This window comes from Nocardioides sp. 616 (assembly GCF_002930065.1).
GTDB classification, from domain to species: domain Bacteria; phylum Actinomycetota; class Actinomycetes; order Propionibacteriales; family Nocardioidaceae; genus Nocardioides; species Nocardioides houyundeii.
In genome coordinates, this window is the sequence record NZ_POAG01000015.1 from 25,147 (window position 1) to 80,595 (window position 55,449).

A 55,449-nucleotide genomic window follows, 5' to 3' on the forward strand; every position below is an offset into this window, starting at 1 on the left:
AGCGCCGGGGCCGCGACCTCCAGCGCGCCGAGCCGGCGGACCTCCGCCTGGGTGGCTCCGGCCACCCGCAGGGCGGCGAGTCGCCGCTCCCGGCTCGCGCTGCCCAGCCGCAGCACCTGCTGCAGCAGCATCAACGGGGCGAGGCAGGTCAGCGCCAGGGCCACCATCAGGCCCGCGCGCAGTTCGCCCTCGAGCACCAGCTGGCTGAGCTCCGCGTCGTACGACGGGTCGAGGCCGAAGAGCACCAGGGTCAGGGTCACCAGCAGCAGCCCGGAGACCACGGCGGTGCACGCCGCCACCAGCACCGGTCGCCCGTAGCCGGCGTTGCGCAGGAAGGTCAGTGCCAGCGCGATCACGAGAGCACCCCGGTGCCCGCGATGACGCCGTCGAGCACCGCGACCTCGCGGTCGGCCCGGGCGGCCACCCGGTTGTCGTGGGTGACCAGCACCAGGGCGGCGCCCGTGCCGCGGACCGCCTCGAGCAGCTGGCCGAGCACCTGCTCGCCGGCCACGGTGTCCAGCGCGCCGGTGGGCTCGTCGGCGAAGATCACCCGGGGCCCGGCCACCAGGGCGCGGGCCACCGCCACCCGCTGCGCCTGGCCGCCGGAGAGCTCGGCGGGGGAGGCGTCGGCAAGCTCGAGGCCGCCGAGACGCTCCAGCCAGGCCAGCGCCGCGCGGTGCGCCGAGGGGCGCTCGTGCTTGTCCAGCAACAGCGGCAGTGCGACGTTCTGGACGACCGTCAGCTCGGGGACGAGCTGACCGAACTGCAGCACCACCCCCATCTCCCGGCGCCGCAGCCGGGTGCGCTCGGTGTCGCCCAGCCCGCCCAGCGGCGTGCCGTCGTAGTAGACCTCCCCGGCCTCCGGACGCAGGATCCCGGCCAGGCAGAGCAGCAGCGTGGACTTGCCGCTGCCGGAGGGCCCGGTGATCGCCAGGGCCTCGCCGGGGGCGACCTCGAGGGAGACCCCGCGCAGCGCCTCGGTGTGCCTGAAGGACTTGCGGATCGCGTGTGCCTGGACGAGCGCGCTCATGGGCGGGCCTCTCGGTCGGGGGCGGAGCCGGTGGCAAGGACTCGGGCGCGAGCAGTCTCCAGCCAGCGCAGGTCGGCGTCGAGGTGCTCGACGGTGTGGTCGATCACGATGCGCCCGGCCACGTCGTCGGTTGCCGACTGGAGCTCCAGCAGGCTCTTCATGGCGGCCAGGTGCACCCGGCGCTGGGCGGCCAGGAAGCCCGCCGCGTCGCCGCCCAGGCGCAGCGCGGTGACGGCCTTGCGCACCAGGTCGTCGGCCGAGTAGGGCCCGGCCGACTCGGTGGCCGCCAGCCAGCGCTCCAGGTGGGCCCGCCCGGCCTCGGTCACGGCGTACGCCGTCCGCTCCGGGCCACCCTGGGCGACGGTCTCGACGGCCTCGACGAACCCGTCCTTCTCCAGCTTGGCCAGCGCCGCGTACACCTGGCCGAAGGCCAGCGGCTTCACCCCGGGGAAGCGCTGGTCGTGGTGCTGCTTCAGGTCGTACCCGTGGGCCGGGCCCTCGGCCAGGATGCCGAGGAGGACGTGGGAGACGCTCATGCCGGGACTATACACATTGTGAATAGTCCGGGGACGTGCTTCTCCCCCGGACCCGCCGGGCGTCGTCAGAGGAGCCCGGACCCGTCCGGAGTCAGTCCAGGACCTTGGCGCCCCGGTGCAGCTCGCGGTGCTCCTCGTAGATGGCCGCGTTGAGGTGCAGCCGGACGATCTCGTCCTCGGTGAGCTCGCGCCGCACCTTGCCCGGGACGCCCGCGACCAGGGTGCGGGGCGGCACCTGCATGCCCTCGGTGACCAGGGCGCCGGCCGCGATGAGCACCTCGTCGCCGATGACCGCGCCGTTCATCACCGTGGCCCCCATGCCAACCAGCACGTGGTCGCCGACCGTGGCCCCGTGGATGACCGCGCCGTGGCCCACCGAGACGCCCGCGCCGAGGGTCAGCGGCTTGCCCGCGTCCACGTGGAAGACGCAGTTGTCCTGCACGTTGGAGCCGGGGCCGATGGTGATCGGCTCGTTGTCGGCCCGCAGCACGGCACCGTAGAAGACCGAGGCTCCCTCGGCCAGGTGGACGGAGCCGACCAGGGTCGCGTTGGGGGCGACCCAGGCGGAGTCGGGCACGACGGGGGAGCGGTCTCCAAGGGCGATCAGCATGGGGCCAACCGTAGCGACGCTTCCCCTGTGACTGCGGTCACATGGGGTGTTACCGTCCGTTCGTGCGCCGAACGATTCCGCTGCTGCTGTCCGCCCTCGTCCCGGTGCTGGCTGCCCTGGCCTGGATGCCGCCGAGCCAGGCCGCCGCCGGTGGCTTCAGCGTGGTCTGGGACAAGGGCCCGGGCGGGGAGCGCTACGTGGCGCTGGGCGACTCCTTCGCCTCCGGCCCCGGCATCGCGCCGCAGCGCGCCGAGGGGTGCACTCGCAGCGAGCGCAACTTCTCGACGCTGTTCGCCCAGGCTCTCGACGTCAAGGCCTTCACTGACGCCAGCTGCGGGGGTGCCACCACCAAGGAGCTGTTCGCGGCCCAGGGGACGGGCAGCACGGCCAACCCGCGGCAGCTCGACGCACTTGACGCTGACACCACCCTGGTCACCTTCGGCACCATCGGCGGCAACGACATCGGCCTGGTGCAGCTGGCGGCCAGCTGCTTCAGCACGAACTGCGTCCCGACCTCCGGCGACCCGTACGCCGCGAAGTTCGCCGCCCTGAAGACCCAGCTGACCAAGGGGGTCACGGAGGCCAGGACGGCGTCCCCGAATGCGCAGATCCTGGTGATCGGCTACGGCACCTACCTGCCGCCCGCCGGCTGCGTCGACGTCTTCGGCGGTGCGCTGACGCTGGAGGAGTTCGGCTACGTGCAGAGCCAGATCGACCGGATGTCGGACACCCTCGAGGCCGTGGCCGTCGAGCAGGGCGTGGATTTCGTCGACATGCGCGACATCCCCGGCTCGGTCGACCACACCGTGTGTGCGGCTCCCGAGCGGCAGTGGATCCGGGCGCTCACCACCTACAACGACGGCGCCACGCTGCACCCCTCGGCCTGCGGCATGTCCGCCATGGCCCAGCACCTGACCCGCACCCTGGAGGACCTCCGGGGCTTCCCGCAGACGCCCTTCGACGACTCGTGCGTCAGCGCCGGCGGCCCCGCCTCGACCCCCAGCCCTACGGCGACGCCGACCGTGTCGCCGACTGCTACCCCGACGGCCACCCCCACGGCGGCGGCGCAGCCCACCCGCGAGACCCGTCTCGCGGCGCTGCGCGCGGACGGTCGGACGCTGCGGGTGACCGCCTCCTGCACTGGCGGCACGAAGGTGCGGCTGGGACTGCGCGGCGTGGCCGACCAGGTGGGCCGGGTGCGCTTCGTCGTCGGCGGCCAGCCGGTGGCCGTGGCCCCGCAGGCGCCGTTCCGGGTCACCGCCCAGGCGGGCACGGTGCGGCACAGCGGTCTGGTCAAGGCCAAGGTGACGCTGCGCGACGGCGACCTGAAGATCGGCCGTCACAAGACCATCGAGCGGCCCCGCTGCCTGCGCTGACCTTGTGCGTCGCGGAGGCTGCAGCGATCATCGGAGGATGGACGTAGGCCTCCTGGTCCAGCTGGGCGTCGTCGTCGCCTTCTTGGTCCTGCTGTGGGTGCTGCCTGACTGGGTGGCCTACCGCGAGCGTGCCCGGAGGATGGTCCGTCGCCTCGGGGTCGCTGCTCCCGAGCCGCCGGCCCCGACCGGCCCGCCGGTCCAGCGGATCGCCGCCGACGCCCGGCGGATCCGCTCGGCGATCCGGCAGGCTCCCGCAGGGACGCCGGTCGCCCGGATGCGCGGCTGGCAGCAGGCGTACGACGACGTGCTGGTCGTGGCTTGCGAGGCGCTGGACCTGGAGCAGCGCCTGGACTGCCTGCCGCCCGGCGTCCTGCGCGACCTGGAGCGCGAGCGGGTGGAGCGGATGCTGGTGCGGGCCGGTCTGCTGGCGGGCAGTCTCGACCGCTAGCCGGCGCGGGTCAGCTCGGCGGGAACACGCAGAACTCGTTGCCCTCGGGGTCGGCCAGCACCGTCCACTGCGGCTGGTCCCACAGATGGGTCGCGCCCCGGGCGAGCAGCTCCTCGGCCCGCCCCACGACGTCCCAGTGCAACCGGTTGGGCTCGGTGCGCGGCTCGGGCACCGGCCCGAAGTCCAGCGTCATCCGGTCGTCGACGGCGACGCCGGTCAAGGTCCACCAGTCGCCCTGGGGGTCGCGGGTCGGGGCCGCGCCGAACAGCTCCCCCCACCACTGGGCCAGGTGCTCGGGGTCCGCGCAGTCGATAGCCACGCCGTGGAGGCGGTAGTCCGGCACCTTGTCGGCACCGCGTTCGAACCCGCAGAACTCGTTGCCCTCGGGGTCCGCCAACACGGTCCACGCGAAGCCCGTCTCCGAGGACGGTGCCAGCACCGTGGCACCGAGGGCGACCAGGTCGTCGACCGAGGCGCAGTCGACGTCGAGGTGGAGCCGGTTCTTGACCCGGTGCGGCCGGTCCACCTGGTTGACCCACACGGTGTGGCGCGGCGTGGGGCCGCTGAGCCGATCGGGGTCGGCCGGGTCGGCGACCTCCAAGCCGCCGACGGCGGACCAGAACCGCGACTGGGCGCCGACGTCGAGGGCGTCGATGCACAGGTCCTGCCAGGTCACGAGGCTCATGAGTCCAGTCAAGCCGTTGGCGGGTCCCTGCGACAACACCCGAGACGTTTGTTCTCCGGCGCAGCGAGGGTCGGCGATGATGCCGCCTGCGGGTGCTCGACCGGCACAGCTTCGACGATCCGATGGGCAGGGAATGCGAGAGACCGACGATGCTGCGGTGACGGCCTGGGAACGCCGCGCCGAGGTCCCCTTGATGTTGCTCGCCCTGGCCTTCGTGGTCGCCTACGCCTGGCCCGTCCTCGACCCACGCCTGGACCCGGACCTCAGGACGGTCCTGAACGCCTTCTCGTGGGCCGTGTGGGTCGCCTTCGCCGTGGACCTCGCCGTCCGCCTGTTCCTCGCGCAGGAGCGGAGGTCCTACGCCGCACGCCACTGGTACGACGTCGCCCTGGTGGTGCTGCCGATCCTTCGGCCCCTGCGACTCCTTCGGCTCCTCGCGCTCCTGCGGATCCTCGACCGCTCGGCCGCCAGCAACTTTGCGGGCCGGGTCCTGGTCTATGCCGCCTCGGTGGCGGTGATGGCCGTGGGCCTCGGTGCGCTGGCGGTCCTGGACGCCGAGCAGGAGGCCGCCGGCGCGAACATCACGTCGTTCGGCGACGCAGTCTGGTGGGCCTGCACGACGGTGACCACGGTCGGCTACGGCGACCGGTTCCCGGTCACCTTCGAGGGGCGCGCGGTGGCCGTGGTGCTGATGGTCGTCGGCATCGGTCTGGTCGGCTCGGTGACTGCCTCCGTTGCCTCGTGGATGCTCGCCCGCATCGAGGAGGAACGTCGACCCGGGCGGGACCGGGAATCGTCCTAGGGCAGCCGGATCCTTCCTCGGTCGCTAAGGTGCCTGGTCATGCCCCTTCGCTAGCGGGGCTGACGCACCGCAACCGTCTCTCGCTGGGAGTCCCGTGCTCTTCCCAAAGATCCGCCGTGGCCACCGCGACGCGCTCGTCAAGTACGTCTTCGCGCTGTCGTTCACCGTGGTGTCGGCGCTCGCCACCGCTCCGGCGCCGCAGCTCTCGCCCGCCCTGGACGAGGCGGCGACGAGGCTGGCGCGGCTGCCCGCCGACGGCCCCGGGGCGACCGGGCCCGGCAATGGGCAGGGCGCCGGGCAGGGCACCGGGCAGGGCAAGGCGGGCAAGGCCGAGACCAAGAAGCAGCGGGCGGACAAGCGTCGGGCCAAGAAGAAGGCAGCGGCACGCAAGGCCGCCCCGGCGAGCGACAACCCGCTGGTCGGGCACCCCATGGGCGTCTACCAGGGGCCCGGCGACCAGGCGTGGGCGCCGTACGTGAACTCCAGCGGGGCGAACCGCGAGCTGCTCGCGAAGATCGCGCTGCGCCCCAAGGCCAAGTGGTTCGGTGCCTGGATCCCGGACCGCAGAATCCGGGCCAACGTCGCGGACTACGTCGCCAACAGCACTGGTGGCGACCCGAACGTCCTGGTGCAGATGGCGGTGTTCCGGATGGTCCCGTGGGAGCACGAGGCGTGCCGCAGGCTGCCCACCCCCGCCGAGCAGGCCAGCTACCGGTTCTGGATCGACGAGTTCGCCGCCGGCGTCGGCACAGCCCACGCCGCCATCGTGCTGCAGCCCGACGGCCCGTTCGCGCTGTGCGCCCCCGGCGGCTCCCGGCTGCCCTCGGACCTGGTGAAGTACGCCGCCACCAGGTTCGCCGCGCTGCCCAACACCCATGTCTACATCGACGCCGGTGCGGCCGACTGGCCCAAGGACAACCCCGCAGAGGCCGCCGAGATCCTGGTGCGAGCAGGAGTGGGACAGGTCCGCGGCTTCGCGCTCAACTCCACCCACTACGTCGCGGTGGCCGACGACATCGGCTTCGGCACCCGGGTGGTCGCCGAGCTGGCCCGCCGCGGCATCCCCGGCAAGCACTTCGTCATCAACACCTCCTCCAACGGCCAGGGCTTCGAGTTCAGCCAGGGCCGCGGCAACCACCCCGACAACGCCAACGTGTGCCGCACGCCGGGGGAACGGGTCTGCGTGACCCTCGGCATCCCGCCCACCGTCGACGTGGCCAACCCGCGCTGGGGGCTGGGCGAGGAGCTGTCGGCCGCCGCGGCCGAGCATGTGGACGCCTACCTGTGGTTCGGCCGACCGTGGCTGAACATGCAGAACGACCCGTTCGTGCTGGACCGGGCGCTGGCGATGGCGCGCACCACTCCCTGGTAGGCGTGCCCGGCGTCCGCGGCTGATCACCGCGCCGGAAGGTGGGTGGACCAGGACTTACGATTCGCCCATGCGCCTTCGCCCCGTCTCCGCCCGTCCCGCCGTACGCCGTCGCGTCGGCGCCCTCGCTCTCGCTCCGCTGCTGCTGGTGGGTTCCGCGTGCGCCCCGACCGAGGACGCGGACGACACGGCCACCGACAGCGAGACGGGCGCGAGCGACGCCGAGGTCACCGAGCCCGCGGCCTGTGCCGAGGACGCGGTGCGCAAGCCCGGCACCCTGACCATCGCCACGGACTCCCCGGCGTACGAGCCGTGGTTCACCGACAACGACCCCACCACCGGCGAGGGCTTCGAGTCGGCCGTGGCCTACGAGGTGGCCAAGCGCCTCGGCTTCGACGCCGACGCCGTCACCTGGGTCACGGTGCCGTTCAACACCTCCTACAAGCCCGGGCCCAAGGAGTTCGACTTCGACATCAACCAGATCTCGGTCACCCCCGAGCGTGCCGAGCGCGTCGACTTCTCCTCCGGCTACTACTCGGCCGCCCAGGCCGTGATCGCGCTGAAGGACAACCCGGCCGCTGAGGCCACCAGCCTGGAGGACCTCAAGGGCCTGCGCCTCGGCGCCCAGACCGGCACCACCTCGCTGACCGCGATCCGCGACCAGATCCAGCCCGACGCCGAGATCTCCGTCTTCGAGGACACCAACGCCGCCAAGCAGGCGATGATGAACGACCAGGTCGACGCGATCGTCGCGGACCTGCCCAGCGCCTTCTACATCACCGCCGCGGAGATCCCGCAGGCCTCCATCACCGGCCAGTTCCAGCCCGACTCCGAGGACCAGGAGACGTTCGGCCTGCTCTTCGAGAAGGGCAGCGAGCTGGTCGGCTGCGTCGACGCCGCGCTGGCCGAGATGGACACCGACGGCACCCTGGCCCAGCTGGAGCAGGAGTGGCTCTCCGACACGGTCGGCGTTCCCGAGCTCCAGTGAGCCTGTCCGACGCAGCGCCCGCGACGGGCGAGGCCTGGCAGCCGAGCGAGCGTGAGCTCGAGCGGCGCCGGGTCCGCCGTTCGCGGCACCGCCGTTCACTCGGCGTCGCGACGCTGACCACGCTGGTGGTCTTCGGGGCGTTGGCGGCCGGGGTCGTCTCCTCGCCCGGCTGGGGAGTGGTGCAGGAGTACTTCTTCGACCCCCATCACGCCCGGGAGTCGTTCCCGGCCATCTGGGCGGGCTTCTGGCTCAACGTCAAGATGTTCCTGATCGCCGAGCCGCTGATCCTGCTGCTCGGTCTGGCACTCGCGCTCGCCCGCCAGGCCCGCGTGGCGTGGCTGACGCCCCTGCGGCTGCTGGCGGTGCTCTACACCGACCTGTTCCGGGGCATCCCGACCATCCTGCTCGTGGTGCTGCTGGCCTTCGGGATGCCGGCGCTCCAGCTCCAGGGCGTCCCCAACGACCGGTTCTTCTGGGCGCTGGTGGCGCTCGTGCTCTCCTACGGCGCCTACGTCGCTGAGGTCTTCCGCTCCGGCATCGAGTCGGTGCACCCCTCCCAGTTGGCCAGTGCCGAGACGCTGGGGCTGACCCGCGCCCAGACCATGCGCCACGTGGTGGTGCCGCAGGCGGTGCGTCGCGTCGTACCTCCGCTGCTCAACGACTTCGTCTCCCTGCAGAAGGACACCGCGCTGGTCTCCACCGTCGGCATCTTCGACGCCGTCTTCGCCGCCCGCGACTACGGCAACTACAACTTCAACGACACGCCCCTGGTGGTGGTGGCGCTGTTCTTCGTGGTCATCACGATCCCGTTGGCCCGGCTCACCGACCACCTGCAGAAGCGGGTCGTGGCCCGGGAGCAGGCGGGTGCGCGATGAGCGCCCCGAGCCCCGCCGCCCCGCTCCTGCGGGTGCGCGGCCTGCGCAAGAGCTACGGCGACCGGGTGGTGCTGCACGACATCGACCTCGACGTCGCCGCCGGTGACGTGATCTGCCTGATCGGGTCCTCCGGCTCCGGCAAGTCCACCCTGCTGCGCTGCCTGAACCTGCTCGAGGAGATCGACGACGGCCTGGTCGAGCTCGGTGGCGTCGACATCTCCGACCCGCGGACCGACCGCCGGGCGGTGCGCTCGCAGATGGGGATGGTCTTCCAGGCCTACAACCTCTTCCCGCACCTGAGCGTGCTGGACAACATCACCCTGGCGCCGCGCAAGGTGCACGGGATGAGGCGCGCGGAGGCGGAGGCGCGCGGGCGTGACCTGCTCAAGAGGTTCGGTCTGGCCGACAAGGCCGACGCGCACCCCGACCGGCTCTCCGGCGGCCAGCAGCAGCGGGTCGCCCTGGTTCGCGCGCTGGCGCCGCGCCCGTCGCTGCTGCTGCTCGACGAGATCACCGCGGCCCTGGACCCCGAGCTGGTCGGCGACGTGCTGGGCGCGGTGCGCAGCCTGGCGGAAGAGGGGACGACGCTGGTGCTGGCCACCCACGAGATGTCGTTCGCCCGCGAGGTGGCGACCCGGGTCTGCTTCCTTGACGACGGCCGCATCCTGGAGCAGGGCGCGCCCGCCGAGATCTTCTCCAGCCCTCGCGAGGCCCGGACCAGGCAGTTCCTGGACCGGGTGCTCAGCGAGCGGGGTTGAGGGTCAGTCACGCGCTGAGCGTGGCACCCCACTGCTCTGCACGCTCGATCTCGTGCTCGAGCAGTGGGCCCTCCAGATCCTCCACGTAGAAGCTCTCCACCGCGATGAGACGGCCGAGGTGGTGCCGCTTCACGCTCCTGGCGGCTGCCTTGGCCGCCGACCCGGGGAGGGAGCGCACCTTCGCGACCCGGGTGTCGAAGGTGGCGACCGCGACCTGGTCCGAGGGCGGCTGCGCCTCGAGCCACTCGCGGATCCCGCGACCCTCCTGGCCCGGCGCCGCACCCTTGGTGGCGGCGTCCTTGCGGGTGGACTCTCGACTCATGGAGAACGCGTGCGTGGGGCCGCCCACGACCAGCAGGTCGACGACCGCGGGGAGCGTGGGGGGTGCGTCCCCGACCTCGAGCGCCGGTACGTCGGGGCCCAACCCGCGTGCCACCGCCCGGGCGATCGCGCGGGTGTTGCCCCACATCGACTCGTAGACCACCAAGGTGCTCATGACGGGGGTGCGTCCTTCATGCCCCCCACGTTCCTCTGCCCGGGCCGCGCCGACCAGTGCTTGCGCGTGTGAGGTGGCAGATAGTCCGGTCCGGTCGGTCTAGAGTCGGGGAATGGTCCTCGGCTGCCCCAAGACGATGACCTACGGGCCGTGCGGCGGGGTGCGCGACGACGCCTCGTGCGAGCTCGACACGCGGCCGTGCCCGTTCGCCGGGCCGGACGCGACCGTCGTGGTCTGGGAGCGCGCGCCGAGCGAGCCCACCCTGCCGGGCAGCTCGTTGCTGGCCGCTGCCGGTCGCGGCCCGGTCGTGCTCACCGACCTCACCATTCCGCCGTTCGACCCCGCCGGCGTCGCCGCCGTCACCCGCACGCTGGCCGGGTCCTGCGACGCGGTGCTGGTGGGGGAGCACCAGAACCGGCCCGACTTCCCGCCGACCCTGATGGCCGCCCTGATCGCCGAGGCCGGCGGCGTCGCCTGGGTGACCCTGGCCTGCCGGGACCGCAACCGGCTGGTGCTGGAGCAGGAGCTCGCCGGGCTCGCCGTCGCCGGGGTCGACGGGGTGCTGTGCGTGACCGGGGACGTGCGCGCCCAGGGCGTGCGGCCCGACGTCACCCAGGTCTTCGACCTCGACGGCACCCAGCTCGCCGCGCTGGCCCGCGAGGCCGGCCACGCGGTCGCCGTACCCGAGTCGCCCGCGGCGCTCCCGCGACACCTGCGGCCCGCCCGCCTGGTCCAGAAGCAGCATGCCGGAGCCCACCTGGCGGTCCTCAACCACGTGCGCAGCCCCGAGGAGGTGGCCGCGTTCGTGGCGGCCTCCCGTGCCCTGGGCCTGACCATCCCGGTGATCGCGGCGGTCGCGGTCTACAGCGACGAGCGGTCCGCGCGGCTGCTGCAGAACTTCCCCGGACTGCACCTGGACGACGCCCAGGTGGCGCAGGTGCTGGGGGCCTCCGACGTACGATCCGCGGGCATCGAGGCGGCCGTGCGCGAGGCGCGGGCGATGCTGGCCATCGACGGCGTGGCGGGGGTCAACCTGTCCGGTCTGGGCTCCGGCGCCGGGGCGATGGCCGGAGCACAGGTCAAGGCCGAGGTGGGCAACCGGATCCGGGAGGACAGATGAGCGACGCAGAGGCGATGGCCGACGAGTTCGACACCATCGCGTGGTGGACGGCCTCGGCGGTCGCGGAGCTCGGGGAGGACCATGCCCTGCCGGCCGCGTGCCGGGGCAGCGGCAGTCCGGCTGCGCTCGACTGGTTGGCCTCCTCGATGGAGCTGCAGCAGGGCACCCGGCTGCTGGACTCCGGCGCCGGGGTCGGCGGTCCCGCGGAGTACGCCGCCCGCTCGTACGGCGTACGCCCGGTCCTGGCCGAGCCCATGGAGGGCGCCTGCCGCGCCGCGCGCCGCCTCTTCGGCCACCCGGTCGTCGTCTCCGACGGGCTGCGGCTGCCGTTCCCGGGCGCGGCCTTCGACGCCGCCTGGTCTCTGGGCGTGCTGTGCACCGTGGAGGACAAGCGGTCCTACCTGAGCGAGCTGCGGCGCACGGTGGTCCCCGGCGGGGCCGTGGGGCTGCTCGTCTACACCCGGGCCGTCGACGACCTGCCCGACCAGCCCGAGGGCAACCACTTCCCCAGCCACGACGAGCTCGTGGCCGACCTGAGGGCGGTCGGGCTCGAGCTGGACGACGAGACCGCGCTGGCCGACGTCGCGGGCACCCCCGAGGACTGGGACGAGGCCGCGTCCCGGGTCGAGGAGGTGGTGGCGCGCGAGCACCGCGACGACGAGCGCTGGCAGCGGGCCCAGGCCCAGCAGGAGACCATCGCCGGGCTGATCGGTGACGAGCTCGTCGTCGGCGTGCTCCTCACCTGCCGTACGCCAGGGCCGTCTGACATCGTGGGGCCATGACGTCCACCACCCCCCCGCCCCTGCCCGTCGTCGTCGTGACCGGAGCCAACGGCCTCGTCGGCAGCCACGTCGTCGCGGCGCTGGCCGCGCGAGGCGCGACGGTGCGGGCCGTCGTACGACGCCCGGGGACGGCGCCCGCGATCCCCGGGGTCGAGGAGCGGGTGGGGGAGTTCTCCGACCCGGCGTTCGCCGGCCACGTCGTCGCCGGAGCGGACACCCTCGTCACCACCGTGCACCCCCTGGACGGGGACGCCCAGACCCAGCTCGAGGTCGGGTACGCCGGCACCCTGGTCATCGTCGAGGCCGCCGCCGAGGCGGGGGTCGACCGGCTGGTGCACCTGTCGACGACGGCCGTCTACGACCGCCGCCCCGAGGTCGGCGACGTCGACGAGCGCGCTGCGCTGGCGCCCGACGATGCGGGCGACTACCCGGTGATCAAGCGGGACCTGGACCTGGCGCTGGCCGAGGTGAGCGGCCTGACCCGGGTGCTGCTGCGGCCGCCGTCGATCCTGGGCGCGGGAGAGTCCTCGGTGTGGAACACGCTGCGCCCGGCGGCCATCGCCCGCGACGAGGCGGAGCGGCACGCGGTGCCGGAGAAGTCGTGGCCCTGGGTGCACGTCGACGACCTGGCGGCGCTGGCCGCCGACGTGGCGACCGGCCTGGTGGCGACCGCCGACGACCCGGACGACGGACCGGTGGAGGGCGCGTGCACCCCGGTCAACGTGGTCGGCGGCACCGCGACCCTGCGGGACTACTACGGCGCGGTGACCGAGGCGCTGGGCGTGGAGCCGGTGTGGGAGGAGGGTCCGGCCTGGACCGGGCAGATCCGCTCCGACCGGGCCCGGCGCTGGGGCTGGGAGCCGAAGGTCGACCTCGACCAGGCGCTGGCCGAGCTGAAGGACGGCCTGCGAGGCTGACGGGTCGGGGCGCGACGAGGGAGAGGGGCTGCGGATGCGACGCTTGGCAGCGGAGGTCTGGCCGGTCGTCCATGCGGAGCGGGATCGGCTGGCCGACGACCTGGCGGATCTGACCGAGGAACAGTGGCGAACCCCGTCGCTGTGCCCCGGCTGGGACGTCCTGGCGCACCTGGTGCACACCGCCAGGACCACCCGGCTGTCGTTCGCTCGCGACATGGTGATGGCGCGCGGGAGCTTCGACCGGGCCAATGACCGCGGGATCACCCGTCAGCAGCACGCCGAGCCGCGCGACACCCTGGCGTCCCTGCGAGCCGCCAGTGCCCTGACGCGCACGCCGCCGGCGAACTTGGCGACGCGTCTGGTCGAGGCGATCGTGCACGGGGAGGACATCCGGCGCCCGCTCGGGATAGACGGGGTCTACCCGCACCCGGCGACGATCGCGGCCCTCGGCTACCAGGTCCGGACGCCCGTCTCCTTCGGGGGAGGGCGGGAACGCGTGTCCGGTCTGAAGCTGGTGGAGGCCTCCTCCGGCACCAGCTGGGGCGACGGTCCCGAGGTGGTGGGCCCCGCCCTCGACCTGCTGCTCGCGGTGAGCGGTCGCCCGGTCGCCGCGGCGCGGCTCACCGGCGACGGCGCCCCGCGGCTGCTGGGGGGCGTGGCGTGACCCGGCTCAGCTCGAGGAGGCAGGGGGCTGCCAGCCGCCCTCGTCGCGGATCGAGCGCATGATCCGCTGGCTGATCTGACGCAGCTGCCTCTGCTGCGCCTGCGTCAGCGGATCGAGGACGAGCTGGTGGACGGTGGCGACGTGTCCGGGGGTGGCCTGATCCACCTTCTGCGACCCCAGGTCGGAGAGGGTCGCCAGGGTGTACCGCCCGTCGCTGGGGTCGGTCTCGCGCCGCAGCCATCCCTTGGTCTCCAGACGCGTGACCGCTCGGGAGAGCCGGGACAGGGAGCTGTTGGCATAGCCCGCCAGCACGCTGAGGCGCAGCGTCCGGTCGGGTGCCTGGGCGAGCGCGTAGAGGACGCCGTACTCGAAGTGCGTCAGCTCGGCGTCCCGCTGCAGCTGGGCGTCGAGCGCGGAGGGCAGCCACTCCAGCACGGTGGCCAGGGAGGCCCAGGTCTCGAGGTCCTCGCCGCTGAGCTCTGCGGGGGTGCTGGGGTCCGACATGGCAGCAGGCTACGGGATGTCACGCGGTGGTGATGACTTGATCAGGAAAGTCATCCCGCCTAGGGTTCGCTTGACTGAGCAAGTGAATCGTCTGCCCGTGGGGCAGCACTACCGAACCGGATGATGGGAAGACATGGATCTGCAACTGGCGGGCAAGTCGGCGTTCGTGAGCGGCTCGACGCAAGGAATCGGCTATGCGATCGCGCGGGGGCTGCTGCGAGAGGGCGCGTCGGTGGTGATCAACGGCCGGGACGCCGAACGGGTCCGCACGGCGGTCGCCACGCTGGAGGCGGAAGTGCCCGGCGCGGACGTCTCCGGGGTCGCCGCAGACTTCGCCGACCCGGAGCAGGTGTCGCGGCTGCTGGAGTCGCTGGGCTGTCTCGACATCCTGGTCAACAACGTCGGCCTGTTCGAGCTCCGCCCGTTCGCAGAGATTGCGGACGCGGAGTGGCAGCGCTACTTCGAGGTCAACCTGATGAGCAGCGTCCGGCTGTCGCGGCACGTGCTGCCCGGGATGCTGGCGCGGACCTGGGGCCGCATCCTCTTCGTCGGGAGCGAGTCGGGCGTGAACGTGCCGGCCGACATGCTGCACTACGGCGTCACCAAGGCCGGGATGCTGGCGCTCGCCAACGGGCTGGCCAAGCTCACCCGCGGCACCGAGGTCACGGTCAACACCATCCTCGGCGGACCGACGTACTCCGACGGGGTCGCGGGCACCGTCGCCCGGATCGCGGGGGACCAAGGCGTCCCCAGTGAGGTCCTGAAGGGCGCGATCATCGGCCAGAACCAGACCTCGCTGCTGGAGCGGTTCATCGAGCCGGACGAGATCGCCAACCTCGCGCTCTACCTCGCGAGCCCTCTCTCCGCCGCCACCAACGGAGCGGCGGTGCGGGCTGACGGGGGAGTGCTCACGGCGATGCTCTGAGCTGCCGGCGACGCCGCCGAAGCGGGGCTGCTAGGGCCGACCCGTGGTCACCCCGAACATCCCTGCCTGCCTGTCGGCGGCGTCACCGATCGTGGTCTTCAGGCAGGACCCGATGTCGCCGGCCGCGGACCAGCTGGGTGCCTGGGTCCAGTCGTTGATGCCGGTGGTGAGCATCGTGGCCGCCCCCAGCACGGTGCTGGCGGTGCCCATATGTTCTGAAGCCTTGTTCGCCCCGACGATCTCGAGCACCGTCCCGCCATGGTTGTTGACCCCGTTCAGCACTGCCCCTGCGGTGCCGTTGCCCGGCAGTGCCAGCACCGACGACCTGCCGCCGGAGGCCCAGCTGCTCGTGCAGTCGCCGAGCGAGTTCACCACGGTCCCGATGTTGTCGACGGTGGCCGAGTAGTTGTCGAAGACGCTCGTCACCGAGGAGGGCACGCCGACCGCTGAGAGGCCGGCGGAGATGCCCTGGGAGACCAGTGCGGTGAACTGCACCACGGCGTAGGCACCCGTGAGCAGTCCGAGCGCCATCGAGACGAAGGCGCCGACGATCCGCTGGCCGAGGTTGCTGAACCAGTTGCCCATCTGCTCCCAGACCGACAGTGAGTCGTAGTCAGCGCTCACGTCGCGCTGGCCGTCCATCACCACGACGGCGTCGTGTCCCTGTTCCTCGGAGGGCTTCGGGCTGTCGACGCCGTTCCAGTGGTTGAACTCGACCTTGGAGCTGCCGTCGAAGCTCACCGGCACGACGGTGCCCTTGGTGAAGCCGCTCGTTCCGCCGTTGGCGCTGGGACAGTTGGCGGGCAGCGCAACGTCCACGCGCTTGCCGGTGTTGAGCCCGAAGCAGTGCAGGGAGACGCCGACCTCCGGGGCGTTGGGGACCTGGCCCTGGGGGCCGACGGTGACCCGCCCGAGAGTGCCCGTGAAGGCACCGGTCGAGCCCTGGCTGCGGGTGCCCTCGAGCCGGAAGAGCTGCTGCCCGGCGCTGGAGAGACTCAGGCTCGGGGAGGTGTTGGCCGCAGCCGACAGCCCCGGGCAGCCAGGGTCGTCGTCGGCGACCAGGCCGGATGCCGGCGGGGCTCCCCGGGTGACGCGCGCCAGCGGGTCGCTGCCAGAGCCGTAGGTGGTGTAGCTCCCGAGGGGGGCGCGTCCACCGTGGGCCACCAGGGCGCTGCTCACCGGCAGTGGTGCGCAGTAGCTCAGGGTGACCTTCGGGACCAGCTCGTTGGTGCCGCCGTAGAGGTAGTAGTGGGCCTGGGCGGAGACGAGGTAGGTCACGAGCGGGTGGTAGGAGGCGTTGGGGTCGTACACCCCGTGCCGGCCACCCGCCACGCTCCACACCGGGACCAGCCCTGGCTTCGGGTTCGCGACGAGGCGGGCCCGCGCCCAGTTCGTCGGGTCGACCATGCCCGGAGGGCAGCTGGTCGAGACGACGCGGTAGCCGAAGCTGGCGGGACGCACAGTGACGTCGGGAGTCACGCACGTGTTGGACGTGTAGTGCGCGCTCACGACGTACTGGGCGCCGGCGCGGACGGTGCCGAGCTGTCCGCTGGAGTCGCTCGGCGTGGTGCCGGCCAGCGGTCCACGCTGGTCCCGGGTGGTGAACACCGCGTGACGCTGGCCGTAGGGGACTCCGAGGACCTGCGGGTCGGCCCGGACCTCGGCCTTGGTGCCGACCAGGGCCCAGGCCACCCGGGAGTCGGTACGTCGCTCGAGGGTGTTGGTGCTCGCCGGCTCGGCGCTCTCGACGACGGGTGCCGTGCTGGAGATGTTGGTGTCCGGCCGGGCCGGGCAGGCGCTCGCCTCGGACAGCCGCAACCGGGGGTCGCTGCCCCGCTGCACCGGGTGGTCCAGCACGAGCGCGACCGGGGCGCAGGAGATGTGCGCGAAGGAGGCGCCGTACCGGACGGGTCTGCCGCCAGCCTTCTCGGGCGCGGGCACGGTGACCACCTGGGTCGCCGGCTGGTACGCCGAGGCGGCGGGCCGGGTGCCTTGGATGGTCGGCGCGAGCAGGGTGGCCGCGTCGCCGGGGAACGCGTTGTGCCAACGTCCCAGGAAGAAGTACTGGTCCGCGTGCGGCGGCGGCTGCGCGGTCCCGTCGTTGGACGGCGTGACCTTCAGGGTCAGGCTGGTGGCGGCCAGGAACCCGGCCGCCCCCGTGGCGGTCCGGCAGGCGCCGCTGGGATCCTCGAACGCTCCGTAGAAGCGGCTCATCTGCGTCTGCTGGACGCGGGTCGCGATCGATCCGGACACGACGGTGAGCCTGCCTCCCGGTCCGGCGCCGGTCTCGACCGCGGTGCAGGCGTGGACGTCGCGGTAGCGGGGGTAGACCAGGGAGTCCTTGGTGGCCGTCAGCGACGCCGTGACCCGGACGCCGGGCATGAAGGTCGGGTTCGACACCGTGGCGCCGACGACGTCGAGCACCCGGTGCCGGTCGTCGGGGGAGATCTCCAGCTGCACCGGCGTGCCGACGGCGTAGCGGGCCTTGCCCTGGCTGAGCAGGTGGTAGTCCCACACCCCGCCGCGGGGGTCTTCGCAGGTGGGCGTGGTCAGGGCCCGCATCGAGCCGAAGATCGCGGCCTGCGACGCGGCGTCGAACCCCGGCGCGTCGCGCTCGGTGCCCAGGCGCACGGTCACGCAGACGGGCGCCCACTTCAGCACCGCGCGGAGCACGAGTCCGGCGCTCGCGGGCATGGTGAACGTCGCTCCTGCATCTGCCCTCGCGGAAGCGGCTGCCCTCGCGGAGGCGTCTCCGGTGCCCTTGCGGGCGGCCTCCCAGTGGTCCATCCGGTAGTTGGCCAGCGCGGGGTCCTTCAAGGCGGCGGAGAAGTCGGCCGTGAGCGGCTGCCCCTCCACGAACCCGGGCTGTCCGGACACGTTGCAGGGGGTGCCGCTCAGGGTGGGCGGGGTCGCTGACGGGGGCTGCAGACCGTTGGTCGCGGCGTACTCCGTGCCCAGCGAGCTCACCGGCAGGCAGTGCGGCGGGCGCGGCACGTGCCTCCAGGCCTCGCTCCCAGCCACGTCGTCGGTGCGGGGGACGAAGGTGGTGACCAGCACCTCGTCCTGGCCGGTGTAGTAGGGGTTGATCGTTCCGCGGTCGGGGGCCGGGAACGTACAGGTGCCGAGTCCCGCGTCGGCGGTGCACAAGACGGTGCGGCCGTTCCCGATCGAGACCGTCACCGTGCCAGCCGTCGACGTGCCGGAAGGCGAGCCGGTCACCTGCCAGGTTGCGGTCACGTCCTCCCCGACGACCCACTGGTCCGGGTCGGGGCCGAAGGCGGCGGTGATCTCGGTGTAGGGCCGCACGGTCGGCACGCTGCCGGTGCCGATCGACATGGCGTGGTGGGCGTCGCCGCTGTAGAGCAGGGAGACGTACGCCGAAGGCGGTTGGAGCGAACCTGCTGGGAACTCGCACGCTGCAGTGCCCAGCTCACTCAGGTCGCAGGTAAGGGTGCGACCCGAGATCGACATCGTCAGGCTCCCGGTCGGCGCCGGGAGGCTGGGATGAGCGGTGTCGGCCTGCACCCGCACGTCCGGGCGCCAGGGACGGAACACGTTGACGGGGTCGCCGGCGACCAGGGTGAGGGTGGTGTCGGCCCGCCAGACGTAGACCCGGGCCTCGGCGCTTCCGGCTCCGAGGTCGGCACCGTCACCGCCGGTGGTGACGCGGTAGGTCACGTAGTCCGCGACGGCGGGCACCAGCTCGAGGTCGACGTGGTCGTCCTCCAGGCCGATGACGCCGGTGGCCAGCGCCTGACCGGTCGGGTCGGTCACCGTCACCTCGAGCGGTGAGGAACGCAGGTCGGCAGGAAGCTCGTCGAGCCCCACGCGCAGGGTCATCACCTGCCCGAGCTGCGGCGAGCTCGTGCGCGAGGTCAGCCTCAGCGGCGTCGGTCGGGGCGCCACGGTCAGCGTGAGCACCTGCGAGACCCCGGGCTGCACCGTCGGCCCGTAGTCGAACCGGGCCTGCAGGAGCAGGGCACCCGCATGGCGGGGAGTCAGCTCGATGTCCAGCGAGCGGGCGTCGTTGGTGGGCCAGGTGCCGGTGGCCAGCACCTCGCCCGCAGCGTCGACCAGGCTGACGAGGGACCCCGGACGGACGGCCGAGCTGGCGAGGGGGTGTCCGGCCGTGACGGTCACCGTGAGAGGGGTGCCGACGACCGGCGCGTCCGGGGTGGTCAGGACCACCTCAGGTGCGGTCGGGTGCGCCACCGTCACCGAGGCGGTGGCCGCAGCGCTGGCAGCCAGGCCGGTGCCGGCGCCCGGCACGAACCGGGCGCCCAGGTCGTACCGTCCGGGCTGCTGCCTGCCCAGCGGGAGCTGCGCGACGCCGCTGACGACGTCGACGGCGGACTGCTCGGTCCCGTCGACCGAGAAGACGACCGTGCCCTGCGGGTCGGGATCGGTGGTGGAGGCCACGGAGGCCGTGAGGGTGAGCGGGTCGTCGAACGCGATGACCGCCGGGAGCTGGGCCAGCGTGGTGGTGGTGACCTGCAGCGGCAGCCGTACGTCGGGCACCGCCCCGTAGGTGCGAGGCGCCCAGCGCTCGTCACCGGCGTACTCCAGGATCAGCCGGTCGGCGCAGAAGCAGATGCCCGCCTGGCCGGTGAACGCGATGGCGGCGGCGCCCTCGACGAGCCGCGCGGTGCCGACCGTGGTGCGGGTCTCCTCGTCGACGAGGAGGACGGTGCCGGTGAGGGCGCCGTCGAAGCGGACCTGCAGGGTCGCGTCGCCGACGGTGGGGGTGTCGTTCCAGGTGAGGTCGGGCCTGGGGGGCGTGGTGCGGGCAACCGCGACGGTGGTGGTGACCGAGGCGGCCTCGTACCGGCGGTCGGGGTCCAGCTCGATCCGGAGGGTGGTCTCGCCCGCGACGAGCGGGGTGAAGGTGACCAGCCCGGCCCCGTCGGCGAGCGTGCCGCTGCCGATCGTGGTGCCGCCCGCGGTCTCGATCACCCGCAGTCGGCCGTTGCCCTCGTTGCTGCCGGCGACCACGAGGGTGCTCTCGCCGCCGAGCTCGGCGATCGTGCCCAGGCCGACGGAGAGGGTGACAGGCACCTTCGGGACCACGACCGTGACCGGGGCGGAGCGGCTCGGAGCGGTGCTGGCCGAGCCGACGACGTCGACCGTGAGCACGTGGCTCCCGACGTCCAGCGGCGCGGAGAACGCCGTGTAGCCCGGCAGGTCCAGGGTCTTGGTCTGCAGCACGGTGTCGCCGTCGAGCAGTCGTACATCGGACCGGCCGACGCCGGTGAACCGGGCGAAGACCTCGACGTCCTGGCCGTAGGTGATGGGCTGCACCGGGTCGATCGTGACGCTGGTGCCGCTCGCCACCACGTGCGCCACGATGGTGGTCGACGAGTCCGCCCAGCCGGTCGTCGGGTGGGTCTCGATGGTCAGCGTGTGCGCGCCGAGGGCGAGAGCCGGCGCCTGGAGGGTGCCGCGTCCGTTGAAGACGAACGCATCGGTCAGCAGCTCGCCGTCCTCCAGCAGCCGCACAGTCGCGAAGCGCACGGGCCCGACGGCGTCCACGACGTCGGCCTGGACGACCAGCGGGGCACCGGCCTCGGCCTTGAGGACCGTGCCCGTGGTGGTCGTGGCGAGGTCCTCGGTGGTGATCTGCTGCGACTGCAGCGTGAAGCCGAAGAGCTCGTCACCCGAGTAGGAGGCCTCTACCGAGGCGGCCTCCAGGGACGCGATCTCGAGCTGGGCCGCACCGCCCGCGATCGGCTGCGTCTCCTGTACCGGGTTGCCCTTGGCGTCGAAGGTGGTGAAGGTGATCGTGCCCGTCGCGTCGGCCGGGTCGCTCCCGGCCGGAGAATGGAGCGTGGCCGTCACGGTGACGCGGTCGTGCAGGCGGACCGGACCCGGCGCCGTGATCTCCAGCGAGGTCTCGACCGAGACGACCTGTTCGAGGGGGCGCGACGAGGCGGCGCTGTCGCCGTCGGTCAGCACGTACTCGGCGACCAGCTGGCGCCGGCCCGGAGAGAGGTCGCGGAGCGTGATCGCGGCACGCCCGGACGCGTCGAGCGTCTCGGCGGTGCCGACGACGCGGGTGCCGTCGAGCACCCGCACGCTGCCGGCTGGGACGGTCGCGGTCGAGGTGACCCGCACGTCCACCACGACCGGGTCGCTGTGCTGCGCGGGGTTGGTCCGGGAGCTCAGGGACATCTCGAGCACGACGGGGGCGGTGAAGTCGCTCTGGAAGGCACCGGCGTCGCACCGCTCGCCGTACGGCCGCAGGGTGTCGAGCTGATCGGCGTACCCACAGAGGGCCTGCTCGCCGAGCCCGATCGCGTTGGAGCCCTCGAAGAGCCGGATCGTGGGGGTCGGCCGGTTGCTGCTGCTCAGGTCGCCCGGCGCCGTCGCCCGGGTCAGGTGCCCGGTGGTGCCGTGGCAGCTCCCGGTCGGGTCGAGGTTGCCGGTCGGCTGGCCCTTGGCGACGTTGTCGCAGGCCACCGCCGGTCCGTCGTCCGGCACGTCGACGATGCTGTTGGTGAGCTCGACGGGGTCGCCGGATCCGGCCACCCCGCCGCCGCCGACCACGGTGGCGTGCTGCACGTAGGCCGTGCCGGTGCTGAACAGCGCACCCCCGGTGGCGCCGGTGCCCGTGTCGCGCACCGAGGTGGAGTTGCTCCACGCCAGCTCGCCGGCGGCCACGGCACCACCGCGTCCGGACCTGGCCCGGTTGTCGGCGAAGGTGCTCTGGTTCACGTCGACCTGTCCCGAGGAGGCGACCGCGCCCCCGTCGGTGCCCGTGGTGACACCGTCGGTGCCGCTCACGTTGTCGCGGAAGACCACCTGGTTGAGCGTCACCCGGACGCCGTCGTCGGCCAGCAGCCCGGCCCCCGGACCGACACTGCGTCCGCCGACCACGGTGATGCCGCTGAGCTGGGTGCCCCAGGCCGCAGGCGTGGAGGCGGCCGCGTGCAGGGCCCGCCCTGAGTGCTGCGCGTCGAGCACGACGTCGTGGCCGGCGGCGTACAGGTTGACCCCGTCGTGCAGCTCGAGCACCCCTGCCAACAAGACGGTGCCCTCGAGGTCGAATCGCACCGAGACCGAGCCGTCACTGCCGGCCAACCGGTCGTACGCCGTCGCGAGCGCGGCGCGGACGCCACACGGTGCGCTCCGGGTGCTGCAGTCGGTCGCGGGATAGGTCAGGGAATCGTCGAGGGTGTTGACCAGGAGCGGGTTCGTGCCGGGTTCCTCATCGACGGGTTCATCGACGGGTTCGTCGACGGAGGCGGATGGACTGTCCGCCCCGTCGGCGGCGTTGGCGGCGAATGCCATGCCGCTGAACGAGAAGGACTGCAGGGCGATGCTGAGGACCGTCAGCACCGCGGTGCTCGCCAGCCTCCGACGGTCCCAGAAGTGCGGGGCGCGGCGGGCGCGCCTCGCCTCGACCCCGACGCCGTATGAGGGGCGGGGCAGCAGCGGCGACCCCGCGATGAGGCCCACGACCGCCAGGGTCAGACCGACCGCCGCCTCGAGCAGAGCGGTGAACGCGAGCAGGAAACCGATCACCGTGCCGGTCGGCAGCGAGGAGGCCTGCACCGAGGCTCCCAGAGCACCGAGCGCCCACGCGGTGACCGCGAGCGCGAGCAGCGAGCCGGCGACTCGGGCTCGTGCGGGCCACGAGGTCGACCACGCGTCGCGCACCGCGCCGAGGACCGCGTGCCGTCCGAGGACCGAGGCCGTGACGACGGCGCCCAGCACGACCAGTGCCAACGCGGGCGCGAAGGGGACGGCGAGCCACAGGTGGCGGCGAGCGAGGGGGCGCGTCGCGGGTGCCGCCAGACCCACCAGGAGCAGCAGCAGCGCCGCCAGGTCGACGTACTGCCACCAGCGCACCGAGATGAAGAGGGCTGCCATCAGGACAGGAGTCAGCACGGTGAGTCTGGGAAGGGCCCGCCAGGCGTCTCCCCAAGCCTGGGGCAGACGGACGGGCCAGCCGGAGCAGGCGTCGCGGGCCAGGACGGCGACCACGCTCGCGCCCATGAGCACGCCGACGACGGTCGCCAGTCCGAAGAGAGCGAAGGGTGCCACGCCGATGCCGAACGCGCCGGCTGGTGAGGTGCTCGGAGTGATCCTCAGGTGCGGGAGGGCGAGCTGCAGGCTGGCCAGCACCAGGAGGACAGCGACACCCAGACCCCCCAGGGCCGCGAGGGGGATGCGCCAGGAGAGCGCCTTGAGATGGGCCGCCTTGAGATGTGTGGAGTGCTGCACAGTGCTCCGCCGCTCGCGTAGGACCGCTCTGCGGGAGCGGGACAACGCCTGCGCGTCGCTTCGGCTCACCCTGAGCCATCACCGGCGCGCATGACGCGGAAGCCGGCGATACTGCCCGATCGGACGAGATGTGCAGGCACATCGGCCAGCGCATAGTCCTTCCGGACCATGACGGACGTTGCCGCTCGCCGCCTGAAGCGGAGGACCATCAAGAGGCCGAGGCATCGCGAAGTCGTCGCCGAATCGGCAACTCCTTGCCTGATGACGTATGGTTCATCTTGTTGAAGGGATGGCTCCTAGAGCTGTCTTGGCCGCACACCATGTCGCGGCTTGTATCTCGTACTCCTGGTTTTCGGTTCGCTGGACATCAGCTCAGTTTGGATGTCTTCAGCGGCCCGCGGAGCACAGTGCTCCCCGGTACCGAACAAAGGAACAGATCATGGCACAGGGCACCGTTAAGTGGTTCAACGCTGACAAGGGCTTCGGCTTCATCGCTCAGGATGGTGGCGGCGAGGACGTGTTCGTCCACTTCTCCGCGATCCAGTCCGGTGGCTACAAGTCGCTCGACGAGAACCAGAAGGTCGAGTTCGACCTCGCCCAGGGCCCCAAGGGTCCCCAGGCTGAGAACGTCCGCGTCTCCTGATTTAACTCCGAAGAGCCCCGACCGCCATGCGGTCGGGGCTCTTCGTGCGTTCAGGCGCTTCCGCCCCGCTCGTGCTCAGGGGATGACTCGGGCGTCGCGGTACTGCTGGGCGTAGTCGAAGAACGTCTTCCGGGAGTCGCGGGTCGCGGAGAAGCCCGCGGCGCGGCTCTTGTTCATGTCGGTGACGACCTCGATCTCGCGCCCGAGGTCGGCGTCGGTGTGCCACCAGGACGCGACGCGGGACAGGTCCGGCTCGACCAGGTCGTACTTGGCCGCCATCTCGCGCCACAGCGGCTCCGTGCCGGCCATCGAGACCTCCAGGGTGCGCGGCGCACCGGCGTACCCCTCCCACTCCAGGTCGAACCAGGCCGCGATCTGGGGCCACAGCCAGCGCCACCGGAAGACGTCGCCGTTGGCGGTGTTGAACGCCTGGTTCCGACCCGCCGGCGTCCGCGCGGCCCACGTCATCTGCTCGGCGAGCAGGCCGGCGTCGGTGACGTCGGTCAGCGAGTTCCACTGCTTCTCCGAGCCGGGGAAGACGAAGGGCAGGTGCTGCTCGCGGCACAGCGAGGCGTAGGCGCACAGGGTGGCGACCATGTTCATCGCGTTGCCGGTGGCGAACCCGAACACCGTGTGGGAGCGGTGCACGCTCCAGGTGAACCCGTCGCGCTCGGCGGCGGCGAAGAGCTCGTCCTCCTGGGCGTAGTAGAAGTTGGGGTAGGGCAGCCGCTCCTCGTCCTCGTGGAACGGGGTGTCCGGCATCGCGCCCTGGCCGTAGGCCTCGAAGGGGCCGAGGTAGTGCTTGAGCCCGGTCATCAGGGCGACGTGCTGGAGCGACCGGCCCGGGGACAGCGCCGCCAGGAGGTCACGCACGGCGCCGCCGTTGACCCGGATGTTCTCGGACTCGGTCTCCATCCGGGTCCACGCGGTGATCGCCACGAACTCCGGTGTCACGTCGGCCAGCGCTGTGGCCAGCCCCGTGGGATCGCCGAGGTCGGCACGGACAGGGCGTACGTCGGGGTGGGGCGTCGAGCCGCTGCGTGAGAGGCCATAGGTCTCCCAGCCGTCCTCGAGGAGTCGCCGGGCGACGGACTGCCCCACGATTCCGGTGGCTCCGACGACCAGGGCGCGCCCCGGTGAGGTGGTTGTCGACTCGGACATGGAGGTCCTCTCGCGTTGGGGGTCGGTCTACGACTCTAGGGTGGTCTGGACCACTTTGGCCTTTGCACCCGGCCCGACATACGGTGCTCCGGCCGGCGTTACCGGGAGGGGCGGCGTCGGCGCCGGGGTGTCACACGCCGACACCCGGAGGTCTCCGCACACCCACGGTCCCATGTCCCTCCCCGCTTCCCCCGGCTGCAGCCCCTCGGACTCGCACACCTCGGGAAGGTTCCTCTCTTGTCACGCCTCAGCGCCACCTTGGCGCTCACTCTCGTCGGCTCCATCGCCACCGTCCTGGCCGGGGCGACGCCGGCCCAGGCTGCCGTGCCGACGCGTCCCTTCGACCACTACGTCGCTCTCGGCGACTCGTTCACCGCGGGCCCGTTGATCCCGCCAACCAGCCTGGCGCCGTGCGCGCGCTCGACCAACAACTACCCACGGATCCTGGCCGATCGGCTGGGCGTGGAGCTCACCGACGTCTCGTGCTCCTCGGCCCGCACCGAGCACATGACCACCCCGCAGGAGGGGATCCTCGGTACCGCGCCGCCGCAGTTCGACGCGCTGCGCCCCGACACCGACCTGGTCACCCTCGGCATCGGCGGCAACGACGGCGGCCTCTTCGGCACGCTCATCGACCGCTGCCCCGAGGTCATGGAGACCGACCCGAACGGGTCGCCATGTCAGGACGAGTTCACCCAGGGCGGCGTCGACCTGATGGCCGCCAAGATCGTCAAGACCAAGCAGGACGTGCTCGGCGTGCTCGACGGCATCCGCGAGCGGTCGCCGTACGCCGAGGTGGCGGTCGTCGGCTACCTCCGCCTCATGCCGGAGAGCGGTTCGTGCACCAACGGCGCGGTCCCGATGACGCCCAAGGACATGCTCTGGGCCGACAGCCTCCAGCGCCAGCTGAACACCGCGCTGGCCGAGGCCGCGGCGGACCGCGGCGCGAAGTACGTCGACCTGTACGGCCCCTCGCGCGGCCACGACGCCTGCGCGGGCGAGGACGCCTGGGTGCAGGGCAAGTGGATCGACATCCTCAAGGCGATGGAGTACCACCCGTTCGCCTCCGGCATGGAGGCCGGCGCCAAGATCGTCTACGACACCCTCTTCGGCACCGACCTGGCCCGTGGTCAGCAGGTCCAGGCCTCGGGCACCGAGCACGGATTCGCCCCGTCGTACGCCGTGGACAACGACACCGCCACCCGCTGGGCCAGCGGCGAGTGGGCGGACGGCGCCTGGCTGCAGGTCGACCTCGGCGCCCGCCGGTCGGTGGACCGGGTGGTGCTCAACTGGGAGAAGGCGCACGCCTCGGCCTACCGGATCGACGTCTCCGACGACGGCGCCACCTGGCGCACTGTGTGGGAGACGATCAACGGCGACGGCGGGCACGACACCGCCGCCTTCGACGCCACGCAGGCCCGCCACGTCCGAGTCAGTGCCGCCAAGCGCGCGACGCGCTACGGCATCTCGCTCTTCGACCTGGAGGTCTACGGGTCGGTGGGGTACCCCGACTCCGGCACGGGAGCCGGCACGGGATCCACCGGCGGGCAGGCGACCGAGACCGGCGCCGGTGCCACGACGGAACCACGACGCGTCGCCGGCACCGTGCTGAGCGCACCTGGAGCCGACCGGATCCGGGTCCGGCTGGCCGACGGGAGCAAGGCCGTGGTCAAGCTCGTCGGGGTCAAGCAGCCCCGCTCGTCGTGTCGTCCCGCCGCCCGGAAGGCGGCCCGGAAGGTGCTGAAGCAGGGCACCAAGGTGGTCCTGGTCCGCGACGCCCGAGCAACCGGCAAGCGCGCATCGAGCCGCTACGTGATGGTGGGCGGCAAGGACCTGGGGAAGCGACTGGTGCGCGGCGGTCACCTGCGGGTGGCGAAGGGGTCCTTCACCAAGCGCAAGGCCTACACCAAGGTGCAGCGCGCCGCGCGGACCCATGGGCGCGGCTCGTGGGGCGGCTGCCGCTGACCTGAGAGCGACGGACTCCTCGGCCAGGTCAGCCGCGACCTGGCCGAGGAGGCGCGTTGCCCGGCCCTGCGTCAGCGCGCCCAGGTGGAGGTGAACCAGTGCACGGCCCCGGTCTCCGGGTCGTAGCTGCGCCGCGGCAGGGTGCCGATGTCGGCGCCGTAGACGTGGATGCCGATCACCGGCTCGGCGCCGCTGCTCTCGGGGGAGGCGCTGACCCGGCACGAGCGCAACGAGCTTCGCAGGCAGCTGAGTCAGGCCTCCTTGGACAGCGACGAGGTCAGCGACCAAGGCCCCTAGTCTTCGGACATGAACGCACGGGGGCTCGGACTGATGGTGACGGCGCTGTTGACTGCGCTGCTGACAACACTTCTCGGGGGCCAGGCCGCCACGGCGACTTCTCTCGAAGCTGCGGCACCTGCTGACCAGAGGCCGCGCTTCCTGGAGGACTACCCCAGCTTCTCGCCCAACGGGGACGGGGACCATGACCGTCTCGAGGTCGGGTACCAGCTCCGCGTCGGCGCTGTCGTCCAGATCCGGGTGGAGCCGCGCACCGAGGTTGCGCCGTTCACCGTCGCGCTCGGGTGGAAGCCAGCAGGCCGCCACACCTGGACGTGGAACGGGCGGACCCCACAGGGGAGGCTCGTGCCGGAGGGCTCGTACGAGGTCCACCTTCTGACGCCACAGGGTCGCGCGGAGTCGTTCGCGTTCTTAGACCTGACGTTCGAGGCAGGGGTATTCGTCTCGGAGCGCTTCGGCGCCCCTCGCGACCAGGTCTCCAAGGTCTACCCGCGCTCGGTCGCCGTCCGGGACGGCGTACGCCTGTTCGTCGGCCAGGCTTCCGACGGTGAGGTGCGAAGCGGTGTCGTGACCTTCCGCAACGCGTCCGGTGGCGTCGTACTGCGCCGTGACCTGCGTTCCCTGGACCGGGACGACGAGCTGGTCTGGGAGGGTCGCGACAGTCGGGGACGCCCGCTGCCGCCAGGTCGCTACCTCGCCACTGTGTCGGGGGTCGACAGGCTGGGCAACGAGGGCGCCAGCAAGCCGCTGCGGCTGTGGGTCTCCCAGGATCGGCTGGTGTGGCGTCAACGGACCCGGGTGCTGGCGGCGCAGAAGGCGTGGACCCCGCCCTGCAGCGGCAGTACGACTCCCGAGTGCCAGATGACCGTCCCCCGTGGGGAGGTGACGCCCAGTGTCCGTCTCGCGGGCGGACTGACCCACCGGGCTGAGCCGAGCCAACCCCCCTTCATGGGGAGCGCCCGATCACACCACTTCCTGGCGGTGCCGAAGGCAGTGCGCGGGGTGGACGCCATCCGGGTCGCCTTCGCCGGTGAGCCGACGATCCCGGGCGGGACCGACGTCGGCCACCTCTCCGCGGGAGCGGGCGGGCCGGGAGCCAAGGCCATGGTGTCCTCCGACAGCACCGGACGAACGCGATGGGTCGAGGACCCGGTCCATGGCGACGGGGTCGAGCACTCGGACCGCGAACGCCGGCGACTGCCGGGCGCTTACTGGGAGTTCTGGACCGAAGGGGACGACGCGTTCGACGTGGGCACCTTCACGGTGAGCCTCCGCTACCTGGCCGTCGCCGGGTAGCCAGCCCTGGCCACCCGGCTCGCACCCAGCCAGCTCCAGCTTCTGTGGCAGGGTCAGCCGACGGACAGGCACGCTCGTCCTTGAAACAAAGGAACTCGCGCGGGTGGACACAGCCCGTTCAGGCGCGCGCCGCGGCGACCTCACGACGTACGGCGGGGGCCACCTCCGCCGCGAACAGCTCGGTGGTGGCGGTGTCGTCGGAGGCGAGGATGAACCCGCTGGTGCCGTAGGTGAGGGCGACGTCGGTGAGCTCCTCGACCCACTGCTCGGGCGGGCCCTGGAGGACGCCAGTGCTGGTGCGGGCGAAGCTGCCGGCGATGTTGAGGAAGCGTCGTACCGCACGGGGGGCCCGCCCGGCGGACTCGGCGGCGTCGTCGATGTACGCGTTCATGGCGGCGAGCTCGGCGACGCCGCCGGGCAGGTACTGCAGGGACGGCAGCCAGCCGTCGGCCATCCGGCCGGTGACGCCCAGGATGCGGGGTTTGTACGCCCCGATCCAGATGCCGGGCTGGTGGGCCGGCGCCGGACCGCGCTTGGCGCCGCTGACCGAGTAGTGGGTGCCGGTGACGCTCAGGCCGCCCGGCTGGTCGGTGTCCCAGATGCCGCGGATGATGCTGACCGCCTCCTCCAGGGCCGCGATCGACTCGCCAGCGGTCCGCCTAGGTCCTCCCATGGCCTCCACGCCGTCCCAGAAGGCGCCGGCGCCGATGCCGAGCTCGACGCGTCCGCCGGAGAGCAGGTCGGCCGTGGCGACGCTGCGGGCGAGCACTGCGGGCGGGCGCAGCGGCAGGTTGGTCACGTTTGCGCTGAGGTGGATCCGCTCGGTACGGGCCGCGGCGTAGGCGATCAGGGTCCAGGTGTCGTGGAACTTCGCGACGTACGGGTGGTCCTGGAAGGTGACCAGGTCCAGGCCGGCCCGGTCGGCCACGATCGCCTGCTCCACCGCGTGGTGGACCGGCTGGTTGGTCGGGGTGACGAAGGTGCCGAAGAGCAGGTCGTGCCCGTAGTCGGTCATGCGAGGCTCCTGGTGGGTGAGGTGGCGAGGTTGAAGTTGTCGCGGAACAGGTTGGTCGGGTCGAGCTCGGCCTTCAGGGTCCGCAGTCGGGCCAGGGTGGCCGGCGGGAACGCCTCGAGGAGGCGGTCGGGGCCGGTGTCGGTCTCGAAGCTGAGGTAGCTGCCGGACAGGTGCGGCCGGAGCTGGCCCCAGGCGCGGTCGACGCGCTGGGCGTTGGCGCCCATGGCGACGATGGAGAATCGGGCGTCGCGGTGTGCGAAGGCCGTCGCGTCCCAGGCCACGTCGGCGACCGCCCCGCCCATGCTGCGCAGCTGGAACCAGTGCACCGCGCCGCTGGCGAGCAGCCGCGCGCTCGCGGCGGCGACCTCGGGCGTGAGCTCGGTGACCAGCCCGGACCGGGAGACCGGCTCGCCGCGTCCCTGGTGCGGCGCGTCGGGGAACATGTTCATCACCGCGGCGTACGGCGCGATCACCACCTGCTGCTGGACCAGCGGCGCGATCTCGGCGAACGGCTGGAGCTGCGCCACGACGACGTCGGGGTCGTCGGAGGCGACCATCGCCATGATCTGGGCGACCCCGGAACCGCCCATGATCAGGTTGGGGGTGGTCTCCCGTGGGGCGGCGTCGGTGACGCGACCGAACTCCTCGAGGAACGCTGCCGGGTCGTCGACCCGGAAGGCGAGCTGGGCCCAGCCGATGTCGGGCACCTCGTCAACGATGAACTCGAACGACGTGACGATGCCGAAGTTGGCGCCGGCGCCGCGGACGGCCCAGAACAGCTCGGGGTGCTCGGTGTCGCTGGCCCGTACGACGGAGCCGTCGGCCAGCACCATCTCGACGGCGCGCAGGTGGTCGATGGTCAGACCGTGCTTGCGGCCGAGGAACCCGATGCCACCGGCGGTGGCCAGGCCGCCGACCCCGACCCCGCCGTAGTCGCCCGAGCCGAGCGCCCAGCCGTGGGGCTGGAGGGCGCTGGCGACGTGCTTCCACCGCGCGCCGGGCCCGACGCGGACGAGTCGACGGGATGCGTCGAGGACCTCGATCGCGTCCAGGGCGCCGACGTCGATGACGAGGCCGCCGTCGTTGGTGGAGCGACCGCTGATGCCGTGACCGCCGCTGCGGACTCCCAACGGCAGGTGCTGGTGGCGCCGGGCGACCCCGACGGCCTCCACCACCTCGGCCGGGCCCTGAGGTCGGAGCACCAGCCCCGGGCTGCCGCCGCGCAGGTACGTCGATCGGAGGCCCGCGTACGCAGCGTCGCCGGGTTCCACCGCGGTCCCGGCCAGCACGTCGGGCAGCCCGTCGTAGTCGATCCCGGGACGGCGGTGCGCCGGGATGTCGGATCGGACTGCCCGTCCGTGCTGCGTCATGGTGCGCCTCTTCTTTGCCGGTCCTGGGTGGCTCAGGCTGCGCGCCGGGCCGCCAGCGCAGCTCCGGTCTCGATGGCAGCTTCCTCGGCGCTCTTGCGCATCATCGCCGCCAGCTCGGCGAACTCGTCGAGAGCGGGGTTGATGCCGACGAGGGTGAACTCGCGCTCGATCAGCGTCAGGTCCGCGCCCCACAGGTCGACCAGGATCCGACGCAGGTAGTCGGTGCTGTGGTCCCAGCCTTCGCGCGGGGTCCCGGCGCCGTAGGCGCCGCCGCGGGTGACCACCAGAGCGGTCGGGGTGCCCTCCAGCAGCCGGGCGCCCTGCGGGGCGCCGGCCAGCGCCAGGTCGATCCAGGACTTCACGTGCTGGGAGACGCCGAAGTTGTAGAGCGGGAGCGCGAGCACGGCCGTGGTGGCCTGCTGCAGCTCCTCGGCCAGCTGCTGCGCGAGGGCCAGAGCCTGGTGCTGCGCGTCAGTGCGGTCCGTCTCCGCGGTGGCGCCGCCGACGACTGCCGACGCCCAGGCCTCCGCGGGCAGCGGGTCGCGGCCGAGGTGGCGGCGTACGACGGGGGCGTCGGGGTGCGCGGTGGTGAGCTCGGTGAGGACGAGGTCGCCCAGGGCGCTGCTGGCGGAGTTGTCGCCCTGGATGGAGGAATCGACACGAAGGATGGACACGGGAGGCTCCTGACGAGGGGGCGCGAGGATCGACCCCGCTTGAATGTTCAAGTCACACGGTAGCCGCTGTGACTTGAACATTCAAGCCCCGCGCTATCCTGGGTACGTGACCGCAGAGAACGAGAGCCGGATCCACTCGGCCCAGGAGGACGAGCCGTGGCTGACGACCGAGCAGCAGCGCGAGTGGCGCTCGCTCGTGGCACTCCTGATGACCCTTCCGGCCGCCCTGGACGCTCAGCTCAAGCGCGACGGTGGAGTGAACTCGTTCGAGTACCAGCTGCTCGCCGCCTTGGGGGAGGCGCCCGAACACAGGGTGGTCCTGAGTGACCTGGCCCTGCTCGCCCAGGGATCGCTCTCGCGGATCTCGCACGCCGTGACGCGGCTCGAGCGCGCCGGCTGGGTGCAGCGAGGGTCCTGCTCCGTGTCCGGTGCTCGGCGCACGGAGGCCCTGCTCACCGAGGCAGGGATGGCCAAGCTCGAGGAGATCGCACCGGGCCACGCCCGCGAGGCGCGCCGACTGGTGATTGACAGACTGACACCAGAGCAGCTCGCTGCTCTGGGCGAGGCGGCTCGGACGATCGCCGTGGCGTGCGCCGAAGGCGGGCCGCCCGAGTGCCGCGAGCGGATCCCCGACTGCTGAGGGCCGCGGGATAACGTGAGGCGTGTTTCACGTGATGTTCCTCGAGCCCCGCATCCCGCCCAACACGGGCAACGCGATCCGGATGGTCTCCGGTACCGGCGCCACCCTGCACCTGGTCGAACCGCTCGGCTTCGACCTCGAGGAGTCCAAGCTGAGGCGCGCGGGCCTGGACTACCACGACCTGGCCTCGGTCGAGGTGCACCCTGACCTCGACACCGCGCTGGCCGGCGAGGCGCTAGCTTCCTCGAGGGTGTTCGCCTTCACCGCGCACGCGACGCGTTGGTACACCGACATCGAGTTCCAGCCCGGCGACGTGCTCCTCTTCGGACCGGAGCCGACGGGCCTCCCGGACCAGGTGCTGAACCACGGCCGGGTGACGGAGCGGCTCCGGATCCCGATGGTGCCGGGCCGTCGCTCGCTCAACCTGTCGAACTCCGCGGCCGTGGTGACCTACGAGGCCTGGCGGCAGCACGGGTTCCCGGGCGCGCACTAGTCCCGGCGACGGATCTCACCTGCTCCCGCGCGTCCGGAGCGGAATAGACCCCCGCCCCCGGGCCGTTGCCACACCATGACTGCGACCCCCATCTCGATCCTCGACCTCGCCCAGATCGCAGCCGGAGGCAGCGCCGCCGACAGCTTTCGGGCCAGCGTCGAGATCGCCCAGCTCGCGGAGCGCAGCGGCTACCGTCGCGTCTGGTACGCCGAGCACCACAACATGCCGACCATCGCGTCCTCGGCGACCGCCGTACTCATCGCGCACGTCGCGGCGCACACCTCGTCCATCCGCCTGGGGGCCGGCGGGGTGATGCTGCCCAACCACTCCCCGCTGGTGATCGCCGAGCAGTTCGGCACGCTGGCGACGCTGCACCCGGACCGGATCGACCTCGGCTTGGGCCGTGCCCCCGGGAGCGACCAGAACACGATGCGTGCCCTGCGCCGGGACCCTAGGTCGGCCGAGTCGTTCCCCAGCGACGTCCAGGAGCTGCAGGGCTACCTGACCGGCAGGTCGCAGATCCCCGGCGTCGAGGCCGTCCCGGGCACCGGGACGAACGTGCCCCTCTACATCCTCGGCTCCTCGCTCTTCGGGGCCCAGCTGGCAGCCGCGCTGGGTCTGCCCTACGCCTTCGCCTCGCACTTCGCGCCGCAGGCCCTGCAACAGGCCGTGGCGACGTACCGCCGCAGCTTCCAGCCGTCCGAGCAGCTCGCCGAGCCCTACGTCATCGCCGGCGCCAACGTGGTCGCCGCCGACTCCAGCGAGGAGGCCCACGCGCTGCTGCGGGAGTCCCAGCGACTGCGGGTCAGCCAGCTCGTCGGCCGGGGCCGTACCTTCAGCGACGCCGAGGCCGACGCCGTCCTCGACTCGCCGTCGGGCCAGCAGATCAAGCAGATGAGCCACTACACCGCCGTGGGCAACCCGGACGAGGTCCGCGAGTACCTCGACAAGTTCGCCGTGCACGCCGACGCCGATGAGCTGATCGTCGCCTCGATGGCGCGCAGCACCGAGGCGACGCTGCGCTCCTTCGAGCTGCTGAGCCAGGTGGCGGACCTGGCGGGGTGACCGCCGGGCGAGATGCTGAGTACCCGTGCGGATGCTCCCCCCGCGACGTCGCGATGAGACTGCCCGCATGACCTCCTCACGCGAGAACAAGCCCGTCGGTACCCGCGCCCAGCACGCCGCTCGACTCGGAGGGGCTGCCTTCCTCCTCGCGCTGGTCGCGGCAGGGATGTGGTTCGCCTGGCTCGGCTGGGACCAGGAGTACTACCTGGTCGACGGCGAGCGGCAGGGTCCCTACCGTCCCTGGCAGGTCCTCGGGTGCGCGCTGTCGGTCGTGGTCGCCGCAACGCTGGCCCTGCTCTGGGTGCGGCCGGCGGGGGCGGACCGGAGCGGCAGAGGGGCGGTCCCGGTGCTCTCGGCAGCAGCGGTGGTCGGTTTCGCGGTGCCCTGGGCGGTGGATGCCGCCACCTCCGACGACTCCGGCCTGTGGGTCGTCGGCCTGCTCTTCCTGCTTGTCGGCGGGGGCCTCGGGCTCACCGTCCTGTTGGGGATCGCGGCGGTCGCCAGCCGGCGCCGCTGACAGGGGGCCACGGCGTCCCTCGTGGGCCCCACCTGGGTGTTCGTATGCTCGGCGGTGGTCGCGCTGGCGCTGCTGCTCTCGGGACTGCTGATGCCGGCCGACCCACGCACCCAGGAGGATTGAGCACGTGGACGTTCGTGTAGGGCTGTGCGGGTGGACGGTCTCGCAGTCGTCGTACGTGCGCCGCTTCCCGGTCGTCGAGGTGCAGCACACCTTCTACGAGCCGCCGTCCGACGCCCTGCTGGCGCGCTGGCGTGCGCAGGTGCCGCCCGGCTTCGAGTTCACGATCAAGGCCTGGCAGGTCGTCACCCACGAGTCCAACAGCCCCACCTACCGGCGCATGAAGCAGCCGCTGCCGGCCAGTGCCCGGGGCCAGGTCGGGGCGTTCCGTACGACGCCTCCGGTGCTCGCGGCCTGGCAGCGGACCCTGGAGTGCGCCCGCGTCCTGCAGGCCACGGCGGTGCTGCTGCAGTGCCCGAAGAGCTTCCGGCCGACGGCCGACAACGTCGCACGGCTGAGGACCTTCGTCTCGCAGGTGGAGCGGCCGAGCGGGCGGCTGCTCTGGGAGCCCCGCGGTGAATGGCCCACGCAGCTGCTCACCGAGCTGTGCGCCGAGCTGGACCTGGTCCACGTGGTCGACCCGATGCAGACCGAGACGGTGACGCCGGAGCAGACCTACTACCGGCTGCACGGCACCACGGGCTCGCGGCACGTCCACACCGAGGACGAGCTGCGCCGGCTACGGGACCTCGTCGACGGTCGCCCGTCGCCCTACGTCATGTTCAACAACCTGCCGCGCACCGGGGACGCGGAGCGGCTCCTCAGCCTTGCTCAGGCTTCAGGGTCAGCGTGAGGCCACCGGTGGCGCCGGACCCGAGGTCGACGAGGACCAGGCCGGACTTGGGTTTCGGCACCGAGCCGGTGGCGACCGGCACTGACTGGTTGACCGTGGCGCCGCCGTAGCAGTCACGGGAACAGGTATTGGCCAGGCGGACGGCCCAGTCGCCTCCCGTGACGGTGACGTCACTGGCCGCCAGCCGGACCCTGCCGGGCTTGCTCGCGACCACGCGGACCCAGAACCGCTCGCCAGGATCTGCCGACTCGAGGCGCAGCGGCGGCCCACCGACCACCAGGGTGGCGGTGCGGTACGAGCGCAGACGCAGGGTGCGCTCCTGGTACGGCGCGTCCCCGTCCGAGGCCACCACCAGGCGGTAGGTGCCGGCCTTCGCCGGGTCGCCGGGAGCGGGGGGCAGCCAGTAGTTGGCGCCGTACTCCCACCACTCCTCGTCGGAGTCGAGGTAGGTCCGGGCACCCCTGGGGAGCTTGACCGTCAGCACGTGCTCCCGACCGCTCCCCGACGCCAGGGTCACCGGCGGGCCGTCGAGCTCGATGGCGTGGGGGAGGGCGCTGCTGGCCTCGACCCGTGCATCGGAGCCGAAGGTGAGCCCGACTCGGGTGCCGCGCCGCAGCGCGGGGTCGTCGGGCTCGAAGTAGGTGTCCCAGGTGGCGAGCCGCGGCAGCCCGCGCTCGACGGAGAGGCCGCCGTGATGGAAGTTCGCCAGCTCGTTGCCCACCAGCATCCTGGCGGCGCTGATCTCGTGTCCTCCGGCGTCGCGACCGGTGAGCTTCAGCCGCCCGGTGCGGGGGACTCGGATCCAGGCCACGTCGAGGAACCCGCGCTCGGGCTTCTCCAGCACGACGGGCTCCCCGTCGACCGGGACCTGCTGTCCGCGCAGCTTCACGAGCTGGACGCGGAGCGGGCGGTCCGCGGTCCCGCAGGCGGAGTCGCCCTGGAACCGGATGGTCGCCCGACCGGCCGTCCGCACCCGGAAGACGTGGGACTTGTAGGTCTGCTTCTGGGTCCGGGAGCCTCGCCTGTCGGTCAGCGTCAGGCGCCCCGAGCACCAGGACCCCTGGGCCCTGGTGGTGACCGTGACTTCGTCGCCGCGGCTGGCCCGGAAGGTGATCGCGCCCTCCTGACGGTAGGCGAGCCGCACCGGCCCGTCGCCGTACGCGCGGAACACCTGCTTGACCGGAGGTCGCGGGGCGGCTGCCGCCGCCGAGGCACCGATCCCGCCCCCGGGGGTCCCCGCCAGGGCGGCCCCGCTCGACGCGATCAACGACAGGACGACAGCGACAATCGCTCGGCGCATGGCTCCCCCACCAGTGCGGACGGCCCGGACACCGTCAGGTGCGATGAACCCTAGTGGGAGTGTTCGCGCGCCGCGCCCGCGAGGATCCGGGCGAGACGAGATGCCAGGTCCCGGAGCGTGGAGCCGTCCGGCTCGCCGTGATCGGGGTTGACCTCACACACGGTCAGGCCGCACCAGTTGGGCGCGGCCACCAGCACCTCCAGCGCTGCCAGCACCGTCTCCAGCTTCAGTCCGACGTTGCGTCGGGTGTTCTCGGCCAGCGGAGCGTCCGCGAAGTCGACCACGTCGACGTCGAGGTGCACCAGCACCCGGTCGAACTGCGCGGCCCACCCCTTCACCACCCCGATGGCGGCCTCAACCGGGTCGTCGCGCACCTCGTCGTGATGGACCCAGGCGATGCCGCGATCCTCGATGACGTCGCGCTCGAAGGAGGTGGGGTCGACCTGCCCGAACAGCAGGACCTGCTCAGGGCCGAGAATCGGGGCGCCAGGACCGACTCCCGCGAGGCCGGCGTCGGTCCCGTCCAGACCGAGCAGGTGGGCCACTCCCATCCAGTCCAGGGCGCCCTCGTCGGTGCTCTGCGGAGTGTTCAGGTCGGCATCGTGGTCGATGTAGACCAGTCCCACGGTTCCCGGTGTCATGGCGGCGCCGGCGGCGGTCCCGACCCCGACGGTGCAGTCACCGCCGACGACCAACACGTGCGAGCCCGTCACCGCCAGGGCGTCGCGGACCCGGACGGCGACGCTGCTGGCCGTCTGGGTGACCAGGTCGGCGTTCATCGCCCGCAGGTTGTCCCGGTCGGTCCGCCAGCGGATCGTCTCGGTGTCGCCCACGTCCTCGACGTCGACGCCGTGTCCCCGCAGCAGGTCGATCAGGCCCGCTGCCCGCAGGGCGCGCGGGGTCTGCTCCTGGCCCGGCCCGTAGGCCCCGGCGCTGCTCGGCGCTCCGATCACCGTCAGTCGGTTCGACATGGGGCCACTTTGGCGGACCTCGCGGATCCCGGCAACCGTGCTCTGCGCGTGGCGCTACCGGCCGAGGAAGCGTCTGACGGCGGGCAGCTTGCGCTGCAGGCTGCGGAGCACGCGAATCCCGTGCTCATCGGTGTCGCCGTTCATCATGGTCCACGAGCTGCCGGTGCCGAACACGTCACTGGCGAAGATGATCTCCGCCGAGACCAGAGCGCGAGTCCAGTCCTGCTTGGTCAGCGGTTCACCGGCAGCGATGGCGGCCTCGATGCGCTCCGCCTCGCGCCAGAGATCATCCATCCCGGCGAAGCCCAACGCCACGGCCAGGGAGTCGGTGCCGTGCGCGGGCCCTCCCCAGTCGATCAGGCAGGCGCCGAGCATGCCGCGCTCGTCGGCGGTCAGGTCGATGCTGACCAGCTTCGGCTCGCTCGGCCCGTGCCACCCCATGGTCCCACTCTCGCACGTCGACGCCTGTGCCGCGCCGGATCCCGCGTCGGGAAGCTTGTGCCAGTGTGGCCGCACGGTTCGAGCGGAAGGAACGCCATGGCGACGAGGACGGTCGAGAACCAGACGGTGGTGCCCGCTCCCGTGGCCGCGGTGTGGGAGCGCGCGGTTCATCCCGACGGCATCAACGACGAGATGCGGCCCTGGATGACGATGAGCATGCCGCGCGCAGCGGCCGGACTTACCGTGGACACCGTTCCGCTGGGCAAGCCCGTCGGCCGCGCATGGCTGCGACTGTTCGGTCTCATCCCGTTCGACTTCGATCACCTGACGGTCGTCGAGGTCGACCCGGGCACCCGGTTCCTCGAGCGGTCCACCATGGTGAGCATGCGGCGCTGGGAGCACGAGCGGCGGATGCTGCCGGTCGCCGACGGCACCTGGGTGCATGACCGCGTCACCTTCCAACCCCGCCTGCCGGTTCCGGGCCTTGCCGCGGTCCTGGCCCGGGTGATCGATGCCTTCTTCAAGCATCGACACCGACGCCTGCGGCGGTTCTTCGCGGACTGAACGGCCCCAGCGAGCGCACCTGGCTGCCGCAGGACTACGGGTTCGAGAGCGCCAGATCGATGCTGCGCAGCAGACCGTGGTCGTCAGCCACCAGGGTGAGAGCGAAGTCGCTCGCGCACGTGCGCCACTCGCTCGTGGGACGCAGCACCACCATCCGCCCGGTGGGTGGCGGACCGCTCCTCCTCGGAGCACACGTGACCTCGCCGTACTGCGCCGAGTAGGCGATGGGGACGTCGTTGGCCACGGCCTGATGGATGGGAGCCAGGAGGTCCACCGGACACGAGGCTGCACCGAAGGTCTGCCAATCGCCGGGACAGATCCGCCACATCTCCCGGTTGGACAGTGCCGCGGCGACGTCATCGATCGACACCACAGCCTGACCCCCCAGCGACATGGAGACCGATTCCCAATGCGGGAAGGAGTCCGAGGCGCCGACTGCGTAGCGGAGGAACGCCTTCGCCAGGCGCAGCAGGTCCAGGGGGATGGGTGACTGCCCGTCGGGCACCAGTTGGGGGCTGCGGGACGGGCGGACCTCCGGAGGGCAGTCGGCGTCCCGGACCATGCCGTCGGTGAGTGGTTGCCCGAACAGCCGTGGCGCCGGCTTCGTGTCCAGGAAGAAATTGACGCGTGAGTCGCTGCCGTTCTGGGTCGTACACACGGCAGCTCGGATGGCCAGGCGGGCCTCGTCGACGGTCATGCCGGCAGGTGCGTTCAAGGCGGAGGCGTCTAGCAACGTCACCGTGAACTGGCCGTGCCAGCCGAAACCGTCGTAGTGAACCTGGTCGAACGATCCAGCGGGAAACGCCTGCTGGAGTCCTGCCTCCTCGGGCGGGGTGGCGGCGATGGCCAGGGCGGCTTCCCAGCGGTCTCTGGCGGGCACCGACACAGTCCTGGAGACCAGGTCCGCGTCTGCCCCGCGGTAGTAGACCGACACCGGAATCGACTTCTTGGGCTTCGTCGGCGTGGCGCTCGGAGTGCGACGTGCCGGCTCTGGACTCGTGGCTGTGGAGGTCGACGGGGTGGGGGTCGAGGCTGACTCGCCGTTCGGGGAACAGGCCGCCAGACCGGATGCCAACGCGATGAGAAGGACGACAGTGGCAGTGGTTCGCCCCCTCAGAACGGCAACCATGTCTGTCCCCCTGTGTGGCGCCACCGTGCACCCGCCCAACCGTAGTGGCCGAGCGGGGCCGGACGGCTCTTTCGTGGTCGGGGACCTCAGGTTTTGCGTGCTGCCTCTGTCCGCGACGAGCTGCCCGTTGGTACGGTCCGGATGTCCATCTGCACCCGGTCGTGGGCCGCGGAGGCGCCGAAGCGTTCGGGGGACGGGATGTCACCGAAAGGTCCGTCTTCCCGGTCCGCTTGGGCTGCGCTTGCGGTGACCGTGGTGGCTCTTGTCGGCACCGGGTCGGTGCTGCTGTGGACCGACCTAGGGTCCAGCATTCTCGGTTCAGACGACGGTTGTCGAGCCACCGATCTGGGAGCGGTGGGGGCCCACCACCTCGACGTGGAGATGTCCCTGGAGCTCGACTCGTCCGGGGAGTCGGTGTGCGTCGTGGTGCAGGCGAATGGGCCGTTGCCGGAGGCGACGATGCGCCTGTCTCGGTTCACTGCTGATGAGGTGGACGTGCTCGCCGCAGAGGCTGCACTCCCGGCGTTGGGGGAGGGCGAGTCCGCGGCTCGTGAGCTCGCGGTGGGGGAGGAGCTGGTGGGCGATGTCGGCTTGACCGCCTCCGTCTCGGTCGACGGCGAGTCCATCGGCAGCACGTTCCTGGCGGTCCGGTTCACGGAGCACGGGTTCGTCACCGCCGGCTCGCTGGGGTTGCTCGACGATGCCGAGCTGCTCGCAGATCGTGACGCGGGACGGCTCACCGAAGCCGAGTACCAGGAGAAGCTCCACGAGCTTCACGTCGTCGACGTCGGCGGCGAGGGGGTCGAGGTATCCCCGCGTTGAGCGACCTTCAGCCTCGCAGGACCGCGACCGTGCATCGGCACGGTTGCGGCCCCTCGACAGGGCGCAGGCCACGCGCGACTCTGGGTTCATGAGCGGGGCGCGCGGTCGACAGGAGCAGTGATGGACCACGACTTCAGCGGTCTGAGGGCCACCTTCGTCAACTGCACGCTCAAGCGAAGCCCGGAGCGCAGCCACACCGAGGGCCTCGTCGAGGCCAGCGCCGCGATCATGCGCAGGCACGGCGTCGACGTGAGCGAGCTGCGCCTGGTCGATCACGACGTCGCGACGGGGGTCTACCCGGACATGCGGGAGCACGGCTGGTCGTACGACGCCTGGCCCGAGCTGTATCCGGGGATCCTGGCCAGCGACATCCTCGTGGTGGCCGGGCCGATCTGGCTGGGAGACAACTCGAGCATCACCAAGCAGCTGATCGAGCGGCTGTACTCCCTGTCCGGGGAGCTCAACGAGAAGGGTCAGTACCTCTTCTACGGCCGAGTCGGAGGCTGCCTGATCACCGGCAACGAGGACGGCATCAAGCACTGCGCCCAGAACATCCTGTACTCCCTGCAGCACATCGGCTACACGATCCCGCCCAACGCCGACGCCGGCTGGGTCGGTGAGGCCGGTCCGGGACCGTCGTACCTGGACCCCGGCAGCGGCGGTCCCGAGAACGACTTCACCAACCGCAACACCACGTTCATGACGTGGAACCTGATGCACCTGGCCAAGCTGCTGAAGGAGGCCGGGGGAGTGCCCGGCTACGGCAACCAGCGCTCGGAGTGGGACGCCGGGGCACGGTTCGACTTCGAGAATCCCGAGTATCGAGCCTGATCATCCGGGTCCTGCCGCCCCTATTTGTCCATCCGCATGGGGGAGGGTAGCCCGTGCGCATCTACCGGCAGGCCCTGCGAGGACACGGCTACGCCTTCCACGGACTGACCGACCTGCTGGCCAAGGCCTCGCCGCTGCGGTCCGGCGACGAGCTGGCCGGCTGTGCGGCCGAGGACCCGCTGGAGCGGGTGGCAGCCCAGGTGGCGCTGGCCGACGTACGGCTCACCGACTTCCTCGACGACCTCGTCGTCGGCTACGAGGACGACGAGGTCAGCCGGCTCATCGTGGACTCCCTGGACCGGGACGCCTTCTCGACCATCTCCGAGCTCACCGTCGGTGGTCTGCGGGACCACCTGCTGGAGACCGCGTCGGGCGCCGGTGCCGCTGCCACGCTCGCCGCGCTCGCCCCGGGCCTGATGCCGGAGATGACGGCGGCCGTCTCGAAGATCATGCGCAACCAGGACCTGGTCGTGGTGGCCCGGGCGGTCGACGTCCGCTCCCGGTTCCGGACGACGGTCGGCGGCCCGGGCAGGCTCTCGACCCGCCTCCAGCCGAACCACCCGCTGGACGACCCGCGCGGCGTGGCCGCCTCGGTCCTCGACGGCCTACTCCTGGGGTGCGGGGACGCGGTGATCGGCATCAACCCGGCCTCGGACTCACCCGGGGCGGCGCACGACCTGCTGGTGCTCCTCGACGAGGTCCGCACCACTTACGAGATCCCCACCCAGTCGTGCGTCCTGGCCCACGTGACCACCACCTTGGAACTGATCGAGCGTGGTGCACCGGTGGACCTGGTCTTCCAGTCGATCGGGGGCACCGAGGCGACCAACCGGTCCTTCGGGGTCGACCTTGCGCTGCTGACCGAGGCCAGGGCCGCGGCGCTGTCGCTGGGCCGCGGCACGGTCGGGCAGGACCTGATGTACTTCGAGACCGGCCAGGGCTCCTCGCTGTCGGCGAGCGCACACCTCGGCACCGGGGGACGTCCGGTGGACCAGCAGACCCTGGAGGCCAGGGCCTACGGTCTCGCGCGCCAGCTCAGCCCGTTCCTGGTGAACACCGTGGTCGGGTTCATCGGTCCGGAGTACCTCTACGACGGCAAGCAGATCACCCGCGCCGGCCTCGAGGACCACTTCTGCGGCAAGCTGCTGGGACTGCCGATGGGGGTCGACGTCTGCTACACCAACCACTCGATGGCCGACCAGGACGACATGGACGTGCTGCTGGTCTCCCTGGCCGCTGCGGGGGTCTCGTTCATCATCACCGTGCCAGGTGGGGACGACGTGATGCTTGGCTACCAGAGTGCCTCCTTCCACGACGCGCTCGCCGTACGTGAGCTGCTGGACCTGCGGCCCGCCCCGGAGTTCGAGGGGTGGCTGGCGGGTCTGGGCCTGCTCTCGGCCGACGGTGCGCTCGTCCCGCTCGAGCACTCGCCGCTGACAGGGCTCGGCTCGTGAGCGCCCCGGACTGGGTGCGGCTGCGCCAGTCGACCAGCGCCAGGATCGGTCTGGGTCGTGCTGGCAACGCGGTGCCGGTCGCGGCTGACCTGGAGCTGCGGATCGCGCACGCCGAGGCACGGCGCAACGTCCTGACCGACCTGGACGTCGACGCCCTGGGGCGCGACTTCCACGCAGCCGGCCTGCCCGCGCCGGTCCGGGTGCGCTCCCGGGCTCGGGACCGTGCGGAGTACCTGCGCCGGCCCGACCTCGGCAGGCTGCTCTCCGAGGAGGACCACGGTTCGCTGGGCGCCGTGGTGCCCGCTGGGCGTGACGGCGCAGCTGCGGGCAGTCGTCCGCGCTTGGTCGTGGTGTGCGCGGACGGGCTGTCCGCCCAGGCCACGCAGCGCCACGCGCTGCCGCTGCTGGCCGAGCTGCTGCCTCGCCTGGACGTGGAGGTGGTGGCCTGCCTGGTCGCGACCCAGGCTCGCGTCGCCCTGGGTGACCCGATCGGTCACGCGTTCGGCGCGGCCTTGGTGCTGGTGCTCATCGGAGAGCGGCCCGGACTCTCGTCCCCGGACAGTCTGAGCGCCTACCTGACCTTCGACCCGCGGCCGGGACGCACCGACGCCGAGCGCAACTGCGTCTCGAACATCCGGACCCCGGGCGGCCAGTCGTACGCCGGTGCCGCGCGGGTGATCGATGGTCTCGTTCGGTCGATCCTCGCCGGCGGTGCCAGTGGTGTCGGGGTCAAGGACCTGACGCCGCGCGAGGACGAGACGTCCCAGTTGCGCCGCACGGACGTGGACGAATCACTGCGAGCAGCACGACCTGGACCGTGAGCACGATGAATCCAGCCACCACCGAGTCACGACCGAAGCTCAGTCCAGCGTCGATGCTGCCGATGCCGGAGCTGATCGCCCAGGTCAACGGCCACATCGACAGCAGGTTGTTGGTGACCGCGAAGAGCGCGCCCAGGACGAGTCCGGCCGCGGCGAAGCCGAGCGCGGTGCCCAGGGGCGCCGATCCCAGGTGGTAGGCCCCGAACGCGACGGCGGTGAGCACGGGAGCGCAGAGGTAGCCGAAGGCCCGCTCGAAGGTGAGCTGTAGCCAGCCGAACAGGAACAACGGTTCCCACAGCACCGTGAGGTTGTAGAGAAGGTGCATGGTCGGATCCACGTTGGCACCGGCGGCTCGATCGAGCAGCGCAGGCAGGCTGCCCATCGAGACCAGGGCGATCAGCAGTGCCCATCGCCATCGGTAGCGGGTGATGCCCAGGCCGGAGAGGCCACGCCCCTCAGCGCGGTTGACCATCAGCGGCAGCACCGTGGCGACGAGCAGACAACCGCCGCCGAGGAAGAGCACGAGCGACAACGACACCGACCACTCACGCACCGCTGACTCGCCCCAGTAGCAGAGCCACATCGCCGGAACCGAGCCGATGGCGAGCCACGTGCGACGGGTGGGTTCCAGGGCTAGGGCGCGACGTTCCGCGAGAGGCGCCTCGTACGTCATGGAGCTGGTCATGGGGGCACGACCGTAGCCTCCGCTCTGATCGGGCGATTCATAGGCGGGGGATAGACGCACTTGTCGCTGCATGTGCGGGCGTTTGCACCGCAGATCCGAGCTGGCCTGGGCGAACTGCTCGGGTGCGGATAATGTCCTCGAAGTCATCGCTGACCGAACCGGGGGAACAAGGCCATGACCACGTTCAGGACCACCAGGCTGCTAGCAGCGCCCATCGCCCTTGCGCTCGCCGTCGGCCTGGGCGCCACCGTGCCGGCGCACTCTTCGAGCACGACGAAGCAGGATCCGAGGAACGACGTCTTCCTGGGGAGCTTGGGCGGCGGCATCGACCTGGCCGCCGTCCAGCTCGCGACGCTGAACCGCAAGAAGCGCATCCGGATTACCTTCAGGCTGCACTCGCCCGTGCTGAAGGGCAGCCTGGCGAAGCCCGGCGGCATGTCGGTGCAGTTCATCAAGAACAAACGGATCTGGCGCGTGGTCGAGGTCGTCACGGAGGACGGCGTCCTGCGCAGCGAGGTCTGCAGTCACTCCAGGGGCCCGGAGTTCACCGAGCCCTACGACTGCAGCAGCCTGCCCCTCACCCGGGTCGATGCCAAGACCTACCGTGCCGTGGTCCAGCTCGATCAGGTCAAGACGGGGGCCAAGGTGCTGAAGTGGACCGCTTGGTCCATGGACCTCAACAGCGGGTCACCCGTGAGCGACTCGCTGACGGCGGAGAACCGCGAGCCGTTCCACTGGCGGCTCTGACCGATATCAGCCTCTCGTGCGACGGGTGTCGAAGCGGTAGAGCAACAGGGTCCAACGCGAACTCGAACCCACACTGGCGGTCGTCGAGGCGGCCGGTGGATGGGCCTGTCCGAGGCGCGGCCTGGATCATCGGGTCAGGCGGCGGTGACGCCCACACTCCAGGTCACGCCGAAGCGATCGGTGAGCATGCCGAAGCCGGCACTCCAGGCGGACGCGGCGAGGGGCTCGACGACCGTGGCGCCGTCGGCGAGCTTGTCCCAGTAGCCCTGCGCCTCGTCGAGGGTGTCGGCGTTGATGGAGACGAACACTGCCTGGTCGGTCAGGGTGGTGTTGTTCTCGCGGTGGGTGGAGGTGCCTCCGGTGATGGTGCCGCCGGTCTCGCCGGGGATGTCGTAGGCCATGACCCGGAAGCCGTTGTCGGAGGCGACAAGGCCGAACACGACGTTGTCGGCGCCGGGGAGATCCTGCGGCATGCCGAAGTCGGCGTAGGTCCTGATGGCGGTGTTCCCACCGAACACGGACTGGTAGAAGCTGAGCGCTGCACGCGCGTCGCCGCGGAAGTTGAGGTGGGTGGTCGTCTGGATGGTCATGCCTGCTCCTTGGGTTCTGGCCGGTAGTTGGCCCGGCCGGAGCTACTCTTCTGGGCGTGTAGGTCAGTTCTTGTCCTGCACTGAATGGAGTCTTTGGGGATGACGACGACCACCTCCCGACTGCTGAACCTGCTGTCGCTGCTGCAGACCCGACGCGACTGGCCGGGCTCGCTGCTGGCTGAGCGCCTGCAGACCAGCGACCGCACGGTTCGGCGAGACATCGACCGACTCCGCGAGATGGGTTACAACATCCCAGCGACCATGGGGCCCCACGGCGGCTACCGGTTGGGAGCGGGCAGCGAACTTCCACCGCTGCTGTTCGACGATGACCAGACTGTCGCGGTGGCGATCGCGTTGCAGACCGCGCCCGCTGCCGGAGCCGGCATCGAGGAAGGGGCGATCCGCGCGCTCGCGACGATCCGGCAGGTCATGCCCTCACGCCTACGCCACCGGCTCGACGCGCTCGAGGTCACCGCCATCACCGGTCGCGCCGGCAGCGGGACCCCTGCCAGGGTCTCCTCGGACGTGCTCGTCCTGCTCGCCAACACGATCCGTGCCCGCGAGGTGCTGCGCTTCGACTACACCACTCGCGACGCAGCCCCACAGGAGACGACGACGCGTCGCGCGGAGCCGCATCGCATCGTCACCTCCCAGGCGCGCTGGTTCCTGCTCGCCTGGGACCTCGACCGGGAAGACTGGCGACTCTTCAGCGTCGACCGGGTCAGGCCCCGCACCCCGACCGGTCCACGCTTCGTGCCGCGCGAGGTGCCGGGCGGCGACGTGCACGAGTTCGTGTCCGCTCGCTTCAAGGGCCGCGATGTCAACGAGTGGCCCTGCCGAGGCACCGTCATCCTCGATCTACCCGCCCGCGACGTCCTGCCCTTCGCAGGCGACGGAACGGTCCGCGCCATCGGCGAGGACCGGTGCAGCCTCGAGCTCGGCTCTTGGTCCTGGGGCTCGCTCGCCGCCTCGTTCGGTCGTTTCGAGGTCCCCATGGAGGTCGTGGATCCCCCTGAGCTCACCGCCGCCTTCGCCGTGCTGGCGCAGCGATACAACGCCACGGCGCGAACGGGCACCTAGCCGGTCACCCCGACGACGCTGGGCCAGTCGCGCGGCGGGGGTAAGGCGCACCTCCCACGGTCCTTCGGCTCGATGGTGCTGCCGAGCTCACCGGCGGAGGCCCGGATTCGTGGAGCCCGCTAGCGTGGGTCGTGTGAGCGAACTCACTTCAGTCCCCGTCCCGCTCCCCGTTCGGGGACCTGTCATCGTCATCGTCCTCGACGTGGCGGCCAAGGCGATGCTCCTTGTCCTGCTGATGACCGCGATCCGGTACCCCGAGCTCGGTCACCTCGAGGGCAAGGGCGCCACCGCCCGGGCGGTCGGCTATCCGCTGGTGGCGTTCGCGATCCCGGCGGTGTGGTTTCTGCGGTATCGCCACCGGACGACGTTCCCCTGGCTCGTGGACCTGATGGTGACTCTGACGTGCTTCACGGACACGCTGGGCAACCGGATGGACCTCTACGACAGCTTCCGGTGGTTCGACGACATCATGCACTTCGTCAACACCGGCGTGCTGACCGCTGCGTTCATCCTCCTCACCCTGCCGCCACACGCGAGCCGTGGACGGGTGCTCGAGCGCTCCCTCGCCTTCGGCGTCTCCGCAGCGCTCGCCTGGGAGATCGCCGAGTACTACGCCTTCCTCAGCACCTCGGGCAACGTCGACCGGTACGCGGACACGCTGGGCGATCTCACGCTCGGTTCGCTCGGGTCGGTGGTCGCCGGGCTGATCGTGTACTGGGCCTGGGAGCACGACCGACTCCTGACGGCGGGTCCCCAGCCCCTGGCGGCCCGCGTACGTCCACCCGACGACCTGCAACCGTGGCCCTGAGGGCGGGTTGCGGCACACCCGGACGCTGCCTCGGGTCGTAGGCAGTCCGGCTGCCACCATGACCTCGTGGATACCCAGCCTGGCTACGACGTGCTGGCCGCGGCGTACGACGAGGCGTTCCCGACTGGATACGTCTCGTCGGTTGAGCGGCAGGCGATCGCACTCTTCGCCGAGGACCTGGTGGCGACCGGGCTGCAGGGGACGGTCTTGGACGTGGGGTGCGGCACGGGGCACGTCACCCGCGACCTGTCCGCGCGAGGACTGGAGGTCCTGGGCGTGGATCCCTCGGTCGGGATGCTGGGGCGGGCGCAGCAGCGTTATCCGGAGATGAGCTGGGCGCTGGGAGATGCGAGTCTTCGCGACCTCCCGCAGGACCAGCCTCCATTGGCAGGGATCGTCGCTCGGTTCAGCCTCATCCATGTCGACCCGGAGCTGATATCGGACGTCTTCACCCGCTGGACCGCTCGACTGCAGCCGGGCGCCTACGTCATGGTCGCGTTCCAGTGCGCCGAGGATCCGGCTGAGGCGGTGATGGAGTTCGACCACGTCGTCGCTCGGGCGTGGCGCTGGCACCCTGATGCGATGGCGGCCGCACTGACAGAGGCCGGCATTCTCGAACGTTGGCGTCTCGTGGCCCAACCTGATGCGTCCAATCGCTTCGCCACCTGTCACCTCGTCGGCCGTCTTGCGGTGGGCCCTACCATCGAAGAATGTCCACGACGGGGTCGGAGCGCGCCGACGTCCGACGCAACCGCCAGCTGATCCTCGACGCCGCCGCAGAGGCGGTGCTGAACAATCCTCAGGCGAGCATCAGCGACGTGGCGGAACGGGCGGGCCTGACGCGCGCCACCGTGTACCGCCACTACGAGGATCGGGACGCGCTGCTGCGCGCCTTGGTCGCAGAGACCGCCTCGCACGTGGTCCCTCTCCTGCTCGCCGAGCTCCGCCCTCTGGCCTGGGGCGACGCACTCGACCTGCTGGCCCAGCGGGCGATCACCATGGGCGTCGCCTACCGGGACGCGATCCTCACGATCGCTCCCAGGCTCGAGGAGGCCGTGCGTACGGCGGTGGAGGGTGAGCCGATCCAGGCCGAGATCGCCGAGCGGCGGGCTGCAGGCGAGATCGTCACCGCGCTGCCTGACGACTGGCTGGCTCTGTGCATCCGCACGCTCTGCCTCGCCGCGATCGGACGTCTCGCCGATCCCGACGTCGATCGGGCCGATCTGGTCCAACATCTGTCGACCGCCCTGCGTGGACTGACCGCGTAGGAGGCCAGCACAGCCAGGCCCGTCCAGGACGCGGACGAACCGCCTCACCCGTGGAGTGAGGCGGTCCGTCCACTGTCGAGGTCAGGGCAGGTAGCGAGCGGTGCTGCAGTTGGAGCTGGCTGACTTACCGTTGAACCGGTCGAGGATCCAGGACTTGGAGGAGCCCAGCTGGGTGATCATCGGGCCGAGGTGGGTGAGCATCAGCCCTCCGCTGCTGGCGAGCTGGATGACCGGCTTGTAGGTGACGTTGACGCCCTTGGCGCACCAGTCGAGGGCGAGCTGCTTGGCCTGACCGTGGTCGACGATGTCGTCCTTGGTGCCGGTGGCGATCTGGACCGGGATCCTCGGGGTCAGCTTGCCGATGCGCTGGTCCTCGACGGCCTTCATGATCTCGGGGTACTTCTTCACCTCGACGGAGGCGACGTTGCCGGAGTTGGTCCACTCCGAGGTCTTCTTGCCGCCGGCCCCGAGGATCGCGTCGGCGATGCACTGGTCCTTGGACTTCTCCAGGTAGGCCAGGCCCTTGGCGTTCAGCAGGTTGCCGAGGTGGGGTGCGAGCTCGGGCCGGTAGGGGGTGATCGCGTTGATCGCCCAGGCGATGACACCGGTCAGCAGGGTGTTGTCGGCCGACTTCATGACCTCGAACAGGTTGGCCGGGGGGCCGCCGATGTAGGCGGCCTTCAGGTTGAGCTCCGGGGCGTACGTCGGAGCCGACTCGGCAGCGGCCGCTGCGGCTCCGCCGCCCTGGGAGTAGCCGTAGAGACCGATCGGCGAGGCGGACGTGATCGAGGTGTTGGGCAGCCGGAGTGCGGCACGGGCCGCGTCGAGGACGGCGTGCGCCTGGTCCTCGCGGTTCATGTAGGTGTGCACCCGGTCGGTGGTGCCCAGGCCGATGTAGTCGGTGATCACCATGGCCACGCCGTCGTTGAGCAGGTTGTAGATCGCCGGGATCTCGTAGCCGACCATGAACTTGCCGCTCTCGGTGACCAGGAACGACTCCAGGGTCTTGGACGGCGCGCAGGCGTCGCCGACGCCCTGCGTGCCGACCGAGAAGGAGATCAGCGGGCGGGCGCCCTTGCCGGTCCACGGCTTGCTCGGCTCGATGTAGACGCCTGAGACGGCGGCCGGGTCGCCACCCTCGTCGGTGGTCTTGTACATGATCCGGGTGGCCGAACCGGGCAGGGTGGTGGACCCGCTGCCCTGGGGGACCGGGATCGCCAGCTTCATGGGTTCGGTCCGCACGAGTGCGCCGTTGGCTGCGGGCAGGTTGGTCGGTGGGGTGTAGAAGTCGGCTGCCGCCGAGGCGGGCGCGGGCGACAGGACGCCCAGGACCAGTGCGCTGCTCAGCGCGGCAGTGGCAATGCGTGCGGAACGGATCATTCAGAGGCTCCTGGCTGCGGGGCGGGCGGGCGCGAAGTGAGACGAGTGCCTAACTTCTCGGGCCTTTACATTCCCGTAACCTACCCATCGGTAGTTGTCCGATTGCGACAGAATATTGTCGAATCACGACAATTGTGTGCCCCGCCTCACATCAAGGGGCGTCAACCCCCACCATCCCTGCGCACGCCGGGAGAAGGTCGCCGCTTCGGCGTACCCGATCCGCTGGGCCACCTGGGCGATCGGGACTGAGGAGCTGATCAACAGCTGGCGGGCGGTCTGGCGTCGTAGATCGTCCAGCACGTGGCCGAAGGTGGTGCCGGCATTCGCCAGCAGTCGTTGCAGGGTCCGGGGGTGGATGCTGAGGCTGCTGGCGACCGCGGAGACGGTGAGCGGCGACGTCCCCATGGCCGCGACCAGGTACGTGCGCACTGCCTCCACCACGTCGTCGCCCGGGGCGCGGCGGTGGCGCGCCAGCATCGCCACCGCCAGCCGCTGAAGCTCGTCGTCGCGGCTCAGCACGGGGATGCTCGACAGGCTCCCGGTGACCCGCAGCATCGCGCACGGTCGCCCTTCGCGGATCGGCACGCCGAAGTGGGCCTCATACGACGCGCGGTCGGGCGCGGCGTGCGGCAGGTCGACGCTGCGCAGGCCGTAGGGTCCGCCGACCAGCTGCAGGGCGACCCGGTGCGCGTACCCCAGCACCAGGCCCGTGCCCTGCACCCCAGGCGTCCGGCCCGGTCCGGCGTCGTAGCAGACCTCCACCACGTCCGGCCCGTGTTCGGCCGAGCCTTGGCGGCGCTCCTGGACCGTCAGTCGCAATCCCTCCGCGTGGACGAAGAGGTAGGAGGTCACGTTCTCCAGAGCGTCCGCCAGGGTGGAGGAGTGCTGGATCGCCAGGCCCAGTGGCCCGAGCAGGCTCACGTCCTGTCGTCTTCCGAGCTGCAGTCCGAAGTCGGGGCAGTCGAGCTCGATGGCCGCGAGCTCGAGGGTGCGGCTCACGTCTGCGTCGGAGACGACCAGATCGGCGGAGTCGAGGGCTTCCACCGGAAGACCAGCGCTGAGGGCGATCGCAACCGGATCGCCCCCGAGCTCCGCCACGATGGCTCGGAAACCGCGGAGCGCAGCCGAACGGATCAGAGCCATGGGCAGAGGATCGAGGGCTCCGGCGTTCCGGTCAACTCTGCACAGCCATCCCCTACGCGGAGCCGCTCGGCGTTGGCATGTCGGGTGGTGCTGTCACCATCGCGGTATGACTCAACTGGCTCTGATCATTCGACACCAGACGTTGCCCGGGAAGCGCGAGGACGTGCGCAAAGTCTGGGAGGCGCACATGGCGCCGGCCGTCGGTGACAACCCAGGCCACCTCGCGTACTTCTACTGCTTCGACAACGCCGACCCCGACGCCATCAGTGCTTTTCAGGTGTATGACAGCCCTGAATCGTCGCAGCAGTTCCTCGAGAGCGAGGCCTACCTCGCGTATGTGCAGGACGTCGAGCCGCTGTTGTCCGGTCCACCGCAGGTCACTGCGCTCACGCCCGTGTGGACTAAGCCCGCATAGAAGGGTCGTCGAGCGAGTCGCGCGGCTAGGTCACAAGTCGTCAAGGGGTGCTGTCAGGTAGGTCCGCGTCAGGCGGATCACCTCGTCGTATCCACCGACCAGGACCAGGTGCCCTTGGGTGACGCCGAGCGTCGAGAACGAGCGGCGCCCACCGTTGAACGCTTCGACCAGCCGGGCGCTGCCAGCGCCGACGTCAACGATCTCGCCTCCCTCCCCACCCCCTGCCACGACGGCGCGGTCGCCCGGCAACGCGACGATCGAGTCAGTGAGCTTGTACCGGCCGGCCACCAGATCAGGACCGGCCCTGAAGCGTTGCGACTCCGGGTCGAAGACTTCGGTGCTGCGGAGGAGTGCCGTGTCGTCGCGTGTGCCGCCCACCACCAGCACCTGTCCGGATTCCAGAACGACAACGCCGTGCTTGAACCGGGCGGTCGCCAACGATTCGACCCGACTCACCGTTCCGCCCGGGCAGATGGTCACCGCTTGGCCGCTGGCAATCTGCGAGCTGACCTGCCCCCCAACCACCAGCGCACAGCCGTCTGCAAGGGACGCTGCGGCGAGTCCGTCGGCCGCTTGCGGGAGTCGCGGTCCTGGCACGAACTGACCGGTCCCGGGATCGAAGATCTCGGTGGTGTCGGTGTACGTCGACGGTGCGACCCAGCCTCCGGCGACGAGCACCCGGCCGTCTCCCAGCAGGGCTGCGGCGTGCCCACCTCGGCCCTGAGCCAGGGATCCGGTTCTGGTCCACTGGCCGCTGGCCGGGTCGAAGACCTCTGCGCTCCGGAGTGGTGGCTGGCCCTCTCCGGCGAAGCCGCCGACCACCAGTACTCGACCGTCGCCCAGCTGTACCGCGGTGTGGGCATCGCGAGCGTCGGTGAGGTTTGCGGCACGCGTGGTGCCCGTGCCTGAGAGGACGAACGTGGAGGCCGTCGCGTGGCTGCACCCGTCGACGTCGCACCCACCAGCCACGAGCAGGTCGCCACCTGGCAGAGCGGTCATCGTATGCGCCGCCCTCGCCACTAGTTCGGCGGTAGAACCGGGTGAGGCCGACCGCGGCGGCTGCACGTCGGGCTGCTCGACCGGGGTCGAGCAGCTCGTCACGGCCAGCAGGAGGACGGCCGCGGCAGCTCTGCGCATGCGCTCATCCTCTGACCGCGAAGCACTCGTAGGACACCCCCGGCCCGGAACCGTTTGAGCAGCCTTGACTCACACTGAGTCAGACAACCATCCGGCGCCCTTGCCGCCAGGCGTCGGACATCCGCCGATTCGGATGCCCGACAGGCGGGGAATGACGCGATCGCAGCCGCTGGCACCAGGCTGGCCAGCGTCACACTGCCTGCAGGTCGCCGATCAGGGCGACGATGTCGTCAACGAGCTCCGACGTGGGACGGGCGGCGTTCACGACAACGAAGGCGCCCCACTCCGGCAGACCCTTATACGCCGCGTCGCAGGCCTTGAGCCACTCCAGCTCGTCGACGTCCGTGCCACGCGCAACGAGCCGGCGACGCGCCACCTCAGGGGGAGTGTCGAGAAAGAGCAGGAGATCCGGCATCGGCAGAGTCGCGTAGCGGCGACGAGCATCAGCTTCGCCCTTACTACGCCGGGCCCGCTGCGCCACGTACTGACACACCGTCCAACGATCCAGGACGGCTACTCGCTCACCGGGGAGCTTGGACCAAGCAGCAGCCCGTCGCATCAGCACGTGCCGCACTCGTTGCTCCAGCGCCTGTAATCGGTCTGCGCCCAGCCAGTCGACGGCATCGCAGTGACCCCGACGCTGCGCCAACCAGTTGAACAGCGGCCTGCCTCCGGCGTTCTCGAAGTAACGCACCTTCAACCCCGTGCCAGCGAGGCGACGAGTGAGTTCCTTGGCTGTCGTCGTCTTGCCCGAGCCGTCGATGCCAACAATTGCTACGAGGAGACCGGCAGGCATGCGCGGATTCTGGCAGCCGTGGAGCACTCGTGGCCCGGAGTGCGGCGCGTGTTGCTGTCGACAGATCCGTGCGTCCGACTCGCGGTGGTGTGACGCAGGGCGGGTCCCGCGGATCGCTCCACGGCAGCGCTCGTGGTTGGCGCAGGTAGGTGGGCGCACTGCAAGAATGCTCGGATGTTATTGACCGTGCGAGTTCCCGAGTGGGTCCTGGAGGAGGACGCTCGCGTCCTCCGCGTCGGTGATGAGCTTCGGTCCTGGCTGACGTTCCACGGGGAAGCGGTTTCAGCCGAACAACAGGCAGGAGTTCAGACGATCCGAGGAGTCGCGCGTCCGTTGCCGTGGTGGCCCGGCGCGGCGTCCGGTGGGCATCCGGTTCAGATCGATGTTGATGGCGGGGCGTTGTACTGGGACGCGGCTGAATCCGTGGAAGGCGCTGTCCAGCTCGTGGGGACGGTCTGTACCAACAACACAGATGCGCCTGACGGCTTCCCTGAGACGGCAGGCGTGGTGCGCCGAGTCCGCATGGAGTGGTGCGACCGTGTCATGGACGAGAGCGGGTCGTGGACCGTCGAGGGGCCTGCTCGCTATGAGGAGGTGTCGGCAAGCTATATCCCGCGCACCGACGGACTCGCTCCAGATCCAGAGCGCCGCCTGACCGGGATCCGACGAGCGAGTCGCGCCTTTGTACGTCCGGTGCCTTGGCGGCGGCGACGTCGCGGAGAGTCGTTGGACTTTGGGGTCTTCGTTCCGTCTGCACCGGGATCGCCTCCCGGGACGAGACGAAGTGACTGGTCCGGGGTGCTCGTTGACCTGGAAACTGCGGGCGCGCTCAAGGAGACGGTCCCACGACCGTAGGGGTGACTCGCGCAGCACGATGGACAAGAGGGTTGCTGTGCCTACGGACTGGAGTCCCAAAATCAGCGCGCGGACCAGACGTACGAAAGAACGGAACCATTGCGCTGACCCACGAGTCTGAGTCGTGTGAGACTCACAGACGTGCATCCCTCCCGCGCGGCGGCCCTCCTGGTGTGCGCCTGGACGCTCGGTGTGCTCGGCGCGGCCCCGGCTACCGCTTCGTGCGCGAGAGACTCCCCAGATCCATCGCCGTATGCGTTCCTAGGAACGGTCATCGGGACCAGCGAGGGCGGTCGAGTGGCGGAGGTCGTCACAGACGAGGCAGCGACGGTGACCGTCCAGGGCACCAAGGACAGGACCTGGTTCTCCAACTCCTACAGTTCGAGCGACCGCCGCTACGCGTTAGGCGGTAGGTACGAGTTTCACCCGCTCAACGACGACTCCCCGTACTCGGACAACGCCTGCACCGCCACCCGACAGGTCAGCGGCCCACTGTTGTCCGCTTTCCCGGAGCCACAGACCCGCGAGGGGATGCTGCCCGAGTGGTTACCGGTGGATGAACAAGCCGGGCCACTCGGATACCTCATCTTCTTCGGCCCCATCGCTGTCGGAGCATTGGCCCTGTTCACCGTGCTGAGGGGACGCCACCGGAGGCGGCGCACTGCACATGCCTCCTGAGTGGGCCCGCGCGCATCGCGGCCGATCCGGATGCCAAGCGTGGCTGAACGCAAAGTCGGGCGCCGCCTGTGCGAGCATTCACGCGCAGCATCGGGTGAACACATGCAAGGGGGCTCAATCGGTGAGGACAAGGCACAAGCGACTCGGCGCATTGGGAACTGCGGTGGCCGCCGTCGGGCTGTCCTTGGCGATGGTTGAGCCAGCCCTCGCCGCCGCGCCGCCAGACGTCGTCCAGCAAGACGCAAGGCGCGACGCGCATCCGGCCCTCGACGTGGTGGGCGTGGCGGTGTCCCACGATGACGAATCGGTCAAGGTCGTCGTCCGGGTTCGAAACTACGTCCGCCAAGACTCCACGAGCAGGGTTCCTACGGCCATTGGTGTCCATTTCGACATCTCGGGCGATCGGAGGCCGGACCACTTGATCCGGCTCGCGGGAG

Annotated in this window: 55 protein-coding genes; 32 read left to right on the forward strand and 23 right to left on the reverse strand. The window is 71.1% G+C overall.

All coding sequences use genetic code 11. The features are described 5' to 3' along the window. The 4 genes from C5H89_RS05975 to C5H89_RS05990 form a co-directional block, all read right to left on the reverse strand. Positions 1-356, reverse strand: a 356-nt coding sequence (locus C5H89_RS05975; RefSeq protein ID WP_205304889.1) for a hypothetical protein, incomplete at its 3' end; no start/stop codon positions are given. Continuing rightward, positions 353-1,030 (reverse strand): ABC transporter ATP-binding protein, encoded by a 678-nt coding sequence (locus tag C5H89_RS05980; RefSeq protein WP_104106143.1) that lies wholly within the window; start codon positions 1,028-1,030, stop codon positions 353-355. The genes C5H89_RS05975 and C5H89_RS05980, both read right to left, overlap by 4 nt. Continuing rightward, positions 1,027-1,566, reverse strand: coding sequence for a PadR family transcriptional regulator (locus C5H89_RS05985; protein ID WP_104106144.1), 540 nt, complete (start codon positions 1,564-1,566; stop codon positions 1,027-1,029). Before C5H89_RS05985 ends, C5H89_RS05980 begins: the two co-directional genes overlap by 4 nt. Positions 1,567-1,657: 91 nt before the next feature. Beyond that, positions 1,658-2,176 carry a gamma carbonic anhydrase family protein gene (locus tag C5H89_RS05990; RefSeq protein ID WP_104106145.1) on the reverse strand — a complete coding sequence of 173 codons (519 nt, stop codon included), beginning with the start codon at positions 2,174-2,176 and terminating at the stop codon, positions 1,658-1,660. A 62-nt stretch (positions 2,177-2,238) separates the two neighbouring features. Between C5H89_RS05990 and C5H89_RS05995 the strand changes: the two genes are divergently transcribed. Further along, complete coding sequence (locus tag C5H89_RS05995) at positions 2,239-3,552, forward strand: SGNH/GDSL hydrolase family protein (RefSeq protein WP_162799245.1); 1,314 nt, start codon at positions 2,239-2,241, stop codon at positions 3,550-3,552. A gap of 37 nt (positions 3,553-3,589) precedes the next feature. Continuing rightward, a complete protein-coding gene (locus C5H89_RS06000) occupies positions 3,590-4,000 on the forward strand; it encodes a hypothetical protein (protein ID WP_104106147.1) in 411 nt (136 codons plus the stop codon). 10 nt (positions 4,001-4,010) lie between these two features. On the opposite strand, the gene C5H89_RS06005 is transcribed toward C5H89_RS06000, so the two are convergent. Beyond that, positions 4,011-4,685: a VOC family protein gene (locus tag C5H89_RS06005; protein WP_104106148.1), complete on the reverse strand. Its 675-nt coding sequence runs from the start codon at positions 4,683-4,685 to the stop codon at positions 4,011-4,013. Positions 4,686-4,818: 133 nt separating this feature from the next. Between C5H89_RS06005 and C5H89_RS06010 the strand changes: the two genes are divergently transcribed. The 5 genes from C5H89_RS06010 (at position 4,819) to C5H89_RS06030 (ending at position 9,477) form a co-directional block, all read left to right on the forward strand. After that, positions 4,819-5,487 carry a potassium channel family protein gene (locus C5H89_RS06010; RefSeq protein WP_205304890.1) on the forward strand — a complete coding sequence of 223 codons (669 nt, stop codon included), beginning with the start codon at positions 4,819-4,821 and terminating at the stop codon, positions 5,485-5,487. A gap of 94 nt (positions 5,488-5,581) precedes the next feature. Beyond that, positions 5,582-6,859 (forward strand): glycoside hydrolase family 6 protein, encoded by a 1,278-nt coding sequence (locus C5H89_RS06015; RefSeq protein ID WP_104106149.1) that lies wholly within the window; start codon positions 5,582-5,584, stop codon positions 6,857-6,859. A 67-nt stretch (positions 6,860-6,926) separates the two neighbouring features. Next, complete coding sequence (locus C5H89_RS06020; RefSeq protein ID WP_104106150.1) at positions 6,927-7,844, forward strand: ABC transporter substrate-binding protein; 918 nt, start codon at positions 6,927-6,929, stop codon at positions 7,842-7,844. Then, positions 7,841-8,719: an amino acid ABC transporter permease gene (locus C5H89_RS06025; protein WP_240181735.1), complete on the forward strand. Its 879-nt coding sequence runs from the start codon at positions 7,841-7,843 to the stop codon at positions 8,717-8,719. Before C5H89_RS06020 ends, C5H89_RS06025 begins: the two co-directional genes overlap by 4 nt. Next, a complete protein-coding gene (locus C5H89_RS06030) occupies positions 8,716-9,477 on the forward strand; it encodes an amino acid ABC transporter ATP-binding protein (protein WP_104106151.1) in 762 nt (253 codons plus the stop codon). The genes C5H89_RS06025 and C5H89_RS06030 overlap by 4 nt, the downstream gene beginning before the upstream one ends. A 7-nt stretch (positions 9,478-9,484) precedes the next feature. Here the strand turns inward: C5H89_RS06030 and C5H89_RS06035 are convergent, their stop codons facing one another. After that, positions 9,485-9,973: a flavodoxin family protein gene (locus C5H89_RS06035; protein WP_104106152.1), complete on the reverse strand. Its 489-nt coding sequence runs from the start codon at positions 9,971-9,973 to the stop codon at positions 9,485-9,487. A 112-nt stretch (positions 9,974-10,085) separates the two neighbouring features. Here C5H89_RS06035 and C5H89_RS06040 point away from each other — a divergent pair, with 112 nt between their 5' ends. Genes C5H89_RS06040 through C5H89_RS06055 form a run of 4 tightly spaced genes read left to right on the forward strand, consistent with a single transcriptional unit; the run spans position 10,086 to position 13,456 of the window. Further along, on the forward strand, positions 10,086-11,093 hold the full coding sequence (locus C5H89_RS06040; RefSeq protein ID WP_104106153.1) for a methylenetetrahydrofolate reductase: 1,008 nt from the start codon (positions 10,086-10,088) through the stop codon (positions 11,091-11,093). Further along, on the forward strand, positions 11,090-11,875 hold the full coding sequence (locus tag C5H89_RS06045) for a class I SAM-dependent methyltransferase (RefSeq protein ID WP_104106154.1): 786 nt from the start codon (positions 11,090-11,092) through the stop codon (positions 11,873-11,875). Before C5H89_RS06040 ends, C5H89_RS06045 begins: the two co-directional genes overlap by 4 nt. Next, positions 11,872-12,792 (forward strand): NAD(P)-dependent oxidoreductase, encoded by a 921-nt coding sequence (locus C5H89_RS06050; RefSeq protein ID WP_104106155.1) that lies wholly within the window; start codon positions 11,872-11,874, stop codon positions 12,790-12,792. Before C5H89_RS06045 ends, C5H89_RS06050 begins: the two co-directional genes overlap by 4 nt. Before the next feature lie 34 nt (positions 12,793-12,826). Next, on the forward strand, positions 12,827-13,456 hold the full coding sequence (locus C5H89_RS06055) for a maleylpyruvate isomerase family mycothiol-dependent enzyme (RefSeq protein ID WP_104106156.1): 630 nt from the start codon (positions 12,827-12,829) through the stop codon (positions 13,454-13,456). A 6-nt stretch (positions 13,457-13,462) separates the two neighbouring features. Here the strand turns inward: C5H89_RS06055 and C5H89_RS06060 are convergent, their stop codons facing one another. Continuing rightward, a complete protein-coding gene (locus C5H89_RS06060; RefSeq protein WP_104106157.1) occupies positions 13,463-13,960 on the reverse strand; it encodes a MarR family transcriptional regulator in 498 nt (165 codons plus the stop codon). Between the two features lie 133 nt (positions 13,961-14,093). Between C5H89_RS06060 and C5H89_RS06065 the strand changes: the two genes are divergently transcribed. Next, positions 14,094-14,885, forward strand: coding sequence for an SDR family oxidoreductase (locus C5H89_RS06065; RefSeq protein ID WP_104106158.1), 792 nt, complete (start codon positions 14,094-14,096; stop codon positions 14,883-14,885). Positions 14,886-14,915: 30 nt separating this feature from the next. Here C5H89_RS06065 and C5H89_RS06070 read toward each other — a convergent pair whose 3' ends face one another. Continuing rightward, on the reverse strand, positions 14,916-23,108 hold the full coding sequence (locus C5H89_RS06070) for an Ig-like domain-containing protein (RefSeq protein ID WP_162799246.1): 8,193 nt from the start codon (positions 23,106-23,108) through the stop codon (positions 14,916-14,918). A 439-nt stretch (positions 23,109-23,547) separates the two neighbouring features. Here C5H89_RS06070 and C5H89_RS06075 point away from each other — a divergent pair, with 439 nt between their 5' ends. Then, positions 23,548-23,751, forward strand: a complete 204-nt coding sequence (locus C5H89_RS06075) for a cold-shock protein (RefSeq protein ID WP_101523180.1) — start codon at positions 23,548-23,550, stop codon at positions 23,749-23,751. A gap of 75 nt (positions 23,752-23,826) precedes the next feature. Here C5H89_RS06075 and C5H89_RS06080 read toward each other — a convergent pair whose 3' ends face one another. Beyond that, the gene (locus C5H89_RS06080) at positions 23,827-24,912 is read right to left on the reverse strand and encodes an SDR family oxidoreductase (protein WP_104106160.1); all 1,086 of its coding nucleotides are present in this window, start codon (positions 24,910-24,912) and stop codon (positions 23,827-23,829) included. 237 nt (positions 24,913-25,149) lie between these two features. On the opposite strand from C5H89_RS06080, the gene C5H89_RS18870 reads away from it, so the two are divergent. After that, positions 25,150-26,877: a discoidin domain-containing protein gene (locus C5H89_RS18870; protein WP_162799247.1), complete on the forward strand. Its 1,728-nt coding sequence runs from the start codon at positions 25,150-25,152 to the stop codon at positions 26,875-26,877. Between the two features lie 71 nt (positions 26,878-26,948). On the opposite strand, the gene C5H89_RS18875 is transcribed toward C5H89_RS18870, so the two are convergent. Then, positions 26,949-27,107: a hypothetical protein gene (locus C5H89_RS18875; RefSeq protein ID WP_162799236.1), complete on the reverse strand. Its 159-nt coding sequence runs from the start codon at positions 27,105-27,107 to the stop codon at positions 26,949-26,951. 76 nt (positions 27,108-27,183) lie between these two features. Between C5H89_RS18875 and C5H89_RS06090 the strand changes: the two genes are divergently transcribed. Next, entirely contained in the window at positions 27,184-28,470 is a 1,287-nt protein-coding gene (locus C5H89_RS06090) for a FlgD immunoglobulin-like domain containing protein (RefSeq protein WP_162799248.1), read from the forward strand. Positions 28,471-28,588: 118 nt separating this feature from the next. Here the strand turns inward: C5H89_RS06090 and C5H89_RS06095 are convergent, their stop codons facing one another. From C5H89_RS06095 to C5H89_RS06105, 3 genes are read right to left on the reverse strand one after another with little or no spacing between them, the layout of a single operon-like run. Continuing rightward, positions 28,589-29,485, reverse strand: a complete 897-nt coding sequence (locus C5H89_RS06095; RefSeq protein ID WP_104106162.1) for an LLM class flavin-dependent oxidoreductase — start codon at positions 29,483-29,485, stop codon at positions 28,589-28,591. Then, positions 29,482-30,855 (reverse strand): FAD-binding oxidoreductase, encoded by a 1,374-nt coding sequence (locus C5H89_RS06100; RefSeq protein ID WP_104106163.1) that lies wholly within the window; start codon positions 30,853-30,855, stop codon positions 29,482-29,484. The genes C5H89_RS06095 and C5H89_RS06100 overlap by 4 nt, the downstream gene beginning before the upstream one ends. Before the next feature lie 32 nt (positions 30,856-30,887). Next, positions 30,888-31,529, reverse strand: coding sequence for an NAD(P)H-dependent oxidoreductase (locus C5H89_RS06105; protein ID WP_104106164.1), 642 nt, complete (start codon positions 31,527-31,529; stop codon positions 30,888-30,890). A 106-nt stretch (positions 31,530-31,635) separates the two neighbouring features. Here C5H89_RS06105 and C5H89_RS06110 point away from each other — a divergent pair, with 106 nt between their 5' ends. The 5 genes from C5H89_RS06110 (at position 31,636) to C5H89_RS06130 (ending at position 35,097) form a co-directional block, all read left to right on the forward strand. Next, entirely contained in the window at positions 31,636-32,169 is a 534-nt protein-coding gene (locus tag C5H89_RS06110) for a MarR family transcriptional regulator (protein WP_205304891.1), read from the forward strand. Positions 32,170-32,191: 22 nt separating this feature from the next. Then, positions 32,192-32,662: a tRNA (cytidine(34)-2'-O)-methyltransferase gene (locus tag C5H89_RS06115; protein WP_104106165.1), complete on the forward strand. Its 471-nt coding sequence runs from the start codon at positions 32,192-32,194 to the stop codon at positions 32,660-32,662. Between the two features lie 75 nt (positions 32,663-32,737). After that, complete coding sequence (locus C5H89_RS06120) at positions 32,738-33,727, forward strand: LLM class flavin-dependent oxidoreductase (protein WP_104106166.1); 990 nt, start codon at positions 32,738-32,740, stop codon at positions 33,725-33,727. Between the two features lie 67 nt (positions 33,728-33,794). Beyond that, on the forward strand, positions 33,795-34,244 hold the full coding sequence (locus C5H89_RS06125; protein ID WP_104106167.1) for a hypothetical protein: 450 nt from the start codon (positions 33,795-33,797) through the stop codon (positions 34,242-34,244). 127 nt (positions 34,245-34,371) lie between these two features. Then, positions 34,372-35,097: a DUF72 domain-containing protein gene (locus C5H89_RS06130; protein WP_205304892.1), complete on the forward strand. Its 726-nt coding sequence runs from the start codon at positions 34,372-34,374 to the stop codon at positions 35,095-35,097. Here C5H89_RS06130 and C5H89_RS06135 read toward each other — a convergent pair. From C5H89_RS06135 to C5H89_RS06145, 3 genes are read right to left on the reverse strand one after another with little or no spacing between them, the layout of a single operon-like run. Beyond that, on the reverse strand, positions 35,066-36,397 hold the full coding sequence (locus C5H89_RS06135; RefSeq protein ID WP_162799249.1) for a hypothetical protein: 1,332 nt from the start codon (positions 36,395-36,397) through the stop codon (positions 35,066-35,068). The genes C5H89_RS06130 and C5H89_RS06135 overlap by 32 nt on opposite strands. Positions 36,398-36,447: 50 nt before the next feature. Beyond that, positions 36,448-37,368 (reverse strand): arginase family protein, encoded by a 921-nt coding sequence (locus C5H89_RS06140; RefSeq protein WP_104106169.1) that lies wholly within the window; start codon positions 37,366-37,368, stop codon positions 36,448-36,450. A 54-nt stretch (positions 37,369-37,422) separates the two neighbouring features. Further along, positions 37,423-37,809: a hypothetical protein gene (locus C5H89_RS06145; RefSeq protein ID WP_104106170.1), complete on the reverse strand. Its 387-nt coding sequence runs from the start codon at positions 37,807-37,809 to the stop codon at positions 37,423-37,425. Positions 37,810-37,905: 96 nt separating this feature from the next. Here C5H89_RS06145 and C5H89_RS06150 point away from each other — a divergent pair, with 96 nt between their 5' ends. Then, entirely contained in the window at positions 37,906-38,373 is a 468-nt protein-coding gene (locus C5H89_RS06150; RefSeq protein WP_104106171.1) for a hypothetical protein, read from the forward strand. 34 nt (positions 38,374-38,407) lie between these two features. On the opposite strand, the gene C5H89_RS06155 is transcribed toward C5H89_RS06150, so the two are convergent. Continuing rightward, the gene (locus tag C5H89_RS06155) at positions 38,408-39,253 is read right to left on the reverse strand and encodes a hypothetical protein (protein WP_162799250.1); all 846 of its coding nucleotides are present in this window, start codon (positions 39,251-39,253) and stop codon (positions 38,408-38,410) included. A 603-nt stretch (positions 39,254-39,856) separates the two neighbouring features. On the opposite strand from C5H89_RS06155, the gene C5H89_RS06160 reads away from it, so the two are divergent. The 4 genes from C5H89_RS06160 (at position 39,857) to eutC (ending at position 43,430) form a co-directional block, all read left to right on the forward strand. After that, on the forward strand, positions 39,857-40,324 hold the full coding sequence (locus C5H89_RS06160) for a hypothetical protein (protein ID WP_162799251.1): 468 nt from the start codon (positions 39,857-39,859) through the stop codon (positions 40,322-40,324). Positions 40,325-40,444: 120 nt separating this feature from the next. After that, the gene (locus C5H89_RS06165; RefSeq protein ID WP_104106174.1) at positions 40,445-41,155 is read left to right on the forward strand and encodes a flavodoxin family protein; all 711 of its coding nucleotides are present in this window, start codon (positions 40,445-40,447) and stop codon (positions 41,153-41,155) included. Positions 41,156-41,208: 53 nt separating this feature from the next. Beyond that, complete coding sequence (locus tag C5H89_RS06170) at positions 41,209-42,609, forward strand: ethanolamine ammonia-lyase subunit EutB (protein WP_104106175.1); 1,401 nt, start codon at positions 41,209-41,211, stop codon at positions 42,607-42,609. Further along, entirely contained in the window at positions 42,606-43,430 is an 825-nt protein-coding gene (gene eutC, locus C5H89_RS06175; protein ID WP_104106176.1) for an ethanolamine ammonia-lyase subunit EutC, read from the forward strand. The genes C5H89_RS06170 and eutC overlap by 4 nt, the downstream gene beginning before the upstream one ends. Here eutC and C5H89_RS06180 read toward each other — a convergent pair. Next, positions 43,339-44,115 (reverse strand): CPBP family intramembrane glutamic endopeptidase, encoded by a 777-nt coding sequence (locus C5H89_RS06180; RefSeq protein WP_162799252.1) that lies wholly within the window; start codon positions 44,113-44,115, stop codon positions 43,339-43,341. The two genes, eutC and C5H89_RS06180, sit on opposite strands and share 92 nt — an antisense overlap. Before the next feature lie 174 nt (positions 44,116-44,289). Here C5H89_RS06180 and C5H89_RS06185 point away from each other — a divergent pair, with 174 nt between their 5' ends. After that, positions 44,290-44,862 (forward strand): hypothetical protein, encoded by a 573-nt coding sequence (locus C5H89_RS06185; RefSeq protein WP_104106178.1) that lies wholly within the window; start codon positions 44,290-44,292, stop codon positions 44,860-44,862. 134 nt (positions 44,863-44,996) lie between these two features. Here C5H89_RS06185 and C5H89_RS06190 read toward each other — a convergent pair whose 3' ends face one another. Then, a complete protein-coding gene (locus tag C5H89_RS06190) occupies positions 44,997-45,452 on the reverse strand; it encodes a VOC family protein (protein ID WP_104106179.1) in 456 nt (151 codons plus the stop codon). 99 nt (positions 45,453-45,551) lie between these two features. On the opposite strand from C5H89_RS06190, the gene C5H89_RS06195 reads away from it, so the two are divergent. From C5H89_RS06195 to C5H89_RS06210, 4 genes are all read left to right on the forward strand, one after another. After that, on the forward strand, positions 45,552-46,532 hold the full coding sequence (locus tag C5H89_RS06195; RefSeq protein ID WP_104106180.1) for a WYL domain-containing protein: 981 nt from the start codon (positions 45,552-45,554) through the stop codon (positions 46,530-46,532). Positions 46,533-46,665: 133 nt separating this feature from the next. Further along, the gene (locus C5H89_RS06200) at positions 46,666-47,340 is read left to right on the forward strand and encodes a hypothetical protein (RefSeq protein WP_162799253.1); all 675 of its coding nucleotides are present in this window, start codon (positions 46,666-46,668) and stop codon (positions 47,338-47,340) included. Between the two features lie 66 nt (positions 47,341-47,406). Then, complete coding sequence (locus C5H89_RS06205) at positions 47,407-48,102, forward strand: class I SAM-dependent methyltransferase (protein WP_104106182.1); 696 nt, start codon at positions 47,407-47,409, stop codon at positions 48,100-48,102. Further along, a complete protein-coding gene (locus tag C5H89_RS06210; RefSeq protein ID WP_104106183.1) occupies positions 48,051-48,608 on the forward strand; it encodes a TetR/AcrR family transcriptional regulator in 558 nt (185 codons plus the stop codon). The genes C5H89_RS06205 and C5H89_RS06210 overlap by 52 nt, the downstream gene beginning before the upstream one ends. Positions 48,609-48,689: 81 nt before the next feature. Here the strand turns inward: C5H89_RS06210 and C5H89_RS06215 are convergent, their stop codons facing one another. Further along, a complete protein-coding gene (locus tag C5H89_RS06215; protein ID WP_104106184.1) occupies positions 48,690-49,988 on the reverse strand; it encodes a lipase family protein in 1,299 nt (432 codons plus the stop codon). Between the two features lie 123 nt (positions 49,989-50,111). After that, on the reverse strand, positions 50,112-51,131 hold the full coding sequence (locus C5H89_RS06220; RefSeq protein ID WP_104106185.1) for an AraC family transcriptional regulator: 1,020 nt from the start codon (positions 51,129-51,131) through the stop codon (positions 50,112-50,114). A 106-nt stretch (positions 51,132-51,237) separates the two neighbouring features. Between C5H89_RS06220 and C5H89_RS06225 the strand changes: the two genes are divergently transcribed. Beyond that, positions 51,238-51,546, forward strand: coding sequence for an antibiotic biosynthesis monooxygenase (locus tag C5H89_RS06225; RefSeq protein WP_104106186.1), 309 nt, complete (start codon positions 51,238-51,240; stop codon positions 51,544-51,546). A gap of 30 nt (positions 51,547-51,576) precedes the next feature. Here the strand turns inward: C5H89_RS06225 and C5H89_RS06230 are convergent, their stop codons facing one another. Both C5H89_RS06230 and C5H89_RS06235 read right to left on the reverse strand, forming a co-directional pair. Then, positions 51,577-52,683 (reverse strand): kelch repeat-containing protein, encoded by a 1,107-nt coding sequence (locus tag C5H89_RS06230; RefSeq protein ID WP_104106187.1) that lies wholly within the window; start codon positions 52,681-52,683, stop codon positions 51,577-51,579. Positions 52,684-52,873: 190 nt separating this feature from the next. Beyond that, positions 52,874-53,479: an AAA family ATPase gene (locus C5H89_RS06235; protein ID WP_104106188.1), complete on the reverse strand. Its 606-nt coding sequence runs from the start codon at positions 53,477-53,479 to the stop codon at positions 52,874-52,876. 1,152 nt (positions 53,480-54,631) lie between these two features. On the opposite strand from C5H89_RS06235, the gene C5H89_RS06240 reads away from it, so the two are divergent. Then, positions 54,632-55,012, forward strand: coding sequence for a hypothetical protein (locus C5H89_RS06240; RefSeq protein ID WP_104106189.1), 381 nt, complete (start codon positions 54,632-54,634; stop codon positions 55,010-55,012). The last annotated feature ends 437 nt before the right edge of the window (positions 55,013-55,449 follow it).

Bases quoted from the DNA above. Each gene is read 5' to 3' on its own strand.
- C5H89_RS05980 (WP_104106143.1), bottom strand. From the start codon at position 1,030: ATGAGCGCGCTCGTCCAGGCACACGCGATCCGCAAGTCCTTCAGGCAC.
- C5H89_RS05985 (WP_104106144.1), bottom strand. From the start codon at position 1,566: ATGAGCGTCTCCCACGTCCTCCTCGGCATCCTGGCCGAGGGCCCGGCC.
- C5H89_RS05990 (WP_104106145.1), bottom strand. From the start codon at position 2,176: ATGCTGATCGCCCTTGGAGACCGCTCCCCCGTCGTGCCCGACTCCGCC.
- C5H89_RS06000 (WP_104106147.1), top strand. From the start codon at position 3,590: ATGGACGTAGGCCTCCTGGTCCAGCTGGGCGTCGTCGTCGCCTTCTTG.
- C5H89_RS06005 (WP_104106148.1), bottom strand. From the start codon at position 4,685: ATGAGCCTCGTGACCTGGCAGGACCTGTGCATCGACGCCCTCGACGTC.
- C5H89_RS06010 (WP_205304890.1), top strand. From the start codon at position 4,819: ATGCGAGAGACCGACGATGCTGCGGTGACGGCCTGGGAACGCCGCGCC.
- C5H89_RS06020 (WP_104106150.1), top strand. From the start codon at position 6,927: ATGCGCCTTCGCCCCGTCTCCGCCCGTCCCGCCGTACGCCGTCGCGTC.
- C5H89_RS06030 (WP_104106151.1), top strand. From the start codon at position 8,716: ATGAGCGCCCCGAGCCCCGCCGCCCCGCTCCTGCGGGTGCGCGGCCTG.
- C5H89_RS06035 (WP_104106152.1), bottom strand. From the start codon at position 9,973: ATGAGCACCTTGGTGGTCTACGAGTCGATGTGGGGCAACACCCGCGCG.
- C5H89_RS06040 (WP_104106153.1), top strand. From the start codon at position 10,086: ATGGTCCTCGGCTGCCCCAAGACGATGACCTACGGGCCGTGCGGCGGG.
- C5H89_RS06045 (WP_104106154.1), top strand. From the start codon at position 11,090: ATGAGCGACGCAGAGGCGATGGCCGACGAGTTCGACACCATCGCGTGG.
- C5H89_RS06050 (WP_104106155.1), top strand. From the start codon at position 11,872: ATGACGTCCACCACCCCCCCGCCCCTGCCCGTCGTCGTCGTGACCGGA.
- C5H89_RS06055 (WP_104106156.1), top strand. From the start codon at position 12,827: ATGCGACGCTTGGCAGCGGAGGTCTGGCCGGTCGTCCATGCGGAGCGG.
- C5H89_RS06060 (WP_104106157.1), bottom strand. From the start codon at position 13,960: ATGTCGGACCCCAGCACCCCCGCAGAGCTCAGCGGCGAGGACCTCGAG.
- C5H89_RS06065 (WP_104106158.1), top strand. From the start codon at position 14,094: ATGGATCTGCAACTGGCGGGCAAGTCGGCGTTCGTGAGCGGCTCGACG.
- C5H89_RS06075 (WP_101523180.1), top strand. From the start codon at position 23,548: ATGGCACAGGGCACCGTTAAGTGGTTCAACGCTGACAAGGGCTTCGGC.
- C5H89_RS06080 (WP_104106160.1), bottom strand. From the start codon at position 24,912: ATGTCCGAGTCGACAACCACCTCACCGGGGCGCGCCCTGGTCGTCGGA.
- C5H89_RS06090 (WP_162799248.1), top strand. From the start codon at position 27,184: ATGAACGCACGGGGGCTCGGACTGATGGTGACGGCGCTGTTGACTGCG.
- C5H89_RS06095 (WP_104106162.1), bottom strand. From the start codon at position 29,485: ATGACCGACTACGGGCACGACCTGCTCTTCGGCACCTTCGTCACCCCG.
- C5H89_RS06100 (WP_104106163.1), bottom strand. From the start codon at position 30,855: ATGACGCAGCACGGACGGGCAGTCCGATCCGACATCCCGGCGCACCGC.
- C5H89_RS06120 (WP_104106166.1), top strand. From the start codon at position 32,738: ATGACTGCGACCCCCATCTCGATCCTCGACCTCGCCCAGATCGCAGCC.
- C5H89_RS06125 (WP_104106167.1), top strand. From the start codon at position 33,795: ATGACCTCCTCACGCGAGAACAAGCCCGTCGGTACCCGCGCCCAGCAC.
- C5H89_RS06135 (WP_162799249.1), bottom strand. From the start codon at position 36,397: ATGCGCCGAGCGATTGTCGCTGTCGTCCTGTCGTTGATCGCGTCGAGC.
- C5H89_RS06140 (WP_104106169.1), bottom strand. From the start codon at position 37,368: ATGTCGAACCGACTGACGGTGATCGGAGCGCCGAGCAGCGCCGGGGCC.
- C5H89_RS06145 (WP_104106170.1), bottom strand. From the start codon at position 37,809: ATGGGGTGGCACGGGCCGAGCGAGCCGAAGCTGGTCAGCATCGACCTG.
- C5H89_RS06150 (WP_104106171.1), top strand. From the start codon at position 37,906: ATGGCGACGAGGACGGTCGAGAACCAGACGGTGGTGCCCGCTCCCGTG.
- C5H89_RS06165 (WP_104106174.1), top strand. From the start codon at position 40,445: ATGGACCACGACTTCAGCGGTCTGAGGGCCACCTTCGTCAACTGCACG.
- C5H89_RS06180 (WP_162799252.1), bottom strand. From the start codon at position 44,115: ATGACCAGCTCCATGACGTACGAGGCGCCTCTCGCGGAACGTCGCGCC.
- C5H89_RS06185 (WP_104106178.1), top strand. From the start codon at position 44,290: ATGACCACGTTCAGGACCACCAGGCTGCTAGCAGCGCCCATCGCCCTT.
- C5H89_RS06190 (WP_104106179.1), bottom strand. From the start codon at position 45,452: ATGACCATCCAGACGACCACCCACCTCAACTTCCGCGGCGACGCGCGT.
- C5H89_RS06195 (WP_104106180.1), top strand. From the start codon at position 45,552: ATGACGACGACCACCTCCCGACTGCTGAACCTGCTGTCGCTGCTGCAG.
- C5H89_RS06210 (WP_104106183.1), top strand. From the start codon at position 48,051: ATGTCCACGACGGGGTCGGAGCGCGCCGACGTCCGACGCAACCGCCAG.
- C5H89_RS06215 (WP_104106184.1), bottom strand. From the start codon at position 49,988: ATGATCCGTTCCGCACGCATTGCCACTGCCGCGCTGAGCAGCGCACTG.
- C5H89_RS06220 (WP_104106185.1), bottom strand. From the start codon at position 51,131: ATGGCTCTGATCCGTTCGGCTGCGCTCCGCGGTTTCCGAGCCATCGTG.
- C5H89_RS06225 (WP_104106186.1), top strand. From the start codon at position 51,238: ATGACTCAACTGGCTCTGATCATTCGACACCAGACGTTGCCCGGGAAG.
- C5H89_RS06230 (WP_104106187.1), bottom strand. From the start codon at position 52,683: ATGCGCAGAGCTGCCGCGGCCGTCCTCCTGCTGGCCGTGACGAGCTGC.
- C5H89_RS06235 (WP_104106188.1), bottom strand. From the start codon at position 53,479: ATGCCTGCCGGTCTCCTCGTAGCAATTGTTGGCATCGACGGCTCGGGC.